45 protein-coding genes (1 of these 45 running past the window's edge) are annotated in these 57,671 nt (G+C 57.6%); 26 read left to right on the forward strand and 19 right to left on the reverse strand.

The window, feature by feature from the left end; translation table 11 throughout:
* Window positions 1–170: 170 nt before the first annotated feature.
* From ACPYOJ_RS16165 to ACPYOJ_RS16215, 11 genes are all read right to left on the reverse strand, one after another.
* The gene (locus ACPYOJ_RS16165; RefSeq protein WP_481417210.1) at window positions 171–1,085 is read right to left on the reverse strand and encodes a TIR domain-containing protein; all 915 of its coding nucleotides are present in this window, start codon (window positions 1,083–1,085) and stop codon (window positions 171–173) included.
* A gap of 5 nt (window positions 1,086–1,090) precedes the next feature.
* On the reverse strand, window positions 1,091–1,789 hold the full coding sequence (locus tag ACPYOJ_RS16170) for an adenylate/guanylate cyclase domain-containing protein (RefSeq protein WP_481417169.1): 699 nt from the start codon (window positions 1,787–1,789) through the stop codon (window positions 1,091–1,093).
* Window positions 1,790–1,802: 13 nt separating this feature from the next.
* Window positions 1,803–2,369, reverse strand: coding sequence for a Pycsar system effector family protein (locus ACPYOJ_RS16175; RefSeq protein WP_481417170.1), 567 nt, complete (start codon window positions 2,367–2,369; stop codon window positions 1,803–1,805).
* 3 nt (window positions 2,370–2,372) lie between these two features.
* A complete protein-coding gene (locus tag ACPYOJ_RS16180; protein WP_481417171.1) occupies window positions 2,373–3,164 on the reverse strand; it encodes an E2 domain-associated cysteine-rich protein in 792 nt (263 codons plus the stop codon).
* 7 nt (window positions 3,165–3,171) lie between these two features.
* A complete protein-coding gene (locus ACPYOJ_RS16185) occupies window positions 3,172–4,698 on the reverse strand; it encodes an adenylate/guanylate cyclase domain-containing protein (protein ID WP_481417172.1) in 1,527 nt (508 codons plus the stop codon).
* Window positions 4,699–5,206: 508 nt separating this feature from the next.
* On the reverse strand, window positions 5,207–6,790 hold the full coding sequence (locus tag ACPYOJ_RS16190) for an ATP-binding protein (RefSeq protein WP_481417173.1): 1,584 nt from the start codon (window positions 6,788–6,790) through the stop codon (window positions 5,207–5,209).
* Between the two features lie 10 nt (window positions 6,791–6,800).
* A complete protein-coding gene (locus tag ACPYOJ_RS16195; RefSeq protein ID WP_481417174.1) occupies window positions 6,801–12,671 on the reverse strand; it encodes an AAA family ATPase in 5,871 nt (1,956 codons plus the stop codon).
* Window positions 12,672–12,738: 67 nt separating this feature from the next.
* Window positions 12,739–13,605, reverse strand: a complete 867-nt coding sequence (locus ACPYOJ_RS16200; protein WP_481417175.1) for a BrxR family helix-turn-helix transcriptional regulator — start codon at window positions 13,603–13,605, stop codon at window positions 12,739–12,741.
* Window positions 13,606–13,898: 293 nt separating this feature from the next.
* Window positions 13,899–15,161, reverse strand: coding sequence for a M12 family metallopeptidase (locus ACPYOJ_RS16205; protein ID WP_481417176.1), 1,263 nt, complete (start codon window positions 15,159–15,161; stop codon window positions 13,899–13,901).
* Window positions 15,161–15,940 (reverse strand): hypothetical protein, encoded by a 780-nt coding sequence (locus tag ACPYOJ_RS16210; RefSeq protein ID WP_481417177.1) that lies wholly within the window; start codon window positions 15,938–15,940, stop codon window positions 15,161–15,163. The genes ACPYOJ_RS16205 and ACPYOJ_RS16210 overlap by 1 nt, the downstream gene beginning before the upstream one ends.
* A 392-nt stretch (window positions 15,941–16,332) precedes the next feature.
* A complete protein-coding gene (locus tag ACPYOJ_RS16215; RefSeq protein ID WP_481417211.1) occupies window positions 16,333–17,088 on the reverse strand; it encodes a FadR/GntR family transcriptional regulator in 756 nt (251 codons plus the stop codon).
* A gap of 267 nt (window positions 17,089–17,355) precedes the next feature.
* On the opposite strand from ACPYOJ_RS16215, the gene ACPYOJ_RS16220 reads away from it, so the two are divergent.
* The 11 genes from ACPYOJ_RS16220 to ACPYOJ_RS16270 all read left to right on the forward strand — a co-directional run bounded on the left by ACPYOJ_RS16220 (window position 17,356) and on the right by ACPYOJ_RS16270 (window position 32,102).
* Window positions 17,356–18,336 carry a substrate-binding domain-containing protein gene (locus tag ACPYOJ_RS16220; protein ID WP_481417178.1) on the forward strand — a complete coding sequence of 327 codons (981 nt, stop codon included), beginning with the start codon at window positions 17,356–17,358 and terminating at the stop codon, window positions 18,334–18,336.
* A 74-nt stretch (window positions 18,337–18,410) separates the two neighbouring features.
* Window positions 18,411–19,937, forward strand: a complete 1,527-nt coding sequence (locus ACPYOJ_RS16225; protein WP_481417179.1) for a sugar ABC transporter ATP-binding protein — start codon at window positions 18,411–18,413, stop codon at window positions 19,935–19,937.
* A 12-nt stretch (window positions 19,938–19,949) separates the two neighbouring features.
* Window positions 19,950–20,951: an ABC transporter permease gene (locus ACPYOJ_RS16230; RefSeq protein ID WP_481417180.1), complete on the forward strand. Its 1,002-nt coding sequence runs from the start codon at window positions 19,950–19,952 to the stop codon at window positions 20,949–20,951.
* A gap of 4 nt (window positions 20,952–20,955) precedes the next feature.
* Window positions 20,956–21,846 (forward strand): aldose 1-epimerase, encoded by an 891-nt coding sequence (locus tag ACPYOJ_RS16235; protein ID WP_481417181.1) that lies wholly within the window; start codon window positions 20,956–20,958, stop codon window positions 21,844–21,846.
* A 24-nt stretch (window positions 21,847–21,870) separates the two neighbouring features.
* On the forward strand, window positions 21,871–23,496 hold the full coding sequence (locus tag ACPYOJ_RS16240; RefSeq protein WP_481417182.1) for a GMC family oxidoreductase: 1,626 nt from the start codon (window positions 21,871–21,873) through the stop codon (window positions 23,494–23,496).
* Between the two features lie 13 nt (window positions 23,497–23,509).
* Entirely contained in the window at window positions 23,510–24,658 is a 1,149-nt protein-coding gene (gene dgoD, locus ACPYOJ_RS16245) for a galactonate dehydratase (protein ID WP_481417183.1), read from the forward strand.
* Between the two features lie 11 nt (window positions 24,659–24,669).
* Window positions 24,670–25,449 (forward strand): SDR family oxidoreductase, encoded by a 780-nt coding sequence (locus ACPYOJ_RS16250; RefSeq protein ID WP_481417184.1) that lies wholly within the window; start codon window positions 24,670–24,672, stop codon window positions 25,447–25,449.
* A gap of 642 nt (window positions 25,450–26,091) precedes the next feature.
* Window positions 26,092–27,732, forward strand: a complete 1,641-nt coding sequence (locus ACPYOJ_RS16255) for an MASE4 domain-containing protein (RefSeq protein ID WP_481417185.1) — start codon at window positions 26,092–26,094, stop codon at window positions 27,730–27,732.
* A 721-nt stretch (window positions 27,733–28,453) separates the two neighbouring features.
* Window positions 28,454–29,410, forward strand: a complete 957-nt coding sequence (locus tag ACPYOJ_RS16260) for a 3'-5' exonuclease (protein WP_481417212.1) — start codon at window positions 28,454–28,456, stop codon at window positions 29,408–29,410.
* A gap of 502 nt (window positions 29,411–29,912) precedes the next feature.
* Window positions 29,913–30,698 (forward strand): SDR family NAD(P)-dependent oxidoreductase, encoded by a 786-nt coding sequence (locus ACPYOJ_RS16265; RefSeq protein WP_481417186.1) that lies wholly within the window; start codon window positions 29,913–29,915, stop codon window positions 30,696–30,698.
* Window positions 30,699–30,710: 12 nt separating this feature from the next.
* Complete coding sequence (locus ACPYOJ_RS16270; RefSeq protein WP_481417187.1) at window positions 30,711–32,102, forward strand: FAD-dependent oxidoreductase; 1,392 nt, start codon at window positions 30,711–30,713, stop codon at window positions 32,100–32,102.
* Window positions 32,103–32,109: 7 nt separating this feature from the next.
* Here the strand turns inward: ACPYOJ_RS16270 and ACPYOJ_RS16275 are convergent, their stop codons facing one another.
* The 3 genes from ACPYOJ_RS16275 to ACPYOJ_RS16285 are packed head-to-tail and all read right to left on the reverse strand — an operon-like array spanning window position 32,110 to window position 34,515.
* Entirely contained in the window at window positions 32,110–32,445 is a 336-nt protein-coding gene (locus ACPYOJ_RS16275; RefSeq protein WP_481417188.1) for a hypothetical protein, read from the reverse strand.
* Entirely contained in the window at window positions 32,445–33,311 is an 867-nt protein-coding gene (locus tag ACPYOJ_RS16280) for a DUF6772 family protein (protein WP_481417213.1), read from the reverse strand. Before ACPYOJ_RS16280 ends, ACPYOJ_RS16275 begins: the two co-directional genes overlap by 1 nt.
* 58 nt (window positions 33,312–33,369) lie before the next feature.
* A complete protein-coding gene (locus ACPYOJ_RS16285; protein WP_481417189.1) occupies window positions 33,370–34,515 on the reverse strand; it encodes a mandelate racemase/muconate lactonizing enzyme family protein in 1,146 nt (381 codons plus the stop codon).
* 139 nt (window positions 34,516–34,654) lie between these two features.
* Between ACPYOJ_RS16285 and ACPYOJ_RS16290 the strand changes: the two genes are divergently transcribed.
* From ACPYOJ_RS16290 to ACPYOJ_RS16320, 7 genes are all read left to right on the forward strand, one after another.
* Entirely contained in the window at window positions 34,655–35,413 is a 759-nt protein-coding gene (locus ACPYOJ_RS16290) for a FadR/GntR family transcriptional regulator (protein WP_481417190.1), read from the forward strand.
* Complete coding sequence (locus tag ACPYOJ_RS16295) at window positions 35,410–36,201, forward strand: SDR family NAD(P)-dependent oxidoreductase (protein WP_481417191.1); 792 nt, start codon at window positions 35,410–35,412, stop codon at window positions 36,199–36,201. The genes ACPYOJ_RS16290 and ACPYOJ_RS16295 overlap by 4 nt, the downstream gene beginning before the upstream one ends.
* A gap of 102 nt (window positions 36,202–36,303) precedes the next feature.
* Window positions 36,304–37,551, forward strand: a complete 1,248-nt coding sequence (locus tag ACPYOJ_RS16300) for an ABC transporter substrate-binding protein (protein WP_481417192.1) — start codon at window positions 36,304–36,306, stop codon at window positions 37,549–37,551.
* Window positions 37,552–37,561: 10 nt separating this feature from the next.
* Entirely contained in the window at window positions 37,562–38,485 is a 924-nt protein-coding gene (locus ACPYOJ_RS16305) for a carbohydrate ABC transporter permease (RefSeq protein ID WP_481417193.1), read from the forward strand.
* A complete protein-coding gene (locus ACPYOJ_RS16310) occupies window positions 38,482–39,330 on the forward strand; it encodes a carbohydrate ABC transporter permease (RefSeq protein ID WP_481417194.1) in 849 nt (282 codons plus the stop codon). Before ACPYOJ_RS16305 ends, ACPYOJ_RS16310 begins: the two co-directional genes overlap by 4 nt.
* 13 nt (window positions 39,331–39,343) lie before the next feature.
* Window positions 39,344–40,372 carry an ABC transporter ATP-binding protein gene (locus ACPYOJ_RS16315; RefSeq protein WP_481417195.1) on the forward strand — a complete coding sequence of 343 codons (1,029 nt, stop codon included), beginning with the start codon at window positions 39,344–39,346 and terminating at the stop codon, window positions 40,370–40,372.
* 245 nt (window positions 40,373–40,617) lie between these two features.
* A complete protein-coding gene (locus ACPYOJ_RS16320; RefSeq protein WP_481417196.1) occupies window positions 40,618–41,349 on the forward strand; it encodes a hypothetical protein in 732 nt (243 codons plus the stop codon).
* A gap of 14 nt (window positions 41,350–41,363) precedes the next feature.
* On the opposite strand, the gene ACPYOJ_RS16325 is transcribed toward ACPYOJ_RS16320, so the two are convergent.
* Complete coding sequence (locus ACPYOJ_RS16325) at window positions 41,364–42,203, reverse strand: class I SAM-dependent methyltransferase (RefSeq protein WP_481417197.1); 840 nt, start codon at window positions 42,201–42,203, stop codon at window positions 41,364–41,366.
* A gap of 168 nt (window positions 42,204–42,371) precedes the next feature.
* On the opposite strand from ACPYOJ_RS16325, the gene ACPYOJ_RS16330 reads away from it, so the two are divergent.
* Both ACPYOJ_RS16330 and ACPYOJ_RS16335 read left to right on the forward strand, forming a co-directional pair.
* A complete protein-coding gene (locus tag ACPYOJ_RS16330) occupies window positions 42,372–42,860 on the forward strand; it encodes a helix-turn-helix domain-containing protein (protein ID WP_481417198.1) in 489 nt (162 codons plus the stop codon).
* A gap of 175 nt (window positions 42,861–43,035) precedes the next feature.
* A complete protein-coding gene (locus ACPYOJ_RS16335) occupies window positions 43,036–44,520 on the forward strand; it encodes an MDR family MFS transporter (protein WP_481417199.1) in 1,485 nt (494 codons plus the stop codon).
* A gap of 798 nt (window positions 44,521–45,318) precedes the next feature.
* Here ACPYOJ_RS16335 and ACPYOJ_RS16340 read toward each other — a convergent pair.
* A complete protein-coding gene (locus ACPYOJ_RS16340; protein ID WP_481417214.1) occupies window positions 45,319–45,612 on the reverse strand; it encodes a PDDEXK nuclease domain-containing protein in 294 nt (97 codons plus the stop codon).
* Window positions 45,613–45,727: 115 nt separating this feature from the next.
* Here ACPYOJ_RS16340 and ACPYOJ_RS16345 point away from each other — a divergent pair, with 115 nt between their 5' ends.
* Window positions 45,728–47,266, forward strand: a complete 1,539-nt coding sequence (locus ACPYOJ_RS16345) for an alginate lyase family protein (protein ID WP_481417200.1) — start codon at window positions 45,728–45,730, stop codon at window positions 47,264–47,266.
* A gap of 172 nt (window positions 47,267–47,438) precedes the next feature.
* Here ACPYOJ_RS16345 and ACPYOJ_RS16350 read toward each other — a convergent pair whose 3' ends face one another.
* The gene (locus tag ACPYOJ_RS16350; protein WP_481417201.1) at window positions 47,439–48,347 is read right to left on the reverse strand and encodes a class I SAM-dependent methyltransferase; all 909 of its coding nucleotides are present in this window, start codon (window positions 48,345–48,347) and stop codon (window positions 47,439–47,441) included.
* A gap of 502 nt (window positions 48,348–48,849) precedes the next feature.
* On the opposite strand from ACPYOJ_RS16350, the gene ACPYOJ_RS16355 reads away from it, so the two are divergent.
* From ACPYOJ_RS16355 to wecB, 3 genes are all read left to right on the forward strand, one after another.
* Window positions 48,850–50,076 (forward strand): hypothetical protein, encoded by a 1,227-nt coding sequence (locus tag ACPYOJ_RS16355; protein WP_481417202.1) that lies wholly within the window; start codon window positions 48,850–48,852, stop codon window positions 50,074–50,076.
* A 136-nt stretch (window positions 50,077–50,212) separates the two neighbouring features.
* Window positions 50,213–52,051, forward strand: coding sequence for a glycosyltransferase (locus tag ACPYOJ_RS16360; RefSeq protein WP_481417203.1), 1,839 nt, complete (start codon window positions 50,213–50,215; stop codon window positions 52,049–52,051).
* Window positions 52,052–52,302: 251 nt separating this feature from the next.
* Window positions 52,303–53,421: a non-hydrolyzing UDP-N-acetylglucosamine 2-epimerase gene (wecB, locus tag ACPYOJ_RS16365; protein ID WP_168833842.1), complete on the forward strand. Its 1,119-nt coding sequence runs from the start codon at window positions 52,303–52,305 to the stop codon at window positions 53,419–53,421.
* 327 nt (window positions 53,422–53,748) lie between these two features.
* On the opposite strand, the gene ACPYOJ_RS16370 is transcribed toward wecB, so the two are convergent.
* Complete coding sequence (locus ACPYOJ_RS16370) at window positions 53,749–54,813, reverse strand: stealth family protein (RefSeq protein ID WP_481417204.1); 1,065 nt, start codon at window positions 54,811–54,813, stop codon at window positions 53,749–53,751.
* Window positions 54,814–54,926: 113 nt separating this feature from the next.
* Here ACPYOJ_RS16370 and ACPYOJ_RS16375 point away from each other — a divergent pair, with 113 nt between their 5' ends.
* Entirely contained in the window at window positions 54,927–55,607 is a 681-nt protein-coding gene (locus ACPYOJ_RS16375) for a transposase (protein WP_481417205.1), read from the forward strand.
* Window positions 55,608–55,630: 23 nt separating this feature from the next.
* Here the strand turns inward: ACPYOJ_RS16375 and ACPYOJ_RS16380 are convergent, their stop codons facing one another.
* Window positions 55,631–56,476 (reverse strand): glycosyl transferase, encoded by an 846-nt coding sequence (locus ACPYOJ_RS16380; RefSeq protein ID WP_481417206.1) that lies wholly within the window; start codon window positions 56,474–56,476, stop codon window positions 55,631–55,633.
* Window positions 56,477–57,415: 939 nt separating this feature from the next.
* Between ACPYOJ_RS16380 and wecC the strand changes: the two genes are divergently transcribed.
* Window positions 57,416–57,671, forward strand: the beginning of a protein-coding gene (gene wecC, locus ACPYOJ_RS16385; protein ID WP_481417207.1) for a UDP-N-acetyl-D-mannosamine dehydrogenase. Its footprint extends 1,001 nt past the window's final position; 256 of the gene's 1,257 nt are visible here — the first part of the coding sequence; its start codon is at window positions 57,416–57,418; the stop codon falls past the right edge of the window.

The raw sequence follows: 57,671 nt of genomic DNA on the forward strand, positions 1-57,671 counted from the left end.
TTCGTCATGACAGAATCGAATCATGATTTGCCCCTGCAGGAGAATCCCCAGGCTATCAATCAAGTCCCAAAACGCCGAGTTATGCACACTTCTATGCTCGCTCACCGAAACGCTGCCACCGATTTTGCCCCACCTACAGTTTGGGTAACCACACGCCTAACCCCATGATATCAACCATTGAAGGGACCTAAGCCGAGAATGTGCTGTCGAAGTCTATCGCACGCCGACGCCATGAGAGACGCAGCATTTTTCCCGCTGTCGAACCGATAGGGTATCGTCGTTATTCCGCTCAGGTCACTCGGAAGCTTTACCTTCTCCTCACGTGGTTCCATGAGAATTGCACGCTGCCGACCGAGCTTCCCCATGAACAGGCCCAACTCGAAGACAACATTGTCGCGCGGACTTGGCCAGTCCTGACCTCTGCTCTCGGTGAAGTCGTCGGCATGGGCTATCGCGACGGCGAAGTCGGAGTCGTCGATCTCAGCTTCCAAATCCTGCAATGTATAGTTTGCGACGCGAAAGACGCCATCAGTCCAGATCGTGGTGATGAATGGGTCGTGCTCGAACGCGTTTCGAACAAGCCGCGCCACCGGCAAAGCCTCTGCGGAAGATATGATGAAGACACGGATCTTTTCCCGGAAGATACCGACGTGCTTGTTCCTTTCGAGGAGCCGTCGGGATAGTGACCTCGCGATCTGCCTATACATGTCCGGATAGCTTTTCGCGAGGGCCGAAAACTGTTGCGCCGTCAGTTTGGCGACGATGGACCGTTCCTCAGCAATCACCGTTGCCGAGCGCCGCTGCGTGGGCTCGATGGCTGCCATCTCACCAACATGTTCACCACGGCCGCGGGCACTGAGCCGGCGGCCGTTGATATGTATGCTGAGCGAACCGGAGAAGATGAAGAAAATGTCATCGTCCTCGCCATTTTGTTCAATGAGCGTCTGTCCCGCGTCGAGTTCGAGCATCTCCGCGGCTTCGGCCAGTGCTATCGAGAGATTTACGTCACCTCCAACGATCGCTTGAGAGTTGAAGGACTCAACCCGCAGGTCTCTGCCTTCATCCCCTTTGAAGCGTTCTAGCATCTTCTTCACGTGATTGTTCTCCAATAGGTGGTCGAGTAAACTTCGTCGTCGCTATGCTGCGACCATTTCCATTTTTTCCAGATACTTTCACCGTTCGAACCAAGCTTCTGGTTGTCGTTCAACAGCTCGTAGACCCGTTTTGTAATCCACGTCGGATTGTCGGCGGTGAGGGCCGTGAGCTTTACGGCGAGGTTCGCGGCGTTGCCGATCCAGACGATATCGTTGTCACCGCGCACGCCGGTTCGGGCGGCGTAGATTTCCGAGGTGTCGATACCTACAACGTGGCGGATCTTGAAATCCGTCGACCATCCCTTTGAGATCTCAGCCTGGACAATGTTCTTGATCGCATAGTTGATCTCGAGCGCGCAGGAGGCTGCATTGTTCGACTGGTTGTCGGAGATGAAGATGCCCATAGCTCGATCCCCATCGTATGACACGATCGTGCCACCATGGCGTCGTATCAATCGAGACGTTGCATAGAGGAATGCCTTGTAGACCTCGCCCGAGAAGGTCCACATCTTCTTCTCAACAAGATCAGTCGAACCATCGATGTCTGCGTAGAGTATCGTTGCGCGCTTGAAGTGGACGGCATCATTCGAGAGCTTCAAGTCGGCGGGTTCAGGAACATTTGTTCCGGCTCGCACTGTCCACTTCGCGACGAACGTTGTCCTTGCGTTGGTCCTGATGTCTTCAGCTATCGTCATCGACAGGTTCTGATCAGCAAGGAAACTGGGAGAGAAGCCAGCGAGTTGCTGCGATGATCGGAGGCAGTGCCATAACTACAAACGCCAGTAGAACCAGCGATCCAGCTCGGTGGAAGAATCTGAACTTGCGGTGAGCGATGGAGGCCTGGATTGCAGTCTGGACTGCGAGGTCGCGCAGATACGTCGGTGTAGTGGAGTCCTCTCCCTGCGGCCTGTATTCCTTTTCCGCCATCTCGGGATAATCCTTGACCCCGCCTTTGACGATGTCTCCGAAATAAAGGAGGTTCACGCGGTCGTCTTCGCGCTTGTAAACCTGGTCAAGGAATTTCGGGAGAAGCGATATCAGACAAATTGCTGCCGCGATGAACAGAAGGATGAGGGCGAACACCAACGCCTTTCCATAGTTAAAGGGAAGTTCGTCCGGGGACCTTAGCAGATTGATAATTGCTCCGATCCATACCGACGCGAACGTCAGGAGAGCGGCGTTTTTCGTCTCTGCGAACTTCACGAAATCAATCATCCTGCCGTGGTTGGCGGACATCAACTTTTCATAGGCTTCCTGCTGATCGTTCTTTGCCATTGCTCAAGTAATACCCTTTTGAGTCTTTGCCAGGGGGCAGTCATCCATCGTTCCGCAGCAAGCCTGACCAATCGAACGCAAGTAATCGTAGAACGCAGTCTCGGATCTCCTCCATCCATCGAGATTGATGACGAGCTCGGCGAGTTCACGCCTGTGGTTGCTGCAGCAGGCTATCGGAGCACGCAAGCGTTCAGCCCCGTCGCACTTGCAACGCTGGCGTAACGTCATCACCCGTCGTTCATTCGTCAGAACGGTAAACATTCTGCGGCCGTCGCGAGTAAGTGCGATCCGATTGGGTCCGCGGCCCTTTACTTGAAGGCGATTATCACCGAGATATTCCAGGAACCGGGGACCCAGCGCAGTGGCATTTTCCTCGGCTAACGCCTGAAAACGCGCTGCTGTCGACCCGTGCGCGCGGGCGTCAGCGTGGCCGGGCCAGCGCCGGAGTGCCGCTGCAGAGCGCTGCCTGAGGAGGAATATAAGAACCTTGCCCCACCATGTTTCCGCATCCTCTGTGCTTGTTATCGCTGAAGGTTCGACCTCTCCCCAATAAAGGCAGAACGAGCCGTCTGTGTTGATATGACGCTCCGCACAGAACGCGGGCAAGATGAGGGGATATTGCTCCCTCACCGTGATGGTGTCTGCCGCACGCGTGATCTCGAGAATGACTTCAGCAACAGGCGTCCCCGACGGACTGGGTGGTCGAACGCCATAGATAGCAATCTCGCCCGCCGTTGAAAGCAGGCGGGCGTGATGTGCGTGCGCTACACTGTTGAGGTGCTCGATCGGTGACAAGACGGCCTCAATCAAACTTAACGTAGGGACGGAAAGGGACTTCTACTGCCTTGACGATCGCCGGGCTGCTGGCGGCATAGACCGCTGCGCGAGCAGCCTTGGCGACGGCGTTGTTCTCGGCCGCTAAGGACTCGAGTGCAACGTCGTAAGTCAAATTGGAAATGCGGCGTGTCGAGCCGAACAGCTTCCGGACAGAGGCTGGGCCATCATCATAAGCCTTCGCCCCGATCGCAGTCTGCGTGCCATTGCAGCGCTTCTGTTCGCTCTCGGAATCGAGGACGGATCGCCCGGTCGAGCAACGAATTCGACTGCCTTGCATGCCCAGCCGAGTGATCGCTCCGGGCCCGAATTCAAAGCCGATCGCCAGGCCGAGATTATCGGTGTCAACATCATTAGCTTCAAGCCGCTCCAGCGCGAGATCGAAGCTGCTTCGAAGTGCGCCGGCGCAGAGAACCGAAGTCGACACGGTCTCGTCGGTATCAGTGTTGTACGCCGTTCCTTCCAGAATGTGACCGTGAATGCAGTCGCCGATAAAACGGATCCTGCGTCCGGAAAAGTCAGCGCTGATAACCCTATCGAGTTCCGCGCGGATAACATGGAGGCACCGCACGACATCCTCGGGGTTCTCGTCGATGTGAGCGTTCACGTAGGCCGTAAAGTTGTCGACGTCGGCGTAGATCGACACCATCTCCATGCGCCTGGAATTGCCCGGTGTGAGAACGGAAATTTCCAGGTTCCTTAGCGGCGGCGTCGTGCGCGAGAAGGAGAATGCCCCGATGGGGTTCGCCTGATTGTCCTTCCTCCAGTCCGCAACGATCTTATCCTTGCTGAGTCCGAGCTTTGCCGCGTCCTCGCAGTCCTTGATTTCCTCATCTGTCAGCCTGGTCTTCGCAGGTTCATCCGCGACATCCAGTCCAATTGCTTCGCGGGCCTCATTGCTGAGGTAGATCCCAACTGCCTTGTTGTTGGAGGCGAGCTTTGCAGCGATGTTCGCCGGGCGACCAAGGAAGAGCGGCTCACGATTGCCGCTGCGGCCGTTGTTGACCGCCAGAGTCTTCCCGGTGTCGATGCCTACACGGACTCGAGCGTTCGGAATCTTCTCATCGTCATCACCCGTCTCGGCAAGAACGTCTGTGATCAGCTTGGCGATCGCAACGGCTTTGTTCACTCGGTCGTCAGAGGCATCTTCGCCATAAGGCTTCGCGACCACGGCATGAAGACGCTGATTGTGGAAGTCAACGCGGATTGCGTCTGCGTCAGCGAGGATCCGATGCACAGCACGGTAATGGAGATTCAGAAAACGGAGCGCTCGCTTATGGCATGTCTCGCCTTCTGCGTTGGTCGACCACAGCATGTCATCGAAGTTCACGATCTCGACGTAGAGATGAACGCCATCGACCCGGTAGGCCTTGTTCGTCGGAATCGATGTCAGTGAGGTATCGCGTTTGTAGTCGACCACGGTGACGGTTTCGACATCCTTGATACGTGCGTCGATCGCTGCCTTGGCCCGTTCATGCTTCCATGCATTTGGCATAATATTCACCTCCGGAAATGGGCGCCCGCAGGTCGCCTAATAAAATGTTAATCAGAATAGTTTCTATATAGGGTATAGTAAGTCTTCCCGTCAAGTATCTATTCTTACCTCTGCGAATTCCTTGGAATTGTGGACTGCGGCCGACCACTCGCCGTTGCGCAATCGGCGATTTTCAATCAGTTCGGTTGGTTTGCGCAGATCTGGGCATTAGCATTCGCGTGAACAAGCGTACGCGTCGGAGCCGAAGTTGAGACATGGCCCTCGTAGCAATCGGTTTACTAGGAGGTTGGGTGAACACTTCCTAGTCAGGAACCGGACGCTTCTCCACCGATGGATGTAGCTTTCGGCAGCGAGGACACGTTTGGCACTAAGTGGCCGATGTCGCGACCGACCACGTTGGTCTGAAGAGCTTTGTTGGATCATCGCGGCCGCGTGCCGGTCGACGTCGGAGAGTAATCCGTCAGAAAATGGCCGCAACTTTGCGCTTCAACCGCATAGTTGGCGTTCGTCAGCTGCCAGATCTCAAATCTCGGACAACAACGTTGACCTGGCCGTCGCCGGAGAGGTGATGCGCAAGATTGGCCTGAAATTGCTCGTGCGCTTTCCGAACTTTCGCCTGCGCACGAGCCTCAAGACCCGCCACTTTATCTTCAATAGATCGGTCAAGGACAACGTATTCGACATCGATGTCGCGCGGTGCAAGCCCGACTAGATCAAGACGCCCGTCAACGAACAGATGTCGGTCGTCGATGATGACACTAGAGCCTTTCTCGAGAGCACTGCGTATTTGGGCATCGCGGTCAAGATCGGTGAGTGAAGACATTCTTGAGCCCGATGAGACGATGACGGTAGCATCTTGGCCTATCGCCCAGGTGGATTTTCCCCCTTGCGGAGGACCAACTGTGAGAATGAGTTTCTGGCCCGTGCGCGGCCACTGCCAACCGGGGATGAGAGGAGGAAAGCGGTCGGTGAGATTAATCCACCAACTGTCCAATGTGGCAATCTCTTCTACGGTGAGACTGATTCCATGAGCAAGCTTGTTGCGAGTGGCCCTGAGTGCCTTCAGCCCGTTGATCTCATCCGGAGCAAGGACCGCGGCAAGAAGAGTTTCGAGATCATAGAATTCAAGGTCCCACGGGTCTGTGATCTCCTTTGTGTAAGTTCCGCGCCGTTTAAAATAAGGACTCTGGGGACTGGCTACGCCGGAAAGCCGGCGGAGATATTTGGAGACGATAGCACGGCGAATTAGATCAAGGCTTGGCAGGACGGCCTTCACTTGCGCGACCCAGATTCGCCGAGGAACCTCCGCCTCGAGTCCGTGTGCCCATGCTGCCGCGACGTGGGGCACCGCGGCAGCGCCCCAAATATCAACAAGGCCGTTTTCCCATGAAGGAAACGGATAGGCATGCCGGCTCGCCAGAGCCGCGATCTGCGTCGTAGGCGCAAGTTGCTCCGCCTCGCTCCACCCGCTTGCGACCTCGATCAGTTCGCGCGACCACGCCGCAATTTCGATCACCGTCGACAGTCTGACGCTTGCCGTCAACGACAAGGACCCGGTGAGTCCGAGTGCGCCAGCGAACGCCTGCGTGTCGGTCGCCGATACAACACCCAATTGCTTGTGACGCGGCATCCCGGCGGCGAGGCGCAGTAGGTTTTCGTTGCTCAAGCCTGGCGGTGTCAGCAGCAGGAGGTATGGTCCGCTTTCGTGTCGCGCTTTGCGGCGCTCGTAGAGAAGCGCGCGGATAAGCGCGCTCCATTGCGGCATTGCTTCGTTCTGAAAGCCGTCGACTATGAACACGGTATTGGAGAAATCGGAATGTGCGAGGAAATCGGATACCGAACCGATCGACAAACCGCTGGCACCGAGCGCACGGGCCAGGTGGTGAACAATAGAAGCGTTCACCGCGATCTCTTTCCCCTGCACCTGCACGCTTGAAACGACATGGTCGCGCTCTGCGGTCGCGGCGATTGCCGCTACGAGACCGCCGGGCAGCGGACGCGGGCATTCGGCGAGCGCGACGCCGTGCTGGATGAGTGCGTCGACAAGCGTCGATACGTAGCGGGCAGGACCTGGAAGTTGCCACCACTCCATTGTCGGCCGACTACCTTTTGCCGATGATCAGCGATTTGGCGACGCTGTTCATCGAAAACCGTTCGCTGGCACCGCTGTTCGGATCGGCCGCAGCTGTCGTCAAGACCCCCGTCAACAGGCCGAAGCGGACCGCGGCGGAGGCCAGTTCCCGATCCTCGAAAAGTGACAGGATGCTTTCCGCCGTCTCTCCCTCGCAGTAGTCCGCGAGGGTCGAGAAGATGGCGGAGAACTCCGGAGGCACGCCGAAGCGCTCGAAGATGTCGCCGCCCTGCTGGTTACTCAGTTCCAGCAGCATCTTGTCGACCGCAGCGCCGGATGCCGCCGAAGCAAAAACGGCTTGGCATGAATCGTTCCAGCCACCAGTCACCTCAAGGATGCGATCGATAGTCTGTGGCTTCAAGCCGTTAATCGCGTCAAGTCGGGCGGCGATATAGGAACGTGACCAAGGCTTGAGAGTCGTGATCTCGATGCGGTGAGGCACTTTCGTGCCCCACGGATAGACCCTGGACCAGGCCGCTGCGTGGCGAGCGGTCCCGACGAAAACCGGGCGAACCCTTCCTCGAACCACATTGGGTTGTTTGGCGACGTTTCTGACCCAGTCGGGCGTCCATTCAGTGGTATGCGGCACAATAAGGACGAGTAGTTGATCATCCTGCCGGACGCGCTTGATTTCCGCCAACAGGTCGCCGCAGTCCCGCCAGCCTCTAACCTCCACAGCGACCTTCGGATTAGAGGATCGCTTCAAAGCCAGATGGACTTGATCGACATTGGCGATCGCGGGACCGAAGATGACGACGGCGGTGGCCGGATTGACGCCCGGATCAAGCAGCGCGGCTTCCTGCCCGTCGGTCAAAGGAGAGATGCGCAGCTCGTGATCGGATCGGCCGGAGAGTGGAAGACTGGAGCGTGCGTTCTTGGGATCGAAGTGATCCTCAGGTTTGCGCCCTTGGAAGCTGTAGATGCGGGCTAGCAGATCCTCCTCGTCGTTGACCATCAGGTCGAGCAGCATGCGCGAGCGCAGGCCCCACTTGGCCGAACCGGTGATGCGCCGAAGGATCCCGAACCCCTCCATCTCGTCTAGCAAGTAGTCGGTTTCGGCCGGATCGCTGCCTTTCGGGAAAGCTTCCGGCCAGTACTTCGTGGCGCGCTCCGCCACCTCGCTGGTCGTCATGCCGTCGCCGTCGATCCCTTCCTCGACGTCAATCAGAGCGCGCTCGGCAATGATGTAGGTCAAAAGCTCGTAGCGTTGCTCGATATGCTTGATGGTCTTCTCGAAGCTTTCGTAGAGGGTCTTCCGTATCCGTGGATCTGCCAGAGCCCGATCGACCATCGTAGAGGGGATCGACCATAGGAGCTTGTTAGTCGACTTCTGGTGTTCCTCGATGTTGTCTAGGAGTCCTTGGCAAAATACCTGGATGAGGATCGGGTAGTAATTTGCAAAGCTGAGAATTCGCCAGACGTCTTCTCGGTTGGCAAATTCATAGCCCAGCGCTGCTAGTGGTAATCTAACGAGTGCTTCGGCGTCACCGGCGTCGCCGTTGACGAGCGGTCCGATACGGACCGGATCGCTCGAAATCTGCGCGAGCGGGGAATTTTCGGCCTTGGTGATGCGCGACACGTTATGGAGGCCGGACAGGATGAACTTGAATCGGTGGTTCGTCTCGTTCATCAAGGCGATCAGCCGCAGGACGTGGTGGTGATCGGTTTCCTGCGCTTCCTGACGGACGAAATTGTCGGCTTCGTCAAGCATCAGAAGGACGCGACGCCGCCCGTCGCCGGCGAGAAATTCTTTGACGCCCTGTTCGAAATCATCGGCCGTTGCCACCCGCTTTCCGGGGAAGATAGGGGCGAGCACCCCGGCGGCCTTCTCCCATAGCGATTTCGACGAGGCATCCGTGAGGTCGACGTAACCGAATTCGGCGTGTGGCGGCGCACGCCTCGCCAGATGACGCAGCAGCGCCGTCTTGCCGAGCCTCCGGCCGCCATAGACGATGTAGGATCCAAACGGCTCGACGATGCTGGCCAATTCCTTCGCCCGGCCCTTGAACATTTCGGGCGGTACCTGCGAGCGTCCATAGTCCTGGTAAGGCTTGGCGACCGTCGACGCTTGCGCCATTTCGAACAATGCCAGCCGCCGCCGTTCCGGCATGGTCAGCACCGTTGCGAGCATCACCTCGTCGACGACGAGGATTTTACGTCGCATACGAATGCAATCGAGTTTGAGTTGCTCGCGCCGCTCCGTCGCCATCGATCCAAAAAACAAGACCAGGGTTCCGCGATTTTCCGCGCCCTCGGGAAGTGCCATGATCTCGCTATTGGAGACAGTATTGGTGGCGGCGGCAATTTGCCAGGCGTTGCCGACCATGCTGCCGAAATCCGGGAGTACCCCCGACTGGGCGTCGAAAGTCATCGAGATCAACGCATCGATGACGAGGAGATGGCCTTTCTTGGTCTTGGCTTTGTTAAGCTCCACCAGGGAACAGTCGAAACTCAGCTGCGACACCAGTCCCAGCAAAGCAGCGGTCAGTTGCGACCCTCCTAAGCCGGACTTCACTGCCCGTTTGAACATTTGCCAACTTTTGAGGACTTCGCCGGCTTCTTCGCGTTGGTCCTTGTCCAGTGCCGAAACGCCGTAATCGTCGTGGTCGGACCCGTTCGCCAGCATTTGGCCGAGTTGGACGAGGTCAGCACCCTTGACCTTGCGGAGGATCGAGCGGAATCGGATGAGATCCTTGTTCGCCGCGCCCGCCTCCAGGATCGGCCGGCGCGTGGCCCCCGAAGCGAACATGCCAAGCCAGTCCGACAGTGTCGCCAGATCATCAGCCTCTAGCAGTTTCGACAATGCCTGGCGTTCCCCCTCAGAAACCTCCGTCGCGGAGAGGCTGGCGATCTGTCCCTCCAAGGCGGCCTTGCCTTCGTCAAGAAGCATACGTGCCTGCCGTTCGAGATCGTTCAATCTCTCGAAAGCGGCGTTGACGTCGGTGATGCGGACACCTTCGACTTCTTCAGGTATGAAGTCCCACGCCAAATCCTCTGCGGATCGCCCCGTGCTGACAGCGCGCAGGCTTTCTTCGAGATCGGCGGTGCCTTTAAGGCTGCCAAGGGCCATGCGTCGCACCTTGTGAAGAAGCGTGCCAACTGTCTCCTGCTGCACGGCGAGCTGGCCGCGCCGGACGCCTTCTGTCGCCGCAACCCGGGCGTCGAGGTCCATATATTCCGCCTCGCTCAGGCCGAAATGCTGCCAAAACTGCAGCAACGCCTTAGCCGCCAAGAAAGCGTCCTCGTGATACCGTTGTTCCACGACGCTTCTGAAGCCTTCGTCGGTCGGTCCGGTCAGCCGCGGCAAGGGAAAATCGATAATCGCGTTAACTAGTTTCGGGCTGTCGGCCGGCGAGGGCGTCCAGGCATGGCTCCAGGTCATGTTCGGAAGCCATAGTAGCGGGACGTGCAGGGCGAGATTGGCAGCGGTGCGATCGAATTCGCTCGCCGTTGATCCGCGAAGGATGGCGCTCAACCCGCCGAGAACTTCCCGGGCATAGGCGTTCGCGGCCATGAGAAGACGATCGTTGACGTCATCGTCGAGGTGACTCATGAAGTGATTGATTCCGGCCGCCAGATCGTCGATCAACCGACGCACCAAGCTGCGGCGGCCGGCGCGCGCCTGAAGATCGGTTGCCTGACGTTTCGCGTCGCTGAAATCTTCACACAGGCTGGACAGATCAAGGAGAAGGGCTACGAGACGCTCGCGCGCGGCGCCATCGATTACTTGGCCGTGGCCGACAGCTTCGGCAATCTTGTCGAGCGCCAGCAGTACCCTGTGCCGGTCCGGGAATTCCTCCGCAAACCGACTGGCAGCATCGGCAGCCGATGGTGATTGCATTGCACTTGCCAACAAGGTGACTTCGCCTTGGTTGGACAACAGCTCTTTCTTTATCTTCTGGCCGAGGGCGAAACGGAAATTGGAGGCCTGGAAGGCCGTGATCTTCGCGAGGACCCTACGTCGACACTCATCGACGTAAGAGCGGTCGGCCTTCGCGTCGCCCGCGGCAGCTATGTTCTGCAGGCTAAGGGGAAAGTTCGATTTCCGATTCTCGTCTAGCACTTCCTTCAATCGGAAGAACGCGGCGCAGTGGCCGCTGCCGTTGAGGCGCTCGATGATGCTGAAGGCGTTAGAACTTTCAGACAGGTTGAAGAGAGCCGTCGGGACCATGGCCGCGTAAAGTGCGGTCTGCCTCGCGCGGTCAAAGGGTGTGCTTGATTGCGCTATTTCATCCGCAACCACGACGCAAGCCTCGAGCGCCTCCTTGAAGCCTTCTGGTTCGTATTTCGAACCGGTCATTTCCTTTGCAAGCGCGATCACCTTGAGTTCATCGGCGGTAATTGGCGTGACGGCGGGGGACAGCATGGTTTCAGATGCCCGTGCGAAATGATAAGCGAGACCCCACTCCTGATGCGCGAAGAGTTCTGCGGCCTTGGTGTGGATATCGGCCACGAACGGGTCGGCGGGGGCTGCATCCGGGTTGTCCGCCGCTTCAATTTCTGCGACCGGCGGCAGCGGGATATCGAAGGGTTCGTCGTCATCAAAAAACGTTTCGCCGAGGGCGGCGGCGACGTAAGTCGGTTCCGGCGCAATGGGGCCGGACTCCAGCTCGGCCACGGCGATTTGGCCATCGGCACCGTTCGTCGTGGCGGGCAACGTGAGCGCCGCTAATGCACCCGCGCACTCTTCCAGTGCAGTCCGAGCATTGGTTTCGATGGCGTCCAAAAGTGACTGTGCATAGGCAAGGAACTGCTTCGGCGGCATTTTCGGAGGAGAATGATAGGAGTTGAGATCGTCGGCGACGCTCTTGCCGGTTACCTCCGCCGCAGCCAAGGCATTTGCGGCTTTGTCGAGTGGTTCGCGCAGCGCAACCGGCGGCAGTGCCTGAAGCCTCGAGGCAATGCGGTCACAAAGCTGGGAAAGTCCGTCGTCGAGGAGTTCGAGCTCAATGAGCGCCGCCTTAATCCCTGTCAGCAGGACGGCGGCGCGACGACTGATGTCCCCGGTCGTGCGCGCAGCCTGGTTGACGGCATGCTGCTTTACCGCTTCGTCGAGAATGGCGAGCTGCTCCTCCAGTGCGCCGATCAGCGATGCGTCGGGAGGCATGTTCCCTGCCGCTGCAAGAAACCGGGCCATGGCGGCGATAGCGTCGTCCCAGTTGGCTTGAACGGCGTCCGGCTTTTCAGGCTTGCCTCCATGATCGACCACGGATTTCTCGTCTTGCATTGGCGTTCCCACCGGGGGAGGCGGGTCGCCTGCGAGAAGTGTCTCGAACGGGTCCGACGAGCAGGCCATATAGGTCAAAATATAGGATCGCAAACCGGGCAAGGCGTCGGCTACATTGAACATCGACAAGGGTTTGTCGGGGTTTGGCTGCGCTGACCATTCAAGCATCACGACCGCGGTCGATATGTCGCCTCTGCCACGCTCGGCAAGCTCGACCAATTCCTGACGGGTTTCCTCCATGCCCCTTTGGTTTGGAACGCTCATACCGCTACCGCGGAGCGCGTCCACGTAACGCGATGACAGACGTTTGAAATAGGCTCGCTTCTGCGACGGGCCGGGCTCGATTTCCTGTAAGAACAGGCGGAGGAAGTAAGGGTAGCGTGCGGCTTCCGACAGGAGATCATAGACCGCGTCGACGTCGGGGCGTTCGGTCGGCCAGGCAAATCCTGTGATTGGCTGGATGGTCTCGCTCCATTTGGCATGGAATAAGCGGATTTGCCGATTCGAAATCGGAACCCAGTCGCGGAACCAGGTCGCGTCTATATCTCCGGGCAATGACAGTATCGGGCTGCGCAAGGTTTCAACGTCTACTACGGTATCAATTCTTGCGCTCATGCCATTGCCTGCCTTCCTTGTACGGCGGCACGATAGATCAATTTTAGGATGCAATGCTAGATCAGTTTTACACTCCCGACAGCGTCGCGCGGAATTCATCCCAGTTTTCCACCACAACTGGCCGCTCTGCCGGTCGATCGGTGTCGATGTCGAGCCTCAGACGCTTCTGAAAGTAGTAGAGCAGGGCCCGTCGCACGGAGATGTGAGCGCGGCCCTCGTTCATCGCGTAGTCGAGCGCGACCGTTCGCTGTTGCGATGTGGAGAGGGCAGGGTTTGGCCGCAGGACGACCTCGAAGAAGGTGTCCCATTCGTGGTCTGGAACATCGAAGCCGCCGCCCGCCTCGTGATCCCGCAAGTTTTCGCAGCGCGACAGGATGAAGTCTTTGTATGCGAGATCAAGGTGGCAGAACGCGCGGACATGCCAGCGCAAGCCGTCATTCCCGAAGGCACGGGGTGTTACACGCCGCCAGACTGCGTCCGGCCGGCTCTTGCTCATCGACTGGTAAAAGATCTCGACGGACTGCTTTGCGCGGATCGCCCCAAGAAGCGATTTGAAGACGTCGGGGCGCACTGACCTGAAAGGGATGGGCAGCGCATCGATTGGTGGCGGATGCGCGATCCATGTATCATCGATGCTGATGACGCGATCGGCGATCATCTTCAATTGCGCGAGGTAGCGTTCAGCGCTCGGCTTAAAAAAGCGGGGCCTAAAGTTGGCGGTTGGAACGTATCGTTTTTCCCGGGTGTCGTACCGGATGTTTTCGGGTTCAAGACCCTGATAGAGGGAAAGATCATTTGAAGCCTGTGGAACGGACACGTTGAAACGGTCGGTGATGTCGCCGCGTCGGATGCCACCTTCCCAAAAGCACTTGAACTCGATGAACTCCAGGCGTTGCTCCGTTCCCCATCGCAAAACGTTGTCGTTTGACTCCACACACCTCTCCACAAGATCGGCGACAAATATGTATAAGAACTATACTGATTTTTCACGAATGGCAAACCCTCGTGACAATGGCCGACAGCGATGAGGAATCGGAAAAGCCGGAGGGCCTGTCGGTGCGCCGGAGGTTATCCGGCAAGAAACTGCCGGCCAATGGGCGGCTCGGACAACGCCCGAATCACGTTCATGGAAGGAGAGCATGAGCGAGCCGTTGACTTACTCTTCTCTCCGAAAGTTTCGTCAAACCAAGTTGTCGAACGGAGTCGCCGGACAAGCTTCGGCGAAACCTACGGGTTTTCGATTGCGATGGATAGTTGATCGAGCGAGCTTGTAAGATCGGAAAGGGCGCTTCCTACTTCCTCTCCCCGCTGAATCGCTGCGGCAGCCGCCGCACGTAGACGTGAGGAATTGTCGGAGGAGCCGCCAAAACTAGTGGTGCTGCAGACGTTCGTGCCCACGATATCTATACACGGCTCGACCTTTTCTCCCTGCAATTGCTTGAGGATATTCTCAGCGGACTGCGCGCTCAACCTGTTTGCATTTATCTGGGTCTCGATCTCAAGACGAGCTGTTCGAAGCTCGTCGGGAGAAAGATCACTGAAGGCCTTTTCTGTGGTTGCACGCTCCGCCGCGGCCACTACGGGTTTTTTGGGAGCGCCGTAGACGATACGAACAACCGCAGCATCTTTCTGCGATAGAGACCCGATGTCATGATCGCGCTCGCACGGGTTCGTTTCCGGGGGTTTTTCCACGTACCAGTTGAGGGCGAAGTTGTACTGCATGATAGAGTTCTTGTCATAAGAGCCGACGGAAACGATGCCTCCGAGATCCTCGGTAGGAAACGCGCCTACATTCTGCTTGGCTTTCTCCAGCGACCAACCGTTATCGGCTGCTATCTGTTGAAAGTTAAACCAGCCGTCGCATAATTCGCGCTGATGTTCGTGCAACAATCCCAACGCATGCCCGAACTCATGCCTCACATGAAAGTCAAAATTCATTGGATCGATGATCGATAAGTCAGACAGCATCGCTAGACTCATGGAGACCATATTGCGACGGCCCTCGATGATCGACTGGCGGCCGATCTGGGACCAATCGCCACCGGGGTCGTCGCCTGGAGAGAAAATTTTTCGTTTCTCATTCCCGTCAAGGGAGATGCGTATGTCGGCGGACTTTCTGTCGACACACGTTCTAAACTTCTTTCCATCTCGGAAATCGAATGCGATATCTGCGACTTTCGACCAAGCTCCTGCACGGTCCTCCACTGCGGCTTTCAGCTCGTCATCGCCGTTCCAGAAACATACGGTCAGCTTGTGCTTCTGCCAGGTCAGACTGCCCCAGTAAACGGCCTGAGCGTTGTTCAGGGATTCCGCCGGCGCGCCTGCTTCTTGAGCTCGCTTGAACCTCGCCGCGACGTTTCTAATTGCCGCTTCGACCTTTGCGTTGGCCGAATCGGGTGCGAGCGGTTTCAGATCGTTATGCGCGAAGCTGTTCGTCGCAGAGCTCCAAATCACCGCACATACAATCGCCGCAAAGTTCCCTTGCCGCATCAATGCCGTCCTCTAGGCGCCGCACCGCCAACGCCACCTGGCTCGGCGGGACGTTGCCTCCCTATAGGCGTGCCCGAATTAACGAATTGTGGAGCAGGAAAATCTTTGCTTGGGGCAGCGATCGTCAGTTCGATTGTTTGTACGTCGTTACGAGTAGCATCGGCAGCCACGCTCGCGGACAGGAACACGATATCGAAATCCAGCGCTCCACGCCCGGTTCTCGTTACTCCAAAGCTTTGGAATTGATGTATTCGGTCTGTCACCCCATAAGGCTGGTAATCCACGTTGGCGTCGAGGCCCGCAATCACTTTGGCCAACCAGGAAGAGAACCGATATTTCGCTTGTGAACCCTCTGCTTGCGCCGTGCAGACATCGGTATTTTCCGCTCCGAGCGCAAAGCGCATGTCGACGTCGGTTTGGATCGTGTTGGTCTTCTGGACGCTGCCGGAGGCCGAAGGAAGGATGCTGCCGGTGCCCGATCCGAGTGTAAAAACGAACGGCCCGTCTCCGGATGCCTTCGCGGCAACGGACGCACTGATGTTCGTGGTGTCAACCACCTTTAGACCGAGCGAGAGTTTCGCGACCCGTCCTTTCAGTCGCTCCACGCGTCCGGGTTCGGCTTCGCGGACCAAGGCTTGCGCGAGAGCACACTTCCAAGCGCCGACGATGGCGGCTTCGGAGACTAGATCGGTCTCAGCTGCATCTTGAATCGACCCACATCCGGCGATGACGAGCGAAAACAACAACGTCGTAAACAATGACATTGGTTTGCGATGCATGATATCCCCCTCAGATATCGCTCGCGTTATAAGAGCATAATCGTGAGATTAGTCAACTGAACGTTCCTCGGGCGAGCTTGGTGGAAAGTCTACGGGTTCGAACAACACACGCGAAGGCAACTTTGGCCATCGCACGCAAATTGATAACACAACGACGAGCCATACCGGATCGCTGAGCAAACCGCGGCGCGGGTGCGAAGCGCAACTGCCAGCAGATCGGCTTATTTGCCAATCGTTGCTGCCCCGAAGAGAACCGGCCAGAGCGCGACCGGACCAAGTGCTTAGCGAATCTAAGGCACGGGTCGAAGGTTCGGTTCCGCTCAAGACCAACGCGTATCCCGATTGCCTATCAAGGCACGCCTTCGTCTCTCCCGGCGCACGGGGCAGCGCGATCACTTGCTGCGTTTCAGCGCATCGGTGATTTCCGCGCGGGCGACACCGATGAGCGTCTCCATTGCGCGGCGCGCATTGTCCGGATTGCGCATGCGTATGGCCTCCAGCACATCCTGGTGCTTCTGGATCGCCTGTTCGTGCGATTGGCTGGCGCGGTTGGTCAGCCGGAAACTGGCCAGCAGCGCCGCGCGGATCGCGCTGGCGAACTGACGATAGACCCAGTTTCCGCTGGCGTTGATGATCGCCGTGTGGAATTCGAGGTCGGCCCGGCTCCATTCCTCGTTGTCGCGTGCATTCGCATCGACCATGTCCTCGAAGGCCTGGGCAATCCTGGCCAGCTGTTTGGCGGTGGCCTTCGTTGCCGCGTGGGCGGCCGCCGCCGGTTCGAGCAACTGGCGGGCATCGATCAGCGAGGTATAGAACGCCTCGTCTCCGCCGATCGCCAGCATCACGTCAAGCACCAGCGGGTCGAGGTAGTTCCAGTTTTCTCGATGGAGCACGATCGTTCCGGCCCTGGTGCGTGATCGAACCATGCCCAAGGCGCTCAGATACTGCATGGACTCGCGCAGGCTCGTACGGCTGACGGCGAATTGCTCGGTCAACTCCGCCTCATTGGGGAGCGTCGAACCTTCGGCGAATTCGCCGGCCACAATCATGTGGACCAACCGTGACAGCAGGGACTCGCGAACAGTCCTCTTTCCGCGGGAGGCGATCTCGACGCCACCCTCTGTCAACTTCCTGTCCGTTTGCGGTATCGCCACAGATTTGTCTCCGATTCAATCGGTCTCAGCTTGCTGTCAGCCAAAGACCAGTCAAGCGTGGGCGTCAAAAAATACGATTTATAAGCGCAACTGTCCCCCGCGTAGAAATGTTTAGCACAGGATACCCTCATAAAAACACATCTTATAAAAAATAAATCGTATTTATATTGACATTGGTAAGACCAAGAATATGGTTGCCGTGGCTGGAGGAGCCGGGTGGATCCGCGTTCCTGACGCCATCAGATCTCAAGGGAGGGAGCGATGAAGCTCATTACGCGCGCCACGATGCTGGCACTTGGAACATTCGCCGCGGCGGGGCTGTCGCCCGCCTTCGCGCAGGATAAAGACCTGAAGGTCGGCGCGATCTACATGGACGCCCAGGGCTTCTATGCTGGCGTCCGCAAGGGCATCCAGACTGGTGCCGCCGATGCTGGCCGCAAGCTCGATGTCATCGAGACCAATGCGCAGGGCGACGCCAGCAAGGAATCATCCTTCATCGATTCCCTCATTTCCTCCGGTGTTCAGGCGATCATCGTTTCCCCGGTTTCCGCCGACGGTTCCTCGCGCGCGATCCGTCGTGCTCATGACGCGGGCATCCCGGTCGTTTGTTACAACACATGCCTGAACGACGCCGACATGAAGGAGTACGTCTCCGCCTACGCCGTCGGTGACCCCTATGATTTCGGCCACAAGCTCGGCGATGCCGCCGCCGACTATTTCATCGCCGAGAAGAAGGACGCGCCGAAGATCGCGGTTCTCAACTGCGAGTTCGTCGAGGTCTGCGTGACGCGCCGCAAGGGCTTCGAGGAAGCGCTTAAGGCCAAGGTTCCGGGCGCTCAAATCGTGGCCAACCAGGAAGGCGCGATCCTCGACAAGGCGGTTTCGGTCGCCAGCACCATGCTGTCGTCTAACCCTGACATCGATGCATTCTTCGGCGAAGCCGGCGGCGCGACCCTTGGTGCGGCCCGTGCCGTCAAAAGCCAGGGCAAGACCGGCCAGGTCGTGGTCTTCGGTGGCGACATGACCACTGAAATCGCCCAGGAACTCTCCGACTTCACGGTCATCAAGGCCGTTGTCGACATCTCGGGCCAGGGTCTTGGCAAGCTCGCGCTCGCCCAGGCGATTAAGTCCGTCGATGGCCAGGCACCGGCCGATATCAAGGTCCCCTACGATATCGATGTTTACAAGTCTTCCGAAGACGGCAAGGCTTGGCTTAAGGCGCACGCGGACGGTATTCCGTGAGGTTTTGAGCCGGAGTTTCACGGCAATCGAGGCCGCCAGGCGACTGGCGGCATCTTTCATCGGTGGAAAGTTTCATGACACAGATATCACGCTCGCCCGAGTTTGCTCACCGTCCGATCGCCTCGATCAAGGGGTGCACGCGCCGTTATCCCGGCGTGCTCGCGCTCGACAACGCGACATTCGCGGTGGCCGGCGGTGAGGTGAGGGCGCTGCTCGGCAAGAACGGCGCCGGCAAGTCGACGCTGATCCGGATGCTGACCGGCGCGGAAATTCCCGACAGCGGCACCGTCGAGGTCGACGGCGAGGAGCTGCGTCACAGCGGCTCCGGCCGCGCCCAGGACGCCTTCGACAAGGGCGTCCGCGTCGTCTACCAGGAGCTGAGCCTGGTTCCGGGCATGACGCTTGCCGAGAACCTGTTTCTCGGACGCTGGCCGCGAAAGGGCGGCGTCATCCAGTATGCGGAGATGGAGGCGGAGGCTTCCGAAGCGATGGGCCGGCTTGGTCTCGACCGCGCGCCCAACACGCTGGTCTCAAGCCTGAGCCCGGCCGAGCGCCAGCTGCTGGAGATCGCGCGCGTTCTGCTTGGAAAGCCGAAGCTCGTCATTCTCGACGAGCCTACGAGTTCGCTTGCCGCGGCCGAGGCGGAAAAGGTCATGGCTGCGGTGACGCGCATCGCGTCCGAGGGCATTGCCGTCATCTATGTCAGCCACCGCATGAACGAAATTCGCCAGATCGCGCATTCCGCGACGGTCATGCGCGACGGACGCATCATCGACACGGTTGATGTCAAGGGCGCCGATACGCGCGAGATCGTCCGGCTCATGCTGGGCTCGGAAGGATCGCAGGCGGCGGCGCTGGAAAACAGAAGCCAGAGAAAGACCGTGCTCGAGGTTCGCAACCTCGCGCTGGCACCGAAGCTGAGTTCGGTCTCGTTCGATCTGAAGGCGGGCGAAGTTCTCGGCATCGCCGGGTTGCTTGGAGCCGGCCGGACCGAGCTGCTGCAGGCCATCATGGGCGTCCGGCGCCAGGACCAGGGCGAGGTGCTCGTCGACGGCGCCGCGGTCCGGCCGGGACACTACAAGCGCATGCTGTCGCGCGGCTTCGGCTACACGCCGGAAAGCCGCAAGGAAGAAGGCATCGTTCCCCTTCTCGGTGTCGACGAAAACACGCTTGCGACGAACTTTTCCGGCGTCAGCAAGAGCGGCGTTCTCTCGGCAAAAATGATGGCTGAGGCGACGCGCCGGGTGATCGAACGGCTGCACGTCAAGACCGCGCGCACGGATACGCCGATCGGCACGCTGTCGGGCGGCAACCAGCAGAAGGTCGTCATCGGCCGCTGGGTCTATGCCGACAGTCGCGTTCTCTTGCTCGATGAACCGACCAGGGGCGTCGATGTGGAAGCCAAGGCGCAGATCTATGCCATCATCCGCCAGCTGGCGGCCGAAGGGCGCAGCGTCATCTTCGTCTCCAGCGAGATCGAGGAGCTGCCGCTCGTTTGCGACCGCGTGCTGGTGCTGCGAGACGGAACCCTTTGCGAAGAATTCAAATCACCAAACATCGATCAGGACGCCTTGATGGCTGCCTGCATCGCAGGACATTGAGGGAGAGGCGCGATGTCACTCGACCAGGCTGCAACGTCAGCATCCACCCGAAAGAAGTCAGGCTTCAGCTTTTCCCAGCATATGAATGAGCTGAGCCTCTTCGTCGCGATCGTCGTTCTCTATGTGGTCTTCACATCGACGGCCAACGGCTTCCTTTCCTTCAACAACCAGATCAATATCCTTCGCGATGCGGCCACGATTGGCATCGCGGGCTGGGCGGCGACATTGATCATCATCGCCGGCGAGATCGATGTCAGCGTCGGGCCGATGGTTGCGTTCATCTCGGTCGTCCTCGCCTTTCTGCTGCAATGGGGCGTGCCGACGCCGGTCGCTTTCGCTCTTTCGATCGTCATCGGAGCGCTGCTCGGTTCGATCGCCGGCGCCTTACGCGCCTATTTCGACGTTCCTTCGTTCGTTGCAACGCTTGGGCTCTGGAGCGCTCTTAGAGGGACGGCCTTGTTCGTGACCGACGCGCTTCCCGTTTCGATTGGCCGCAACGATACGCTCGATGCGCTTGATCGCTCCGTTCTGGGCATTCCGCCTGCCGCGATCATCATGCTGGTCTTCTTCGCGATCTTTGCCTTCGTCAGCCGCAAGACCGCCTTCGGACGCTCCGTCTTCGCGATCGGCGGCAACGCGCACGCCGCGTTTCTAAGCGGCATCAGCGTCTCGAAGATCCGCGTGGCGCTCTTTGCGATCGCCGGCGCCATGGCAGCCATTTCCGGTATTCTTCTCGTTTCCCGTCTCGGCTCGGGCAATGCGACCGCGGCGACCGGACTTGAGTTCGACGTCATCGCAGCCGTGGTCGTCGGCGGCACGTCGCTTTCCGGCGGGCGCGGCTCCATGCTCGGCACCCTGCTCGGCGTTCTCGTCATCACGCTCATCGGAAACGGCCTGGTCCTGCTTGGCATCAATCCGTTCTTCCAGCAGGTCGTGCGCGGTCTCATCATCGTTATCGCCGTCCTCGCCAATATCCAGGCGATCAAGCGCAGCATGTCGCGCAACAAGGGCTGATGCGATGACGGTGGTTGATCTGAAATCTGGATCGTTTTCGCTTCGCGTCTCTTCAAAGGGTGGCCTGGTCCTGGGCTTCTGGAAGGAGACGCAGGGCGAAAGCGTGCCTCTGCTGCGCCCGGCGACGTCGTCCGAGGCGGACGCCTTGGCGTCCTCCTGCTACCCGCTAGTCCCCTTCGGTAATCGCGTCCGCGACAACCGGTTCGTCTTCGAGGGGGCCGAATATCGGTTCGAGCCGAATACCGAATGGGACAAGCACTATCTCCACGGCGAGGGCTGGCAGGCCGATTGGGCAATCGACCAGCAGACCGATGACATGGTCGAGATGAGCTTCGTCCATCGCGACGGGAATACGCCTTACGTTTACCGCGCAAGCCAGCGCTTCGCGCTCGATTCCTCTGGCCTGACGATGACGCTGACGGTCGAAAATCGCGGCGACAAGGCAATGCCCTTCGGCCTTGGCTGGCACCCTTATTTCCCGATGACGCCGCAAACGACGCTCCAAGCCCGGTCGCAGGCATTCTGGACCGAGGTCGGGGGCTGGCTCCCGGGTGAGCGGACGGATATCCCTGATGATCTCGACTTCGGCGAGCCGGCCGAGCTGCCGCATCGCTGGGTTAATAACGGCTTCGAAGGCTGGGACGGCGAGGCGACGATTGCGTGGCCCGAGCGGCGGACGGCATTGAAGCTGACCGCAGATCCCGTCTTCAGGCACGCCTTCGTCTTCGTGTCGGACACCGGCTTCGATCCAAGCTTCCAGCGCGACTATTTCTGCTTCGAGCCGATGACGCATCTGGCCGATGGCCATCACCTCTCCGATCTGGGCGACCTGAAGGTGCTGGCGCCGCACGAACGCCTCTCGGGCAGCGTTCGGCTGAGCCCTGAGGCCATTTGAGACTACACAGACTGGAGTTGGTGAATGTCCGCGAAAGACCGTTACGACTACATCATTATTGGCGGCGGAAGCTCCGCCTGCGTGGTCGCGGCCAAATTGGTGCGAGAGGGGAAGGCGAAGGTTCTTCTGCTCGAACGGGGGCCGGCGAAGGCAAACCCGATCATGCAGTTTCCCGCGGGCTACATGAAGTTCCTCGCCAAGGACACCTACCTGACCATGCACCAGACGAAGCCGCAGCCTCAGCTAGACGGGCGCGGCCCGATTGTTCCGCAGGGCAAGGTTCTGGGCGGCGGCAGCACTGTCAATGCCATGGTCTACATGCGCGGCCAGGCTGCGGATTTCGATCTGTGGAACGAGCTTGCGACGCCTGAAGGATCGAACGACGATGCCTGGTCGTACCGGGACCTGCTGCCCTACTTCAAGGCGCAGGAGGACAACGACCATCTCGCCGGCGAGTTTCACGGGGTTGGCGGCCCGCTGAAGATCTCCCATCTCGGCCATACCAGCCCGATGACGCGGACCTACGTGAAAACCCTGCAAGGCATGGGCATTCCCTACAATCCGGATTTCAACGGCGCCTATCAGTTCGGCGTCGGCTTCATGCAGCACACGATCGACTGGACGACGCGCAAGCGCTCGAGCGCCGTCGACGCCTTTCTGGCGCCGGTCATGAACGATCCGCTGCTGACGATCGAGACGGGCGCCACCGTCACCGTGCTCGATATGGACGGCGACCGTGTCACCGGCGTGCGTTACATGCAAAACGGCACGCAGAAGCGCGCGGAAGCCGGCAACGAGGTCATTCTGGCCGCGGGCGCCTATCAGACACCCAAACTGATGATGCTGTCGGGCATCGGGCCGGAAGACGAACTGAAGCGCCACGGTCTGAAGACGACCGTCGCCCTGCCTGGCGTCGGCAAGAACCTGCAGGACCACTATGAGTGCCCTGTCGTGGCGACCACGAAGGGATCGTTCGGCTATTACGGCCAGGATCGCGGCTGGCCGATGATCAAGGCCGGGTTGCAGTACCTGATGTTCAAGTCCGGCCCGGTGTCCACGACGGGTGTAGAGACCTGCGCCTTCTACGATCCCGACGGTAACAACGAGCGGCCAACCATCCAGATGTTCTGCGTGCCGACCGTCTATCTCGATCGCGATGTAATGGGGACCAAGCCGGGCGACGGCGTGACCATCAATTCGCTGCTGCTTCGTCCCAAGGCGCGCGGTTCCGTCACGCTGTTGTCGAGCGATCCCTTCGCTAACCCTATCGTCGACACGCAGATTTTCGCGCATCCCGACGATCTGCGGCTGACGATGGCCAGCTTCCGCTTTGCCCGCACGGTGCTCGACGCGTCTCCGATGAAGGAACTGATCGACAAGGAAATCTTTCCCGGCCCCAACGTCACGAGCGACGAAGCGGTCGCCGCTCATTGCAAGCGCACCGTCAAGACCGGCTACCATCCTGTCGGAACCTGCAAGATCGGTGCGGACAACGACCCCGAGGCAGTGCTCGACACGCAGTTGCGGGTCCGGGGTACGCGCGGCCTGCGCGTCGTCGATGCCTCCCTCATGCCGACCATTGTCAGCGGCAACACCAACGCGGCGGTTCTGGCCGCCGCCGGAAAAGCCGCCGACCTCATTCTCAGCTAATGCGAGTAAGACCATGAAGATCACCAAGCTCACGACCTATATCGTCCCGCCGCGCTGGCTGTTTTTGAAGATCGAGACCGATGAGGGCATTGTCGGCTGGGGCGAACCCGTCGTTGAGGGGCGAGCGCTCACCGTTCAGGCGGCTGTTCATGAGCTCGAGGACTACCTGATCGGCAAGGATCCGTTCCTGATCGAGGATCACTGGACGGTCATGTATCGTGGCGGCTTCTATCGCGGCGGCGCCATTCACATGAGCGCGGTCTCCGGCATCGACCAGGCGCTGTGGGATATCAAGGGCAAGGCGCTCGGCCAGCCTATCCACTCGTTGCTGGGCGGCCAGGTGCGCGACAAGATCAAGGTTTACAGCTGGATCGGCGGTGATCGGCCCGCGGACGTCGCGCGCAATGCGAGAGATGTGGTCGCGCGCGGCTTCAAGGCGATCAAGCTCAATGGCTGCGAGGAAATGCAGATCGTCGATAGCAACGAGAAGATCGACAAGGCCGTCGAGACGATCGCGACCGTCCGCGAGGCGATCGGCTCGCATGTCGGTATCGGTGTCGATTTCCACGGCCGCGTGCACAAGCCGATGGCGAAGGTGCTTGCCAAGGAACTGGAGCCCTACAAGCTAATGTTCATCGAGGAACCGGTCTTGTCCGAGCACCGCGAAACACTGAAGGAAATCGCCAATCATTGCTCGACGCCGATCGCGCTGGGCGAGCGTCTCTATTCCCGATGGGACTTCAAGTCCGTTCTGTCCGACGGCTACGTCGACATCATCCAGCCGGATTTGAGCCACGCCGGCGGGATTACCGAATGTCGCAAGATCGCGGCGATGGCCGAAGCCTACGACGTCGCGGTCGCGCCGCATTGCCCGCTCGGCCCCATCGCGCTCGCGGCTTGCCTGCAGGTCGATGCGGTCAGCTACAACGCCTTCATCCAGGAGCAGAGCCTCGGGATCCACTACAACAAGAGCAACGACATTCTCGACTACATCTCCAACAAGGAGGTGTTCCATTATGCCGATGGTTTCGTATCGATCCCGCAGGGACCCGGTCTTGGCGTCGAGGTGGATGAGGCCTATGTCATCGAACGTGCGAAAGAGGGGCACCGCTGGCGCAACCCGATCTGGCGTCACGAGGACGGCAGTTTCGCCGAGTGGTGATGGAGGCCGCCATGTCCAATCGTCTACTCAACAAGCGTATCCTCATCACCGGCGCCGCGCAGGGCATCGGCCTTGCTATCGCCAAGGCATTCGCGCGAGATGGCGCACGCCTGTTCCTGATTGATCGCGACGAGGCGCTGCTTGATCAGGAAGCGGCGAGGCTGAAGGGTGAGGGGTATCGGGTCGGCGCGCGATCGGCCGATATTACGGACGCCAAGGCGATCGTCGCGGCTGTCGCCGAGGCTGAAGCCGGGATCGGCCGGATCAACGCGCTGGTCAACAATGCCGGCGTCAACGTGTTTTCCGAGCCACTGGATACCAGCGACGAGGAATGGAACCGCTGCTTCGACATCAATCTCAAGGGGGCGTGGAACTGCTCGAAGGCGGTTCTGCCCGGCCTGATCGACCAGGGCGGAGGCGTGATCCTCAATATCGCCTCGACCCATGCCTTCACGATCATCCCGCATACCTTCCCATATCCCCTGGCAAAGCATGCGCTGCTTGGCATGACGAAATCGCTGGGGCTCGAATACGCGCCGAAGAACGTTCGCGTGAATGCGCTTGCCCCCGGCTATGTCGCGACCCAGAAGGTCATCGACTACTGGAACGGCTTTCCCGATCCTGAGGCGGCGAAGGCCGAGACGATGAAGCTTCATCCCGGAGGACGAATTGCGACGCCGGAGGAAATCGCCATGGCGGCCGTGTTCATGATTTCGGACGAGTGCCCGTTCATGAACGCGACCTGCCTGACGGTGGACGGGGGTCTGAGCGTTCTGCAGCACGCTGTATGAATGCGTCGGATAGATGTGCTCCACGTATCTTCACATCGGTCCACCACATCTGCCGGTTCGTGGAATGTGTTACCCCATCCGTTTGCTGTCGCTTCCCCAACCAGCCGACCCTCCAGGAAATCGAGTGCGCGGATGGTATCGAAACTAGCCGAGCCTCCCGCTGTAACGCAACCCGTTCCGCGACCAGAAGATCATCGCTTTCAACCGGCAGAAGCTGTCGTTCACCGAGCCCTGCTGCATCAAGAAGCCGAATATACGTCAGCAGTTGTGACCTGAGATCCATTCCCGTCAAACCCGTTGCAATCGGACGGGGTCCATATACATCCAGACATGACATCGCCCGTCAGAGGCCGGTTGGAAAATCGAAAAATTGGGATTAAACGAAGCCGCTAACGCGGCATAAAGCTGGGATAAGCTAGGCCTTAGCGGGCTGCGCATCTTTCGGCGGGTTTAGGTCAGAGAAACGTCCCTATCGCTCAATTGCACTCGCCTTGTGCCGGCATTGGCGAAAGTGATCGCTTGCATTAGACTGTGGTTTGGGCGCCCTGCGGCTTCGGGCTAGTGAGATCGGACGATCTCGTCGGGCAAGCAGGAAAGGCACCACATTCTGGAAGTCTGATTTCGAATTGGAGACTGGCGAACTTGAAATTGCCGTCCATCGCGGGCTTTCGACGTGAGGCGAATATGTTTGTGGAAGGGTCAGCGGCCGGATTACGGGCGGATGAGTTTGTGCTCTCGAATCTTTCGCCCAGTGTCGCTCAAAGGCGGTTCGCGCTTGGCGTTGTGTTCGTGCTGCTCGTTGTCTTTGTCATCGTGGCAGGCCCGCTCTCTGGGCTGCCACTGAGGCGGGTTGACGCCTTTATACCCGCCTACGGCACTGCGATTTTCCTCATCGACTCTATCACCGCAGCCCTGCTCTTCGCGCAGTTTTCCGTCCTACGCTCGCATGCGCTCCTCGCACTAGCGAGTGGCTATTTCCTGACGGCGCTCATCGCAATTCCTTGGACGCTCACATTTCCAGGCGTATTGGCGCCGGAGGGCGGCCTTGGCGGCGGCCTCCAGAGCACGGTTTGGCTCTATGTCCTGTCCCACGCGGGCTTCGCCGTGTTCGCGATCGTCTATACACTGTTGAAGGATGCCGATCCGATGGAGGCGCTGTCGCCACGCTCCATTCGTGCGAGGGTCTTTATGACTGTCGGATCAGTTACTGCGCTCGTCTGTTGCGCAACAGTCTTCGTTACAGCAGGCCATGCGTTCCTCCCGCGCATCATGCTCGACACGGCGGAGGTTTCCTATCTCTGGTACTACGTGGTCGGACCGATGGCGGGATTATTCGTCGTCGCGCTTTTCTTGCTATGGCTGCGGCACCGCTCGGTTCTCGATCTCTGGCTGATGTTAGTCTTGTTCGCATACATCATCGAGATCGCCCTAACCGCCTTTCCTATCCCGTACCGCTTTAGCGTCGGCTGGTATGCCGGGCGAGTTTACGGCGTGTTTTCCGGCAGCCTTGTGCTGCTCACCCTGATGAAAGAAGTGACGATGCTATACGGTGAACTGCTGCGCGCAGTCGTTGGCCAACGCCGCGAGCGCGAGGTGCGTCTGCTGACAGGGGACGCGGTCGCAGCCACCGTGGCGCACGAGATCAAGCAGCCATTGTCGGCGATAACTATGGACGCCAGTGCGAGCCTGCGCTGGCTTGATCGCGCGACGCCCAACATCGATGAGGCCAAAGCCGCATTACAGCAAATCGTGAACAACGGGCACCGTATGGGCGCGGTGATCGATAATATTCGGACGCTCTTCAAGACCGAAGCACGAATCCGGACTTCGCTCGACGTCAACAATCTGATCCGCGAAGCTCTGGCGCTCGTGCGCTACGATCTGCAGACGCATCGGGTAGCGGTTCAAACCGACTACAACCAATCGCTCCCAACGATAGAGGGCAACGAGGTTCAGCTGCAGCAGGTGCTCGTGAATTTGATCACGAACGCGATCGATTCAATGGCCACTGAAGATGGGGACCGGGTACTTTCCTTAAGGTCTAAAGTCTACGACTCCAGCTGTCTGATGGTGTCGGTGGAAGACATGGGGAAGGGCGTCGAGCCGAGCGCTATCGATCTGATATTCAAACCGCAGTTTACGACCAAGGTGAACGGGATGGGGATGGGGTTGTCGATTTGCCGGTCGATCATCGAGGCCCACGGGGGCCAGTTGTGGGTGACCGCCAATCTACCCCGAGGCGCCATTTTTCACTTCACGTTGCCCGCCCACCGGCAGCACTAGCGCCCGCAACAACGCACGGGCGGCCCGGAATTTTCCGGAGATGCAGCCGCCTGACCCCGGCGAGGTCAGGGAAGCGCTCTCCTGTGTCGCTAACGACGCCGATGGAGCCGAGAAATCATCGATCGCATCCCAAAGCAAACCAAGAAGGCGCCACTTCGAAAAGAGCGTTTCGATCTTAATGCGGCAATCAATGAAGTGGTCATATTGGTGCGAAGCGTGACCACGCGGAATGGTGTTTCGGTCCAGACCCGGCTATCGGCGGAATTGGTTCCGGTTCTGGGAAATCACGTTCAGCTACAACAAGCTTTGCTTGTTCATCATGCACCTATAGCCATTCGCAGGACCCGTCGTGTGGGCACCCAGTTATGCAACTACAGTGGCGCTCCGCATCGAGTTGTCTGAGAGAATGGCATCCGTGTGCCGCCCGTGTCCCGTAAACCTTGGCTTATATTGACGATGATTGCGAAGCCAATTCGGCATGGCTCGTGATCGACGCTTCCGCCGGGCCAAAGAGGTCGCGCGTCTAATCAGCTTTGACAGAGGGAAATCGCCTGGTCGTCGGTTCGGCTCCTTTCAAGAGCTGAGGAAGCGGAGAATAATTTCGTGAGCTATTTCTCGCGCGCTTTCACAGATGCTTACGTTAATGACGGCGGGTCCCCTTCATGCTAAGTCTCCAGCGATGACCCGACCGGAAATTCTCGTGACGCCTGCCCAATTCGATATGTTTGCTGAGGACGTGGCCGCTCACGAGGCCAAGTCCGTCTCCGAACGGCCGACGAAGCGGATGGCTGCCGGGGCAATGGGTGAGGCGGATATGGTCTCGCTCCTGATGGCGACTGGCCGCTATCGTATTTTGCACAAGCTCGAACCACGGCAGGTCGCCCAAACGCCCCGGCCACAGTTTCCGATGTTCGGCGTCATCCTCGACACGGAGACGACGGGGCTCAATCACCGCAAGGACGAGATCATCGAAATCGGCGCTATCGCGTTCTCCTTCGATAGTGAGCGTCGGATTGGCGACATCACCGGTGTTTATGGCGGTCTTCGGCAGCCGAGCTTTCCGATCCCCCCTGATATCACCAGGCTGACCGGCATCACCGACGAGATGGTCGCGGGACAGACAATCGATATGGAGGCTATGCGGTCGCTGATCGAGCCGGCGGACCTGATCATTGCCCACAATGCCGGCTTCGACCGTCCGTTCAGCGAAGCATTCTCATCGCTATTTTCCAACAAGGCGTGGGCATGTTCGAACACCGAGATCGACTGGTCTTCACGCGGGTTCGAGGGCACGAAGCTCGGGTATCTGATCGGCCAGGCAGGCTTCTTTCACGACGGTCACCGAGCGGTAGATGACTGTTTTGCTTTGCTGGAAGTGCTCGATCGGGATACGGGCGCTGAAATGATGACGCCGTTCGCCGAACTTTATGAGGCAAGCCAGAGATGCCGGGTCCGGATTTTCGCCGAGAACAGCCCCTTCGATCTCAAGGATCACCTGAAGGCGCGCGGCTATCGATGGTCGGACGGAAGCGAAGGAAGGCCCAAGTCATGGTGGATGGAAGTCAGTGAACCTGACCTTGAAGAAGAGCTTCGCTATCTGAGAAGCGAAATCTACCGCTATCCTGACGCGGATCCGCCGATCCGGTATTTGACGGCATTTGACCGCTTCAGGGCCTGATGGCTTGGAAACAGGCGCAAGCTCGTACGCCTGTGCATGATACGCACGTCTGTATTGCGGTGCAGCGTCTTTCGCGTTTTCCAACGAGCCCGTATAACTAGCTCCACCGAAGCGATGCACATCCTCCTGCAAAGCTTCGTATTTTCAGGCGGACCGTTCCTCCTCCCGAGGACGCCTGAGTGAACGGCGATACTCCTCCTCCCGATCGCTGTTCGAATATTTCAAAAGCCTGCCGCACGTCCTCCCGCGGCAGCCTTTTTCGTTTCTGTTTTTTTGCTGGGATCCGGGAAGACGTTACAGGTAGCGTGGGGATCCGCCGAGGGCCATGGGTATCGCCCCGCCTGTCGCCAAAATGCTGGATCAGCCCCCCGGCTGAGGCATTCCTACGCTTCATTCCGATCAAGCGCACACTTTACATCATAGAAACATAGTTGCTAAGATGAATTGTTGATGCGAATTGAAGTGTGCCTGTTGGTGCGCGATTTTCAAAAGGATGATCACAGTGTCTCGAAATTATGCCGCCTATGCCGATGATGCGTTCTCGGGCAAGACTGTTCTCGTAACAGGCGCAGCGAGTGGAATGGGTCTCGAGACGTCTCGCGCTTTCGCCTCCAAGGGGGCGGAGATCGTTATGGCCGATCGCGATCAGGATGGGCTTGCGCGGTATGCTTATGAACTTCGTGCAACCGGCGCGAAAATCCACACCGTGACGGTCGATATTGCAAATCAGGACAGTATCGCCGCGCTCTTCGACTACTGTGATGCCAATCTCGCAGGGCTCGACAACGTTGTGACCTGTGCGGCTATCATTACCGCAAGGCGGCTCTTCGAGCAGGATTGGGCGCATTGGCACAAGGTACTCGATGTCAATCTGCTCGGGACGTTCTTTACTGTCCAAGCGGGCGTGAAGCGCATGCTTGATAACAGCGACGGCGGGAACATCGTCTGCGTTGCCTCCGACGCCGGTGTGCATGGTGGCGGCGGGCTGATTGCAGACACTGCTTATGCCGCCTCCAAGGCCGGGACGCTTTCCTTGGTCAAGTCGATCGCGCGCGAACTGGCGGGAAAGAAGGTGCGGATCAACGCGCTCAATCCGGGGCCGACAGATTCGCCGATGCATTCCCATATCGATCAATCGCTGAAGGATCGCATTGCCGGCAATCTGCCGATGCGCCGCATGGGCAGGCCTGATGATATGGCGGCAGCCATCATGTTCCTCTGCTCGGATGCTGCAAGCTTCGTCTATGGCGCCGCCCTCGATGTCGACGGCGGATCGATGTTCCGCTAGAGGAGACAGACCATGGCAGAGACGAAGCACCGCTATGCTTATGCAGCCGATATCCCTGAATACGATGAGGTTGACATTCTCGTCATCGGTGGCGGACCATCGGGATTGTCGGCCGCGATCGCAGCGGCGCGGCTTGGCGCCAGGGTCCGGCTTGTCGAACGCTATGGCTTCTTGGGCGGCAACCTCACAGCCGGGCTTGTCGGGCCTTGCATGACGTCCTACTCGCTCGATGGCAGCCAGCAGCTGATACGCGGCATCTACGAAGAATTCGTGCAGCGCATGATGGCGATTGGCGGCGCGTTGCACCCAAGCACGATCCCGGCCGGTTCTGCCTATTGCGGCTTCATCGTCCACGGTCATGACAAGGTGACCCCGTTCGAGCCGGAGGCGGCAAAGGTCGTTGCACAGCGCATGTGCGTCGAAGCTGGTATGGATCTGCTGCTGCACACAATGGTCGTAGATGCGATCGTCGATGATCATGGCGAGACGCCACGTGTGCTTGGTGTCGTTTGTGCCGGCAAGGGCGGCCTGAAAGCGGCGCGCGCCAAGGTCGTCGTTGATTGCTCGGCCGATGGCGACGTTGCGCATTTTGCAGGCGTTCACACGCGCCAGGGACGCGACAGCGACGGACTGGCGCAACCCCAGACCCTGTTCTTCCGGGTGCAGAATGTCGATGACGCGGTCGTGGAGGAGTATGTTCGTTCGCATCCCGACGATTTTCGGCCATTTTCGTCGATCGTTGCGAAGGCGACCGCGGAGGGACGCTTTCCTGCACCGCGGCGCGGTATCGGTCTCTATAAGACGATGGAGCCGGGCGTCTGGCGGATCAACACCGGTCGCGTGCTCCGCCGCAACGGTGCCGATGCCGCAGAGCTTACGTTGGCGGAAATGGAAGGCCGCGAACAAACGGTCGCCCTTCTCGATTTCTTCCGCAACAACCTGCCGGGCTTCGAGAATGTGGAGCTCAGGGATACGGCAACGCAGATCGGCGTTCGCGAAACGCGACGCATCGAGGGTGATTATGAATTGACGCTCGAAGACCTGCACAGCGGCCGGCCGTTTGAAGATGTCATTGCGCTTTGCGGCTATCCGCTGGATATCCACGATCCGACTGGATCGGGCGGAGGCACAGGCGGCGATGCGCCGTCAACGGCCAATGTCTATCAGATACCGTACCGGGTTATGGTGCCGCGTTTCCATGAAGGTCTTCTGGTGTCTGGCCGAGCAGTGTCAGCAACGCATGAGGCATTGAGCGCAATCAGGGTCATGCCGCCTTGCTTCGCGCTCGGTCAGGCGGCCGGCGTGGCTGCCGCACTTTCGATCGGAAACCGTGCCAGCCCGCGGCATGTGGACTATGCCGACCTTCGGAGAGAGTTGCTGGCCCAGGGCGCCTATCTCGGCTAACGACCGGTCAGGCCTTCAGATGCAGGGTCACCAATACGGTGCATTCGGCGCCTTCGTCGAAACGTGCCGCGACGCGGAGCCAGTTGCCGAAGTGGCTGATGCGAGCTGCTGCGATTGAGTCTAGATCGGACGGCATCTGGAATTCGGTGCCCTCACGCACCCAATGCATCCCGTCCGGCGAGATTTCGACCCAACCCCTGGCGGCTCTGCCCAGAGGGGCTTTGAGGGCGCGAATGAAGAACACTGCTTCATGTGCCCAACCGGCCTCGTAGGGCTCGCTTGCCGCTTCACCGCTCCAGCGCTCGTTGCGGGCAATAATCGCGGTAATGTTCTCGGGCAGCATCAGAAGTCCCCTGAAATGCAAACGGAATCGACGTAGAGAAAAGCGCGTTTTGCGCTATCGGTCTCGGCAAACAGGCAGAAGTTCAGCATGCACCAGAGGTTCTTCATTGCCGGAATGCGAATGGAATCGAAACCAGAGAGATCAAAATGGCGATCGTTGCATTGCAGGCCGGTTGCCGTCATCGACGCCAGGTCGAAATCGAAACGAAGATAACTCCAGTTTACCTTGGTCGGGATCTCGTTGTAGCAAAGGCGCTGATCGCCGTCGGGCAGATCGAGCCAGCCCTCAGGCGACAGATGGTAGTGGCTAACTGTCTTGTCCTCGTTTCCGATAGGCTTGAACGGTGTGGTCTCGCGTTTGTACTGCCATTTCTGCAAATGCTTCCCGCCTTCGGCATTGAGGAAACGAAGATGCGGCATGACGCGCTCGCCATCACCGTCCCGGTCGCCACATTGCAGGTCGAAGAGAAAGCCGATCGAGCGAACATCGGTTTCGGAGAGTTTCAACTCGGTTGCTTCCGGCTTGAAGGTAAAGAACGCTTCAAAGCGGATCGGACCACGCGCCCGGAATGTATGCCGTTTGATCGCGACATTCTGGGCACCCGGCCGTGGCTTCGTTGCGATCTTCAGCGCGTATGAGGAACCCATGCCGCCATGCGAGCCTGCGTCCCAGTGGCTGAGGGTCGAAAGCATCGCGCTGGAATGCTGCGCATATCCGGGAAGCATCGAATCCAGCGTTTCTTCGTAATTGCCGACAAGCTGTGACCAGCCGCAGTGGCCGCGCGAGAAGTTGTCGAATGAGAGGATGCGGGGCAGGGGGTCGAAACGGCTGAGCGCCGGGTCGGCCCGCAGCATCGCAAGTCGCATCGCCTCTGTCATCTCGGCCGCCGTCGGAAGAGTGGATGTGGTCATTGCTCCTCTGCCCTCACTGGATGCGTAGCCGCTTGACGGCATCCCAATCGATTTCGACGCCAAGGCCTGGCGCGGAGGGCACGTCGAGCGTGCCGTCCTTCTGGCGCAGGCAGCCGGGTGCAAGATTTGCGAGGTTGCGCTTGAAGGGGCTCAGATCGCACTCGCATTCCATCACGCGGAAATTCGGCAGCGCCGACGCCAGATGAACGCTGGCTGTCTCGCAGATGATGCCGGACATGCCGATATGCGGCGCGTAAGCGACATCGTGCAGGCCGGCATATTCCGCCATGCGCCTCGTCTCGCTGATCCCGCCGGCTCGCGCGACGTCCGGCTGCAGTATGGAAAGCGTGCGGTTGGCGACAAGACGCTGCGCCTGATCGGCCACGAAATTGCTTTCGCCTGCCGCCAACGGCACGTCGCAGCGTTTCCGAAGCTCCTCGTAGCCCTGCTCGTTTTCAGGCGCGAGAGGCTCCTCGAACCAGAAATAGCCGTTGGCCGAAAGCGCGCGGCCGACTTCGACCGCCTCGTCCAGCGTATAGGCCCAGTTGGCATCGACGCAGAGTGCGACGTCGTCGCCGGCGCTCTTTCTCAAGCGTTCGATCCGGCGGCACGCCTCCTTGACGGGTTTGGCCATCTTCACCTTGATGCGCGGGAAGCCTTCGCTCGTATAGCGCTCGAGCTCCCGGTCGGCCTCGGCATCCTCCACCCAGTTGATGGCGGCCGCATAGACGTCGATCCTCTCGCGGCCGATACCGCCCAGGAGCTTGGCGATCGGCAGGCCCGCCGACTTTCCGAGGATATCCCAAAGCGCGATGTCGACACCGGCGATTGCCTCTATCAGCATCCCGCCGGCGCGCCCTGAAAGAGCGCGGCGCATGGATTGCCAGAGTGCTCCGATGTTGCGGGCGTCCTGCCCGATGAGCCGGGGCTTAAGCGAAGTCTCGATCAATTCCGCATAGGCCTTGGGGGAAAACCGCGCCAGGGTCTCGCCGACGCCGACGATGCCATCCGCGGTGCGGACCTCCACCAGGACAATCGACACCTGATTATAGGCGCCCCAGGACGTGACGGTCGGCTTCGGCAGCGTCTGCGTCAGGGGGTGGGCGATCACGTCGGTAATGCGGATCGCGTTGGTCGTGCCGATGTTCCCGTTGTCCATTGGCCTGTTCGCTCGATGTTTCTCTCGCCGCTTCCGGCTGTCTCTGCTAGTTCTAGCCACAGATCATCATCTTGGCAACTGATAAACCTAGTTGCTAAGTTAGAAACTGAATGATAGCGTTGAGATCAATGAGGAGAGAATGACAGAAAACCAGGGACGGAAATCCGTGTTTGCTGCCAAGCCAGCCAGCCCCTCGCGACTTGCGGATGGCGTATCCGATGCGATCGCGGCTGCGCTTTTTGATGGCCGTATCTCGCCCGGCGAGCCGCTGCCCCCGGAAGGCGAAATCGCCAGGGAGTTCGGGGTGTCGAAGCCGATCGCCCGCGAAGCGCTGCGGCAGTTGACGGCGGCTGGCCTCATTTTTACGCAGCAGGGCAAGGTCGCGCGGGCAAAGACGCTGAGCGGCGAACCGATGGACAAGATTTACGGCTATGCCGTCCGCTCCAGCCTGAAGCGGCTGCAGGAGGCTAATGAGATGCGCCGCGTCGTGGAGACCGGTATTGCACGTCTCGCCGCCGAGAGGCGCGACGCCGAGGGTCTTTCCGCCATGCGTCAGGGCCTTGCCCAGATGTCGGCTTCGCTTCTTGAGCCCGCCGGCTTTACCGATGCCGATATTCGCTTCCATCTCGGACTTGCCATGGCGACCGGCAACTTCATGATACGGGTGCAGATGGAAGGCATGCGCTCGGTACAGCGCGAAGTGTCCGAGCTGTTTTCGCGGCGCGCCAACCGCAGCGATGCCGACTGGCGTGCCACGATCGCCCGTCACCAGGCGATATACGATGCGATTGCCGCCGGTGACGCCGATCTCGCCGAACAGAAAATCCGGGCTCATTTCGACGCCGCGGATATCGCTTCGCTTGAAGTGGCTGACAAGCTTTCTGGTGATCAGGCATGACGGCGGCGCGCTTCTCGTTGGCGAAGAGACGTGCGCTGGTGACGGGCGCCAGTTCGGGTATCGGACGGGCCGTCGCGCTCGGCCTTTCCCAGCATGGCGCTGATGTCGTCCTGCACCATTTCGGCAATGAGGCGGGCGCGCGGAAAACCGCGGCTGAAATCGGCGGAAACGTCCCGATCCTGGAGGCGGATTTCACAATGCCTGGCGCTGCGGAGGCGATTGCGGAAAAGGCGCTACGCGACTGCGGCCCGATCGACATCCTGATCGCCAACGCGGCAATTGAGCGACGCATGCCATGGGCTGAAGTCGATACGGCGCAGATCACCGCGCATATGACGGCGAATTTCGCGACGCTGATCTCGCTCGCAGGCAAACTGATTCCCCCGATGGCCGAGCGCGGTTGGGGGCGGGTGATCGCGACTGGCAGCATCATGGCCGCGAGGCCACGTGCGGAGACGCTGGTCTATGCCTCGCTGAAAGCAGCGCAGCTGACCGCCGTCCAGGCCATTGCGCGCGACGTTGGTTCGCGTGGAGTGACGCTCAATGTCGTCTCCCCCGGCGCGATCGAGATCGAGGCCAATGCGGAGCGTTACGGCGACGCCGCGTTTCGCAAGGCGGTTGCAGCCAAGATCCCCATCGGCAGGCATGGCCGGCCCGAGGATGTGGTCGGAGCTTTCGTCTTTCTGTGCAGCGATGCCGCAGGCTACATCACCGGCGCGAATATTCCCGTTGACGGAGGATGGTCGATTGGCGATGCGCCCGGGTCGCTTCCGGGGACAGCGGCATGAGGAGAGAAAAGACAATCAGGCAGAACGCTCTGCCACCGCGGTCCGGCGTTTGAAGTCAATCGCGCGGACAGCCTGATAACCCAGCGACCAAGGGAGGAAACCATGAGGGCCGCACTAGCAGGTATTGCAGCATCCGCTCTGACACTGTTGATGACGACGACCGCCGCATTCGCGACCGATCTGCGCATGACGGTGTGGACGGGCAGCGAAGCGCATCTGAAGATGCTGAACGGCATCGCCGAAGGCTTCAAGAAAACCCATCCCGACGTCAATGTCCGGTTCGAGACGGTGCCGGTCAACGACTATACCCAGAAGCTTACGTTCCAGATTGCCGGCGGCAATGCGCCCGATATCGCCTGGATGATGGAAGACGCCGCGCCGGCCTTCGAAAACGCCAATCTGCTGATGGATCTCGGCCCCACCCTCAAGGCGACCGAAGGATATGACTTCGCCGACTTCTCCGAGCCGGCAATGGGCCTGTGGCAGAAGGACGAGACCGTCTACGGCATTCCGTTCTCCACATCGCCCTTCCTGATCTACTACAACAAGGACATGTTCGACAAAGCCGGGATCGAGGATCCTGAACAGCTTTATGCCAAGGGCGAGTGGAACATGGAAAAGTTCCAGGAGGTCGCCAAGAAGCTTGCCGAGGCCAATCCGGGAAAATGGGGCTTCGAATTCAAGGACGGCGAAGGCTACGCATCGCGCATGACCCACGCCTTCCTGCCGCCGATCCGTGCATATGGCGGCGACATCTGGTCCAACAAGCAGTGTGGCTTCGACAAGCCGGAAGCCGTCAAGGCAATCAAGCAGCTTCATGACATGGTCTTCAAGGACAAGTCGATCGTGCCGCCTGGTGAACAGGGTGATTATTTCTCCGGCAATTCGGCGATGACGATCAATCAGATCTCGCGTGCATCGAAAATGGCGGAAGCCGGCTTCAAGTGGGGTCTGGCGCCGTTGCCGGCAGGCCCGGCGGGTGAATCGCCTGTCATCGGGCAGGCGGGTCTCGTGGTCTTCGCCTCGGGCAAGAACACGGAAATCGCAGCACAGTTCGTTGCTTACATGACCAACAAGGAAAATGTCGCCACGATGGCGCAGTTCTTCCCGCCCGCGCGCAGGAGCGTTCTCGAAAGCGATGCTTTCGTCAACAGCAACAAGCTCGTTTCGCCGCAGCAGATGAAATATGTGGCCGACGCAATCGCCAAGGGCCGCGTCCACCCTGCGCATGAAAAGGCGCCACAGATACAGGCGGCCATGGCACCGCGCGTTGATGCCCTGTGGAAGCCTGATGCCGATGTGGACGCCGCGATCAAGGGCATCTGCGCGGCAATTCAACCTCTGCTCTAAGCGACAGATGATGACCGAGACAGTCCGCAGCACGAAGCGTACCCGGGAGAGGCCCTGGCTCACGCTGAAGATAAGGGAGATGATGGAGGCATGGCTTTTCGTCAGCCCCACCCTCATCGGCTTCCTCATCTTCTTCCTGGGGCCACTCTGCGCCGTCGTCTACTATTCGATGACGGAATGGAACCTGCTGACCCAGCAGGCGACATTCGTCGGGCTGCAGAATTTTCACAACGCACTGCTGGAAAACCCGGATTTCTGGCATGTCGTGCGAAACTCGGTCATCTTCGCTCTGGGGCTGGTGCCTCTCAACATGGCACTGGCGCTGGCGCTTGCTCTCGCGCTTTCGCGCCCCTTCTTCGGCGTCGTGTTCTTCCGCACCGTCTTCTTCGCCCCTGTCATCACATCGGCGATCGCCTGGGCGATCGTCTGGAAATTCATCCTTCAGGGGGAGGGCGGCTTCATCAATCAGGTGCTGGCGCTGGTCGGCATCACGGGGCCGAACTGGCTGCGCGAGCCGAACTGGGCGATGGCGGCCGTCATCGTCACGCGTGTCATCAAGATGGTCGGCCTGAACATGATCCTCTACATCGCCGCCTTGCAGGCCATTCCTCGCGATTATGAAGAGGCAGCACGCCTGGAAGGCGCCTCGCGCTGGCAGGTCTTCCGGATGATCACTTGGCCGCTACTCGCGCCCGCGACGCTTGTCATCATGGTCATCACCACGATCGGATCGTTCAAGGTCTTCGACCATATCTACCAGATGACGGGCGGAGGGCCCGAGAACGGGACGTTGGTCCTTGCATTCTACATCTACCAGCAGGGCTTCAAGTTCTTCAATGTCGGCTATGCCTCGGCGCTGGCGCTGATCATGTTCGTCATCGTCATGATCCTGACACTGCTGCAGGTGTTGCTGAGACGGAAGGGATCGGAATGACGACGACGCGCCGCTCGATTGAAATCCTCTACCGTGTCTGCTGGACGCTCGCGCTCCTGATCGCTGCCATTCCTTTCGTCTTCCCGTTTATTTGGATGATTTCGGCCGGCTTCAAGAGCGTGACCGAGATCTTCGGGGCTCCGACACTCATTCCGAGTGTCTGGCGCTGGCAGAACTATATCGAGGTCTTTACCTATCAGCCCTTTGCCCGGCAGTATTTCAACTCGCTCTACATCGCGATTGTCGTCACCGGCCTTACGCTTCTGATCTCTTCGCTCGCAGGCTATGCGCTTGCCCGCTTGCGCTTTGCCGGCGCGGGCCTGCTGATGCTGTTCCTCGTATCGGCGCTCATGGTTCCCGAGGAGGTGACGATCATTCCGAACTTCTTCCTGATGCGCTGGCTGGGTCTCGTTGATACACATTGGCCGCTTATCCTGCTGCCGACCTTCGGTCCGCAGGGCGTCATGGCGACGTTCCTGATGCGGCAGTATTTCCTGGCGCTGCCGAAGGAACTCGAAGAGGCGGGGAAAATGGATGGTCTCAGCCGCTTCGGCATCTGGTGGCAGGTCGCCTTGCCGATGTCGCGCCCGGCGCTTGCTGCCGTTGCCATCATCACCTTCCTGCATTCCTGGAACCTATTCCTCGAGCCGCTGATCTTCGTCAGCTCGCTCAACATGTTCACGCTGCCGCTCGCGCTCTCGAATTTCAACGACAGCTACGGCCTTCCGCTCTGGAACCTGCAGCTTGCCGCAACAAGCCTGGCGGTGGTGCCGATCCTGATCGTCTATCTGATCGCCCAGCGTCAGATCATCGAAAGCTTCGCGCTGTCAGGCGTGAAAGGATGAGAAAGCTTCTCGCATGACCAGTGTCTCGCTCAAGGGAATTGTAAAACGCTTCGGCTCCATCGACGTGATCCGTGGCGTCGATCTCGATATCAGGGATGGCGAGTTCGTCGTTTTCGTCGGCCCTTCCGGCTGCGGAAAGTCCACGCTGCTTCGCCTGATTTCGGGCCTGGAGCATATCAGCGACGGCGAATTGCGAATCGGCGAACGCGTCGTCAACGAGGTTCAGCCCTCGCAGCGCGGTGTTGCTATGGTCTTCCAGTCCTATGCGCTCTATCCGCATCTGACGGTTCGCGAAAACATGGGCTTTGGCCTGAAGGTGCGAAAGGTAGCTGCCGATGAACGCCAGCGCCGCGTCAACGATGCGGCCGCGACCCTGAAGCTCCAAGCGCTCCTCGACCGTTATCCCCGCGAACTCTCCGGCGGCCAGCGCCAGCGTGTCGCGATCGGCCGCGCGATCGTCGGCGAACCTGACGTCTTCCTGTTCGACGAACCATTGTCGAACCTCGATGCCGAACTGCGCGTGCATATGCGCTCGGAGATCGCCGGGCTGCACAAGCGCCTGTCGACGACGATGATCTATGTCACCCACGACCAGATCGAGGCCATGACCCTCGCCGACAAGATCGTCGTGCTGCGCGACGGCCGCATCGAACAGGTCGGCTCGCCGCGCGAACTCTACGAGCATCCCGCCAACATATTCGTGGCTCAGTTCATCGGCAGTCCGAAGATGAATGATTTGCCGGCCGTAAACACCAAGCTGCTGACGGATCATGTCTCCGTCCCGAGCGGCGCAGAGCGCGTTGGTGTGCGGCCGGAACACCTGAAGGTGGTCGATAACAACGGAAAAGCTGCCAAGGCCAGCGTCACGCTTTGCGAATATACAGGCGCCGCGACGCTGTTGCATGTGACTTTGGACGATGGGACACCCTGTCTGGTGCTCAGCGACGACAGGCAGGAATATGGCGCCGGTGACACCGTCGGCATTGCAGCCGAGCCAAACAGGCTGCATTTCTTTGGATCGGACGGCCGCGCGATCGCGTGAGAGCATCGCGTAGCGCGAAAGACCGGTTCGCTTGAGGTGTTCGGCGGGCGGCGACAGCCTAAACATCGCGCAGCCTTTCCGTGATGCAGGACCTTGCCCGGCAGGGCGCCAACGTGCTGGTAGTCGGACAGACATTCAAAGATCAGCAGGTCGCTACGTCCGTTTCCTGAAGGCGGCCGTCAGTCTGGTGAAAGATGTCAGTCGTCGCGGCCGAACTTCCTACCGAGAAGCTGGACCTTGTAATTATGACTACGGGGATCATAGAGCCGAAGCGAGAGGTGACGGCTGAAGGCATCGAGCGCGATCTGGCCGTCAGCTATCTCAGTCGATACGTCATTTTGAATGCGATCGCACCACCGTTGAGTGTCAAACGCGCGAATGCCCGCCTATCGTTGTCCGCCCGCGAGCTTCATGATAAGCGCAAGCTCTTCCTGGGGGATCACATGCAATTTTCGCTTCAGACCGTGCTGATGGTGGCGCAGACGCTCGCAAGCATTTCAACGCCCATCGCTATCCTCCTCGCCATTCGGCAGTTTCGGCTGGTTCGCCAGCAGGCAAAAAAACAATCCGACACCGCCGCCGTCAACTTCATCCTGCAGGCGGAAGGTCAGTTCGACCGCGCGATGGAAATGCTCATCAATGCTCCGCCAGCCGTTATCAGGCAGGCTTATGCGCCCGAGATCGACCCCTCCTGGAAGGACGAGGATCTGGCAGCCTTTATTTTCATGAAGCGACTGTTCGGGCAAGTTTCGCGCATGGTCTTTATCGCCCATAACCAGGCCATCGATCTCGGCATGTCACAGAAGGATCGGGAAGACCTGATTGTCGATTGGGAGAATACGCTCATCAAGTATCGGGAGCACCCGGTCATGCGTCGGATTTTTGAAAATGCCATGCGCAACCAGGACTACAACCGGCACATGCTGGCCATGTGCCGAAAGATATTCGACGGCTCATCCGGATCGTCTCCGAACTAAGCGCCCGGTTCTGTTCAAGCAGCCCGCCGGCAGAGGGTCACGACGAAAAACTCGCGATAACAAAAGTCCGGCTGATCAAGAAGGCTATCCGGATCCCTGGCCAAGTTCTCCCAATAGCGATGGTCGCTCTCGGGTAAATCGTAATCCGGCGCTACCGTCGTGAAATAGGCGATCAGATCGCGGACATAAGCGCGGGTATGCGCGCCGGCTGGCGCCCAACGCTCGACGAGCCAACCGCGGCGCCAGAGCACGTCGATGCCGGTGTCGCGCAGCCGTGCCGGAATCGTGGAGCCGCAATCCGTGCCAAGCACGCCACGCTCACGGAACTTCCGCAGCCGCACCGCCATGAACCGGGTGAAAACGCCGTGATCCATCGGCAGGATCTGCAGCATTGTGGAATCGAAATCCTTGACGGCCATTATGCCGCCAGGCTTCAGAACACGGACCGCCTCGCCTGTGGCTAGCCTGAATTCCTCCGGCGTCAGATATTGCATGACATTTGCGGACCAGACGCAATCGAAAGATTGATCGTCGAAGGGCAACGAGAGGACGCTGCCGACGTGAGCACTGAAAAGCGGGCCGGTGTCGACCTTGCTCATCATTCCTTCTGCCCGCCGAACATTTTCGGGCGCGAGGTCGAGAGCCGTGACCGTGCCTTCGGGACCGGTACTATCGCAGATCAACGGTAGGAAGCTGCCGCTGCCGCAACCGGCATCGAGCACCGACCAACCGGGCTGAATGCCGACCTGCCGCAGTGCGCCCTCATATTCGGGACGCGATGATTCGAAGTGAAGATCGAGCCAGTCGACGCCGCTGGCTTCGTGACCCGTCGACGTTTCGTTCTTAGCTGACATCGATGCATCCCCCAATGATGGCATTTCTTCGATAGCAAGGCCCAAGGGCAAAGGCGAGGGATGGTTTCGCCCTTTCGCAAAATATCAACTCTTCCGACTTAGCCCGGGGCATTTGATGCGACACCGTAAAGTTAACCGAGCAGCGATGAAAATGTGGGATCTGGCGGTATGACCAGATTTGCACGTGATCCTCTCTATCGTCGCCACAGATTTCCAGCGGAAGTGATTGCCCATGCCGTTTGGCTCTATTTGCGGTTTCCGCTCAGCCTGCGCATGGTTGAGGATATGCTGGCAGCCCGTGGCATCATCGTCTCTCACCAGACCGTGAGACTTTGGGCTGAGAAATTCCGCCTTGAGACTGGCTTGAGTTTTGTGGAGTGGCGTCAGAAGGCCTGTTTGCATGCAGCGCTACCACAACTCGTGGCGGGGAATTCCGTCACAACGATCGCGCTTGACCTCGGACATAAAACCCCCGCGGCCTTCGCGTCAATGTTCAAACGAAGTTTCGGTTGCACACCACGCGAAATTGCTCGTCAACCCCAGAGGGGCCAAATAGCCGGTGTTTTCTTATATCGAGCCAGTGCGGAATGGGGTTTGCAGCAAAACTTGCAAAGCCCGCCAAAAGACAACCCCGGTGAGGAACGCGTGGGCGTATAGAGGGTAACGCGTTAGAGCAGCATTCGGCCCGAAGGCGCCGCAGCATGAGGCAGCGGCCATTCGCGCGACATCGTCCAACCAGTTGGACATTATGTTCATTACACGCGGCTAGTTTGCCGCGACCCACCGGCCTATTTTAGATTGCCGGGCAACCTACGGCGCAAGGACCGCATGAATGACTGATAGACCCCGCTTGAATGAAACGGCCGTGGGAATACCTCCCCTCTCGGAGCCTGAGGAGAACATCATCATCGCTGGCGTTCTTCTATCCATGCTGCTAGCCGCACTCGACCAGACGATTGTTGCCCCGGCCATGCCAACGATCGGCAAGGCACTCGGCCATGCCGATTACCTGCCCTGGGTCGTGACGGGCTATCTTCTGACCGCCACGGCGATGGCGCCGCTTTATGGAAAGATATCGGACGTATATGGGCGCCGCCCGACGATCTTCGCTGCCATCACAATTTTCCTTGCCGGGTCGCTGATCAGTGCGCTGGCGCCAAGCATGCTGGTGCTGATCCTTGGCCGGGTAGTGCAGGGGTTGGGTGGCGGTGGACTCTTCGCGCTCTCGCAAACTGTAATCGGCGACCTTGTTCCGCCTCGCGAGCGTGCGCGTTATGCCGCCTGGATATCGGGAACCTGGGCCGTGGCGAGCGTCGCTGGTCCACTGTTGGGCGGCACCTTTGCCGAGCATTTCCATTGGTCCCTGATTTTCTGGATCAACATTCCGCTCGGACTGGTGGCCCTTGCGGTCATCAACAATCCATTGAAGAAGCTGGCTGTCGCGACCCGTAGGCACAGCATCGATGGCGCCGGCGCGGCTTTGCTGATCACCGCGACGACGCTTCTTTTACTCGCCCTCAACTGGGGTGGCAGCCGTTATTCTTGGCTTTCACCCGTCATTCTCGGGCTGCTCTGTTGTTCCGCGATTTTTTGGTTCCTTTTTTCAATGCGGCTGCGGCATGCTGCCGAACCGTTGATCTCGATCGAGGTTCTGGGCAATCCGATCGTGCGTTACGGCACGCTTGCAATGTTCCTTGGGCAGACCGCGAGCGTTGGTCTTTCCGTTTACATTCCTGTATATGGACAATCGTTCCACGGCCTTTCCGCCAGCGGCTCCGCGATCGTGATGCTCGGTCTGTTGCTAGGCACCGTGGCCGGGGCAACGTTCAGCGGACGCGCGATGCAACGAGTAACACACTACAAAAGGCTTGCGCTTTCCGGATGCGCACTCAGTGTCCTATGCTTAGCCATACTGGCGTTTCTGGCCGGTCGGACGTTGCTGGTTACGCTCGAAATTCTGACGTTCGGCGTCGGTTTCGGCTCCGGCATGACATTCCCAGTCGCGACGATCGCAGTACAGAACGCCGTCGATCAGGCGCATCTCGGCGTTGCCACGGGTGTTTTAACATTCCTGCGCTCGCTTGGGGGAGCCCTTGGCGTTGCCACACTTGGCGCCATCGCCCTTGGCAACGGCCTGCCGCTCGTTGGTGAGGCGATTCAAACCGTCAACGCCACGGCTACTTCGGCATTGCCGTTCACGTATATTTTCATCGCATGCGCCCTTTCGTCAGCAATGTCGTTTCTCCTTTTCCGCCTCATGCCGGAGAAGTCACTCCGCGGCCACGCCGAGAGCGGGATGGCCGTCGCTGTCGAATAGCTCTGAAATCGGCACACTCCTTGGTGCAGCGACAATATACAACCGTAGAGCGGCCCGATATTGCCGACGGCCAGGCAGACCAAGGCGTTGCCCACTCTCGGCCTGCATTGTCATCAAATGGAGCCGTGAGGTGCTATGCAGCCATGGGTGCTTTCGCCACTCGAAAAGTCATCACTTCGATGGCTGTCATGTGGCGGGACCATCGCCGAAATCGCCGCGCTTGAGGCGAAGTCCGTCATGGAAATCGAGCGCAGTCTTGAAGGTGGCCGTCGAAACTCTCCAGTTTCGAGCCTACTTCGTCGTAGCGCGCTGCCCGGTTTGCAATTGGGACTTGGCGCCAACTGCGCGAGTTCCATAATAGGGGCTTATGCCGTAAATCGCGAATAAATCCGCGGCTCAAAAATGAGACGCGTGTCATCGGTTCGTATCCCTTCAAGGCGGCGGATGCACGGCGGTGCAGTACACGCGGCAATAGAGCTCCGCTGTCGGAATCTGCTCGGTGTAGATGTTCTGCTTCACGATCATTGTTTGTCGCGGATCGCGCGGAGTTCGGCAAGGAATGCTGTCGCGATTTCGGTTGCCTCGGATGCATCCGCAGGAGCGACATCCAATCCGTGCGCAGCGCGGTTCATGCTCTGCAGGGCACTGCGGAACCGATCTGCGGTTTGGGGAGCTAAGCCGAGTCGCTGCAAGTCGCTTAGCGTTGGTCCGAGAGCCAGTGGCGCTCCGCTTCGGTCTGATTGGCCACCAGCGATGGGATTTCACGCTCAACCTCAATGCGCAACTTCACAAGCGCCATCAACGGGAATTCGCGTGCAAACTCCGCTTCTGTCGGTAGCTCTGCCCGCAATGGGTCGGGAAGGGCGGCAGAGAGCCGGTATTCCGCAACACCATCGGCTTCGTTGAATCTCGGAGAGCGTACTCGACAACGACCTCATTCTTGCCCTTGCAAAAGATAATGCTTATGCTTGGGCCGTCGGACTCGTGGCGGAGCTGGTCGTCGCCTGCGGAAAGATAGAGTTCATCTTGCCGCAGCGTTTGGCCGATCGATCCGAAAGCGGCTCCCTCTTTGAGGTGGCTGTAAGTGGGCATTTGTATGAAAAAGCGTTCTATACTTGCGGCTGTGGTATCCGCGGCGACGGTTTTCCTTCTAGGCAATGGGCGGGCTTCATCTACAGAGCGAGATTTGCCGATAGAGGCAGCCTCGTTGGCGCTTTTCACAGCAACGTCGTATGAAGAGCAGAAAGCGCATGGATTTCGCCCGAGAGCAGACGTTCAGGCATGGCCGCTGACGCTACCAATCGATTGGAACGCGGACCCGTTCAAGGATAGAAACTGGCGCTTCCATCTGCATACATGGAGAATGACGGACGCCATCTTTGAGAAGTATGTGAAAACCGGAGATCCGGCCTATCTCGATGAGGCGACGATCTTCATCCGTGATTGGCACGCGTACCACCTGATCGCGGGGAAATCCTCCGAGTTCAGTTGGTATGATATGGCAGCGGGCATACGGGCGATCCGTATTGCTTTTCTCCAAGAGCAGATCTCGACAGGCAAGTGGAATCCGCCGACTGCGGACAGAAACATCCTCCACGGCCTGGCATCCATACATGCGAAACGACTGCAGGATGAGAATTTTATCAGTCTTGGCAACCACGGGCTCTTTCAGACCGTCGGGTTGGACATGCTCTGTCAGGAATTCGCAGACATGCCCGAATGCCGCAATGGCCGAAAGTTCGCGGCTAAGATGTTTGAAAAAATCTCCGGTGGTCAGTTTACAGAAGAGGGCATTCACACGGAGAACTCGCCGCAGTATCATCGTTTCGCATTGACCGCGATTGAGAATGTTGGCGGGACTGACCGATTCGATTTGCCAGCGCTTCGGCGGAAGCTCGATCTGGCAAAAGAAGCGTGGCCGTTCATGGTGTTCCCGGACGGGACGGTCGTGCGAGTCGGAGACAGCGCGGGCTATGGAAACTCACTGAAGGTTCCGGATCCGCACCCGGTGAAACTCTTTAACGGCAAGGAGTTTGCAGTCAGAGATTGGCATGAGTCCGGCTATATAGTAATTCGCTCAAATCCACCAAAGCAGGATAGCATGCTGTTCGTGACGGGGATGAACGAGGTATGGAGTGGCCACAAGCATGCCGACAACCTCAGTTTTGAGTTGTATGAGCACGGCCGCCAGATCTTCGTGGATAGCGGGAAGTTCGGATACAACAAAAGCGAGGTCCGTAATTATTTCGTCAGCGCAGCGGCTCACAATACCATCAGCATCAGGGATAGGCCACAAACTCCAAGAGACGTAAAACTCAAGGGCTCAAGCCTGAACCCGCTTGAGATCACTGACGATCAATTTGTCGTCACGGGTAGCGCGGAATTCCCGCGCCTTGGATTTAGGCACGAGCGAAGGCTGTCATATGAACCGGGAAGATCCTTGATGATCATCGACAAGGTGACCTCTGGCAAGGAACGTGAATTTGTCAGCACGCTTGTCCTGCCGCCGGACCTTATCCCGCAAATGACGGAGAATGGTTTTGAACTGACATTGGCTGACGGGAAAAGAATCGTCGGCAGTGTCGAACAGCGGGATTGCCGCGTTGAAGCCGTTAGGGGCCAGGACGAGCCTCCCCTTGGATGGATTAGTTCGAACTACCTGAAAAAAGAGCCTACGACAGTCGTCAGAGCGATATGCCGCGGTAAGGTTCAAACGATTACTTGGGAGATTAACTTAAAAGCCTGACTCTGTAATGGCTCGACTAGCGCTGGGGTCCCGTTTAAAATCCCTACTCAGCCAGCATGAGTTGACCCATTACGACAATCAAAGCTGGGACGCCATACAGATCGGTTCGAACAACTCATCATTAGAGTATCTGGGAAACGTCTCCTGTGTGTCGTGACCAGCCGAGTTGCGCTCAGCAGATGAGTTTATCTCCAAATCTTTTCAACGCGCGCGTCTCGACTTCACGTCCGCACGCGGGGGCGTTTTCGAGCTGATCCGGTTTCCTTAGCTTTACATGCAGAAAGTCTCGCTCGAGGTCATAGCGAGGAAATCTGTCCAGCTTGTCGGCGAAGCGAGCAAGAAACTCTTCATCGAGGGGCGTTATCGAGTATTTAACGTGTTCGACGTCATAACCCACAAGCTTGAAGTAATTGAAGTAATCCGCAATTGATAATTGGTTGACCCAGGCACTCCCCCAACGCTCCTGCTCCCGGTAGCTGGGTTCGACCGAGTCCTCCGATATCCATGTTTCGCCAGCGGGCGGCGTTCCTAAGTGGCGATAGTACTCGTCGATGACTTCATCGGAAAAGAGCAGATGCGGCCATGGGAAGAATATTTCCCGATAGCGGTGCGAGGCTTTGGGGCCGCGGTAGAGGTTGGCACTGAGAAGGAAATGCCCACTTGGTACGAGAATATCATAGGCCCGCTGCAGCATGGTGTATGGGTGACGCACGTGTTCCCAGACCGAATTCGAGTAGATCAGATCGAACTGGCCAATGTCCGGTGGATTATCTTCGGTGAGGTCGGTTTGAATAAGCGTTACGCCGCTCGGCAGGTCATCCCAATTGGAATAGCGGGAAACGTCTACCCCAACAACTTGACAGCCATAGACGTTGTTTAGTGCGACACAAACTTCACCGCGTCCACAACCGATTTCGAGGATTCGCTTACGTTCTACACGGACGCGACTGTTGATTATTTCAGCGCGACGGGCTGCTCTTTGCGCTAGGGCTTCCGGATCGTAGGCGGGTGGAGCAGTGACGAGGGGCTTTGAGCGATATTCTTCGTTGAGGGCTAGAAACAGATCTAAATCGTACTTCACTTTTGCGCTCCAACTGCGACTTGCTCCGCGCTGCTTCCGCGAGACCTAACGCGGTCTGTCATCAGAATGCGCCGATCCTATTGCTCGACGAACCTACGTCGGCGCTTGACACCGACTCCGAAGTGTTTATCAGAAGGTGCTTAAGAAGGCGATGGACGGCAAGACTGTGATCCTCGTTTTGCGCCGATGAGTTGGTGATTATGCAACAAGGAGCTGTTGTTGAACGGGGAACGTATGAACCTCTTAAGGGCCGATCCGACGGGGTCTGCGCGAAGCTTTATCATCTCCATGAGTTCGCCGAGCGATTCAACCAACCTGCCAAAGTCCGCTTGATTTCAACATTGATGGATGCTTGACGAAGCTCGATACCGGTGATGGGGAAGTACCAAATGGCGTATTGAAGGATGGGAGTGCGGCCCTTGATCACTCAAGGCGGTCGCGGGTGTGTGCGCTTTTTTAGATTGAGGGTGAACGGAGCAACTATTTTCACCAGGAGAACCGCGTGAACTTACCACTGAGCCTATTAAGAGCATTGGGAGAAAAGTTTTTCGCGCCTCCTGACGGCAAATTTGCTTCCAACATTTCGACAAAAGGTAAGTTTGATGTAGATGTTTGCATTGTCACCAATTGTGCCTTTCCGGGAGGTAACGCCAGTACAACAGTAACCGAGTTGGAGACATTCACTGCGGCCGGGCTGAAGACCATAATTGTTCATTGTCCGTTGAGGCGATCGCCTTGGAAGCAATTTTGGTTGGCTGAGCGGTATTTTCCGCATGAGAGGAATATTGCGCTCGCGCGCACGATTCAAAGGATAAACTGTACTTATCTCATCGTGCGCGGACCACGGATGGCGATGATGGAACAGTTTCGAAAACTGGCCCGTCGTATTCACACGGTTAATGCTCTCTTTATTGTCAACAACTCGGCTTGGGACGAGCGCGGAAAGATCAATTTCGATTGGGTTGACCTAAATCGACGAGTGAATGAAATCGGGCTGTCCAATTCGCGAATTTTTCCGATCAGCCCAATCATACGAGCAGAGGCGAAGCGGGCGCTTTCCTCTGAAACTGATAGCCCAATGCTAGCTAAACTCGATTGGCCGCCGGCTTTCCACGTTACAGAGTTCAAATTTGCGCCTCGCCGGCACCTATTTGAACCGATTGTGATAGGTCGACATGCACGTGACCATGAAGGCAAATGGTTGCAGGATCCAGATGAACTCAGGTCTGCCTATCCGTTAGACAATCGGATCGCTGTCAGGATATTAGGTGGAGCGGACAACGCTCTGAACTTACTTGGGCAGCTTCCATCGAATTGGGAAGTCGAGCCATTCGGTGTAGCCGGCGTCTCAGACTATCTCTCATCGCTAGACATCTTCGTAAATTTCCCTGCAATCACGAGGGACGAGGCTTTCGGGCGCACTGTAGTCGAGGCGATCCTTAGTGGTCTTCCGGTAATCCTTCCGAAGCGTTTCGAAGCGACATTCGGAGAACTCGCAATTTATTGCGAGCCACGCGAGGTCTTATCTGTGATCGAAAGGATGACTCACGATGACGAAGCGAGACTGCACTACATCAATGCCGCTCGTTCCGTGGCAATATCGCTTTTTGGGGCCGAGAATTTGGTAAAACGTCTTAGCCAGCTAAACGAGGAGCGTGTGATCACACCGACGCTTGATCAAAAAGCTCAGGAATTCAGACGATATGTCTTGGACGCCGTGGAGGCTTAAACCGGCCTTCGGCGTAAACCGATCTAAAAAGGCAGGACAGTGACAAATCGCCTGGCAATATCAGCTTTGTTGGGAATTCACCCACACGGCTTTCTGATGCGGCGTGCCGTCCCGTCGAGCTAGGAGATTTCTAATCGTGACGACTTCCCACGCAAGCCCCCCCTCAACCGCAGATCTGTCAAAAAAGATCAATCTAGCGCTGGGAGCTTTCGCGGATGACTTTTTGGAAACTCATCGCCGCAAAGCCAAAAAGCGTTGGGGCAAACTTCTTTCGATGCCACACAAGCAGTTCGTTGCGTACCGAGTGAAAAAACTCGGCAACGCATTAGAGAAAATATCTGCTTCAACAGACGGGACCCATTTTCCCAATTCTTTCAACGAAGCGGTTTTACAAAGTCGTCTACCGTTTCGAGTTAAACGAGACATAGCAAGAGTTGTTGTTCGCGCTCTCACTCTTCACGGCGCGCGCGAGGCAGCCATAAGAATTATTCACTCTCTGGAGGACGCAGAGCCCGAGAGCAGATGGCTCAAGTTTACGTTACTCCAGGAAATGTTGGACGTCGTGGCAGCTTCTGCTTATGGACGCGAACTCCTGAAGTCGAGTCAGCTATCTGAGAAACGACGCCGCGACCTCCAAAGGCAACCGTCGATGTTGCTTACCACTAGAGAGCTTTTGGTAGAGAAAGCGTCGCCCCCAAACTGGAAAGTGAGCGCCCGGGTAGCGTATATTGCTTCATCTAGCCTTCCCTATAAGACAAGCGGATATACAACGCGTACACATGGTGTTGCCGCTGGCTTCATCGAAAATGGGTTGGATGTTCAGGTCATCACCCGCCCATCTTTTCCGTTGAACCTGAAGCCCGAGATCGATGTAAAAAAAGTTTCCGAACTGGACGTTATCGACAGTATTCCATACCATCGGTTACTGGAGCCAGACCTCAAGAAAAACGCGCCAGTTGAATGGGTGATACTTGCGGCAGACGCTTTGGAAGCAAAAATCCGCCAGCTCCGCCCGGAATTAGTCATTGCGGCATCGAATTATCTCAACAGCTTGCCGGCCTTGATAGCCGCTCGTAGGCTTGGTCTTCCGTTCGCGTATGAAGTCCGCGGAATGTCAGAGTTAAGCCGGGTTTCGCGACTTCCCAGGTACATTGAGACAGCAGATTTCGCAGTGACTGTGATGATGGAAACATTTGTCGCATTAAATGCGGATTATGTCCTGACATTGACTGACCAAATGAAGGCCGACTTGGTCCAGCGTGGCGTGCCCGGTGAACGGATTAGCATTATGCCGAACGGCGTTGGAGAAAAGACAGTCGTTACTCCGGCACGAGACGAGGCTTTGGCAAAGAAGCTAAGCATTCCCGCAGGTGTTTCTGTTATCGGCTATGTTGGATCCATCGTAGAGTATGAAGGACTTCCGGATCTCGCGAGAGCTTGCGTAGGGGTAGGAAAACGCGGCTGTGATTTTCGGCTTCTGATTGTCGGAGGAGAAAAGCGAAATAAACTAAAAGGAACGCCGATATCCGATGAAATCCGTGCCGTCTTCCAAGATGCAGGCATGGAAGAAAAGCTCATAATGCCGGGCCAAGTTCCATTCGACGACGTCATTTCTTTTTACTCGACGATCGACATCGCTCCTATCCCTCGCCGTCCCTATAGGGTGAGCGAGATGGTGTCACCGATAAAGCCAGTTGAAGCCTTAGCGATGGGTAAAGTTCTCATTCTATCGGACGTAGAGGCTCTTAAAGAGTTCAGCCAAAACGGAAGGACGGGCCTTTTGTTCGAAAAAGGAAACGTCAGTGATTTGGAGGAAAAGCTGTTTCAGGCGCTTAACGATCCTCATCTGCAGAAAATTCTTAGCTCTAACGGGCAGGAATTCGTTCGTGCGACACGCACGTGGCCCGCCATTTGTGCTGCTGCAATGCAACACCTACAACTGGCCGGTCTTCTCATGAAAGACGGCCCGGCTTGAAGAGGGCATTGCCTGTGGAGGGAAGGGCGCCCTCTTGGCTTTGTCCTGACCGGCGGCGAAAACGTCCGCTTAGAGTAGAGCGCCATACCGGCTCCTCTTGCTACGCCGGTGAACCGTGAACCGGCCGCGCCAGGCGGCAGGAATTTCACCAGAACGACGGCCGCAATCAACTTTAAGGTGGCTTATCAAACTTGCTTATTGAACCGCGCATTAGCATGGTCTAATACAGAGATTGACCTCTGGAGAGACCGATGAGAAAAGTTCTCACCGTTTTTGGCACTCGGCCGGAAGCTATCAAAATGGCACCCTTGGTTGCCAGCTTACAGAATGCTCCTGATTTTTGTTCAAGACTCTGCGTGACTGCACAGCATCGAGAGATGCTCGATCAGGTTCTAGATGTATTTGCATTGGTCCCGGATCATGATCTCGATATAATGAAGCCGGGCCAATCCCTGTTCGACGTCACAGCGTCGATTTTGCTTAAACTTCAGCCGGTCCTTGAGGCGGAGCGACCGGATTTTTTGCTCGTTCATGGCGATACAGCCACAACATTTGCCGCGTCTTTGGCTGCCTACTACTGTCGTATCGCAGTCGGACACGTGGAGGCCGGATTAAGAACCGGAAAGATCTATTCACCGTGGCCAGAAGAGGGCAATCGAAAACTAACAGGGGCGATTGCTAGATATCATTTCGCAGCTACTGAAGTGGCACGTCAAAATTTAATTTCGGAGAATGTCGATCCTAACTCAATCGCGGTAACTGGCAACACAGTAATCGATGCTCTCATGAGCGTTAAGCGTGAGCTTGAAGAGAACGCCCGTTTGCGCTCAGACGTCCGGTCGCGTTTCGATTTTCTGGGTTCCAACAGGCGAATTATTCTTGTTACGGGCCATCGCCGAGAAAATTTTGGTGAGGGTTTTGAGAATATCTGTCGTGGCTTGCGGCAGGTAGCCAGTAGCTTTCCAGAGTGCATTATCGTTTACCCAGTGCACAGGAATCCAAATGTGCTGGAGCCCGTGAGACGATTGTTAAGTGGAGTTGAAAATATTCTTCTAATTGATCCACAGGATTACGTTCCATTCGTCTATTTAATGCTCAACGCTTATATAATACTCACTGACTCCGGGGGCATACAGGAAGAGGCTCCGTCGCTCGGAAAGCCGGTTTTGGTTCTGAGGGAATGTACCGAGCGGCCCGAGGCGGTTGCGGCCGGGTCTGTTCGGCTTGTTGGCACCGATGCGGATCGAATTACCCAAGAGGTTTCTCGACTTCTCTTAAGTCCGGACGCTTATCACGCCATGAGCACGGCTCACAATCCGTACGGGGATGGTAAAGCTTGCGAACGTATTATCAGTTGGTTGAGACAATGAAAGAAACGAGTCTTTTCTCGAATATTTGTCGTGGGCCCCGGCTACATCGGTTATGACCTTGCCCCAGTTTTATCCAGTTTTGAGTTGGCTCCAGCGGTTTTTTGAAATGCTGTCCGACGAATTATCTCGCGACGAGATAGCAAACCGAAACGCTTGATCAGTTTAAATTGGCGTTAGGCTCCGCAGTTCGCAGATGAAATGTGTCCGCCTGACATCGAAGCACCTCGCTTCGACCGCATGCACCTGGCTGTGATCGTCGGCCACGGCGTCGGCAAAAAACTTAACGCAACAAGATCGTGCCGATAGGTCGCGGCGGCTAAAAGATACCTACTTTCGGGACCTGGCCGGTTGGGTTAGATGCGAAGCCACAACATTGCTACGGATATCACCGTTTAGGCTCTTGGCTTCAGACGCCACAATCCAAGCGTCGAGCGAAGATACGACATAACCTTGATCCTTTGAGCTCATTTTGTCGAGGCTTTGGATACAAATCGTATCGAACTCCCCTCCCTTCAGGCTTTCCAAGGCATTGTAGTTTCTCTTTTGCACCCGCTTACTATGGGGAGGCTTGATGTATCCCTTTGGCCCTGGCGGCCGGATGGCAGCCCCCTCGAGAAGCTCAAGGTGATTGGCGAGACCTATTGGCGAGTACTGTTCGGCATTGCGAAATCTATGCCCAATTTGAGACCGCAATAAGTGCTCGCGATCTGAAAAATACTGGCTCATCGTGGAGCGTCGCATGGCATGTGGATAATGTTCGGAATATAAAAAGTTTTTGTTAAATCCTAGGAGGGCTGCAGCGCGCCTTTGTGCCTCTTTAAAGCTCGCTCGCGATGGTCCCTTTCGTCTGAAAAACTGCTTAATCGCTGAAAGGAAGAAGTTAGGATGCCGGACGAGACTGCCGCGTAAAATCGGCTTCCCGCAGTCAAAGAAATAGTCGGAAGTAAGACTTCTCCCAACAAAAATATCATCATTTAAGTAGATGAAATGTTCAGATAAGCCTGGAATACGGTGAAGCATCGTTTCAATCGAGCGGGAGTTGAATACAGGTAAAACAGACTTGTGGTCGCCGAAGATAGTTTCGTGACCAATTAAATAAATTCTAGCCTCCCAATCTGGGTGGCGTTTTAGTATTGGTGCGATACAATGCGGATATTGATTGTCCGTAACTATGTAAAGCCGACGGACAAATGGGCAGAAGTATAATATTGACCATACGCAATATCGTATTTCGTTTCTGCACGCAAATCTCGTAGAGTCTGATGAATCGATATGTACGCCATTATCTAAGTAGGCCTTGCGTTTCGCCATATGAGTCGGGTCATCACCGTTAACCCAGGTGATCACGGCATCAATTGGCATTTGGTTGCTTTCCATGATCATTACTTTCATTTGCGCGCTGCACTGGGCGTGGCTTTATATTGCGAGTCGCTAATTTAGGCGAAAGCTATAACAGATAGCAATGATATTCGAGAGGGCGCCCAGTAATATCTCGGCTTGGCCGCTTGACGTGCTCCCGCCAAATTGAGCCAGTTCGAGAGCTGGAATTTCACACTTATGATCCCTGCGGGGACAATGAGGAGAATTCGACGGAGGCATCGAAGTTTTCGGAGGCACAGATCGCGTTTGCTGAAGCAGGCGGGGGACGGCACGCCGATTGCAGACGTCTGCCGCAGGCGGGGATGTCGGACGCGACGTCCTACAACTGGCGCAAGCGCTATGGCAGGTTGATGCCGTCGGAGATTAAGCGGCTGCGCCAACTCGAGGAAGAGAATGCCAAGTTGAAGCGGATCGTCGCCGACCTGTCGCTCGACAAGGCGATGCTGCAGGACGTGCTGGCAAAAAACTCCGAGGGCCCGCCCGCAAGCGTCTGCTCGTCGACAGGGGAGAGCCGACTGGAAGGTCTCGACGCGACGCGCCTGTTCGGTGCTGAAGATCGATCGGTCGCTTTATGTCTACAAGTCCAGACGCGGCGAGCAGGCCGACCCGAAGCTGAGGATCAAGGACATCTGCCAAACGCGGGTTGCGCGACGGCTATCGGCGTGTGCGGCGCCGGTTCAGTGCAGCGGCCGGAGATCCCGGAATGCGTGGAAATAACTAGGAACTCGCTTGGAGATGACCTCGCAGAAAGCGTCGGCATCAACGATCTGCCTACCGATTCTCGGGCGATGCGTCTGCTGCGGTAAGGTATGAATTCGACACAAGGATTCTACTCCTTCCAGTGATCAGCAACCCAGCCCGCCGGACGGATAAAGTGTCGCAGATGCGCGAAGACGGAATCGTTCTTCATGCGTCGGGACTTGTCGAAACTTGCCATAAGGTGGTCAGCTAAGTTACTGGCGCCACGCTTGTGATATTGGCCGTTAATCGCATGCTCGGGCCGCAGTCCACGAGGGAAAATGACGACTTTTGCGCTCTCAGGGAGTCGTGGCGAAAGTATGTAGTTTATGGGCCACGTTCGGCGGCAGTCCTGACGAAAGTGCAGCACCCACTCACGTGGGAAAAACTTCGGGCCATCCGGAACGTTTCTGGTCACAAAACGCTGTTCGAACCGGTATTCATTTGCGATGGCTTGTGGATCCTGCTTGAACAGTTCCTGGAGCGGCGCGAGCTTTCCAACCGGGAAACGAAAGAGCGATGTCTGACCAAGCTTCTCAAATGGTGTGGTTTGATTGCGCGTCATGACCACATCCTCTGGACTGCCAGTTTCAAAAAATGGGTCAATTGAAGCAACAATCACCAAGTCTAGATCCAGGAAGAGGACCGGGCCGCTAAGCGAACCCAGCGTTGCACCCCAGAGTCTTGCTTTATTCCAAATTCCTGGGGAATTTCCAGGCATCTTTGGTACTTCTAATGGAGGCAGTTCCTCGCAAAGAACCTCTCGCCTGATACCGTCCCGATTGTCGGTGAAACACGTGAAACTGAACGGCGGCGTAATGTTTCTCGCGACCATTGCATAAAGGCGATTGATAAACGGCGGACCGAATTTGGTGCCCCAATTTATGCAAATCACCTGTTTCACCGTCTTTGAAGAGAATGTCTCGTTCAGTGCCATTTTGCCTCCGCACCTGAACTTAAGCCAACTGTCTTGTTATTTAAACTACTATCGCTCGGTCAACTTACTAACATCCGATCCCCTCGGGGCGGCGAACGTATCCAATATGCCTTGCGCTGCTCGAACCAAAGGTGCCGGAGGGGCCGGACTGGGTTTACCAGATCAAGGGGGACGGCTCCGGCTGTCCACAGTTCACGACCGCCTCGCCGTCGAGGATGGCTGTCTGGACGCACGATGAGAAACTCCACCATGCATGCATCCTATAAGGAGCGGCGTGATCCCGAAGGCGCAGATCCGGACTTCGTCTGGCGGATTGATGGGTATAGAATCTGCTCCTTCCCCGGATGTGGATCTTTGTCGGCGCCTTGGCGTACCAAAGCTTTGTGGGCTCTTTGCCTGCTGTCCGTCCGCCACAGCTTGTACAATTGCTCAGGGAAGCGAGTTGAACGCTGCGTACACAGAGTTGCTCTCTTTGTAATATATTGTAAACAACTTTGAGGTGATTCACTTAGGACTGCGTATTAAACCCTTCCCAAGCTGATTTATTCGGGCTTACAGCGGACCGGGGGGTCTGATGAAAAAAGTTCTCACAGTTTTTGGCACGACACTAGAAGCTATCCAGATGGCGCCGTTGGTCGCGAGTCTGCAATCGCATCCCGACTTCACCTCGAAGCTCCGTAATGGCGCAGCAGCGCGACATGTTGAAGACGCAAAATTAGGGGCCGATATTTCGATCACGCTTCGACTGCTGGGATGCGAAAAAGGGATCGGAGGCTGTCGCCGCCGGACCAGTCCGGCTCGTTGGCACGGATGCCGATCGAATTGCCGAGGAGGTTTCCTGGCTTGTTTTTAATCGTGAAGCTTTTGGGACCATGAGCACAGCTCATAATCCCTACGGTGATGGCAAGGAAGCGAACGCATAATCAACTGGTTGAGGCAATGAAAGATCAAATTTTTTCTCGAATTTCGGTCATAGGCCTCGGTTACATTGGCTTACCAACGGCCGCGCTATTTGCTTCTCGTAAAATCGAAGTCATCGGAGTCGACGTTAACTCGAAAGTTGTTGACATCATCAACAGGGGCCAAATCCATCTAGTTGAGCCTGACTTGGATATTCTGGTTCACAGTGTTGTGCATGAAGGCTATTTGCGCGCGACACTTCAGCCCGCGCCGGCGGAAGCTTTCCTCATCGCCG

Source organism: Rhizobium sp. SVR5-9E, assembly GCF_056755095.1.

Bases quoted from the DNA above. Each gene is read 5' to 3' on its own strand.
- dgoD (WP_481417183.1), top strand. From the start codon at position 23,510: ATGAAGATCACCAAGCTCACGACCTATATCGTCCCGCCGCGCTGGCTG.
- ACPYOJ_RS16230 (WP_481417180.1), top strand. From the start codon at position 19,950: ATGTCACTCGACCAGGCTGCAACGTCAGCATCCACCCGAAAGAAGTCA.
- ACPYOJ_RS16305 (WP_481417193.1), top strand. From the start codon at position 37,562: ATGACCGAGACAGTCCGCAGCACGAAGCGTACCCGGGAGAGGCCCTGG.
- ACPYOJ_RS16235 (WP_481417181.1), top strand. From the start codon at position 20,956: ATGACGGTGGTTGATCTGAAATCTGGATCGTTTTCGCTTCGCGTCTCT.
- ACPYOJ_RS16295 (WP_481417191.1), top strand. From the start codon at position 35,410: ATGACGGCGGCGCGCTTCTCGTTGGCGAAGAGACGTGCGCTGGTGACG.
- ACPYOJ_RS16290 (WP_481417190.1), top strand. From the start codon at position 34,655: ATGACAGAAAACCAGGGACGGAAATCCGTGTTTGCTGCCAAGCCAGCC.
- ACPYOJ_RS16310 (WP_481417194.1), top strand. From the start codon at position 38,482: ATGACGACGACGCGCCGCTCGATTGAAATCCTCTACCGTGTCTGCTGG.
- ACPYOJ_RS16170 (WP_481417169.1), bottom strand. From the start codon at position 1,789: ATGACGATAGCTGAAGACATCAGGACCAACGCAAGGACAACGTTCGTC.
- ACPYOJ_RS16320 (WP_481417196.1), top strand. From the start codon at position 40,618: ATGACTACGGGGATCATAGAGCCGAAGCGAGAGGTGACGGCTGAAGGC.
- ACPYOJ_RS16210 (WP_481417177.1), bottom strand. From the start codon at position 15,940: ATGCATCGCAAACCAATGTCATTGTTTACGACGTTGTTGTTTTCGCTC.
- ACPYOJ_RS16340 (WP_481417214.1), bottom strand. From the start codon at position 45,612: ATGCCCACTTACAGCCACCTCAAAGAGGGAGCCGCTTTCGGATCGATC.
- ACPYOJ_RS16240 (WP_481417182.1), top strand. From the start codon at position 21,871: ATGTCCGCGAAAGACCGTTACGACTACATCATTATTGGCGGCGGAAGC.
- ACPYOJ_RS16165 (WP_481417210.1), bottom strand. From the start codon at position 1,085: ATGCTAGAACGCTTCAAAGGGGATGAAGGCAGAGACCTGCGGGTTGAG.
- ACPYOJ_RS16300 (WP_481417192.1), top strand. From the start codon at position 36,304: ATGAGGGCCGCACTAGCAGGTATTGCAGCATCCGCTCTGACACTGTTG.
- ACPYOJ_RS16225 (WP_481417179.1), top strand. From the start codon at position 18,411: ATGACACAGATATCACGCTCGCCCGAGTTTGCTCACCGTCCGATCGCC.
- ACPYOJ_RS16330 (WP_481417198.1), top strand. From the start codon at position 42,372: ATGACCAGATTTGCACGTGATCCTCTCTATCGTCGCCACAGATTTCCA.
- ACPYOJ_RS16315 (WP_481417195.1), top strand. From the start codon at position 39,344: ATGACCAGTGTCTCGCTCAAGGGAATTGTAAAACGCTTCGGCTCCATC.
- ACPYOJ_RS16380 (WP_481417206.1), bottom strand. From the start codon at position 56,476: ATGGCACTGAACGAGACATTCTCTTCAAAGACGGTGAAACAGGTGATT.
- ACPYOJ_RS16190 (WP_481417173.1), bottom strand. From the start codon at position 6,790: ATGGAGTGGTGGCAACTTCCAGGTCCTGCCCGCTACGTATCGACGCTT.
- ACPYOJ_RS16335 (WP_481417199.1), top strand. From the start codon at position 43,036: ATGACTGATAGACCCCGCTTGAATGAAACGGCCGTGGGAATACCTCCC.
- ACPYOJ_RS16185 (WP_481417172.1), bottom strand. From the start codon at position 4,698: ATGCCAAATGCATGGAAGCATGAACGGGCCAAGGCAGCGATCGACGCA.
- ACPYOJ_RS16195 (WP_481417174.1), bottom strand. From the start codon at position 12,671: ATGAGCGCAAGAATTGATACCGTAGTAGACGTTGAAACCTTGCGCAGC.
- ACPYOJ_RS16270 (WP_481417187.1), top strand. From the start codon at position 30,711: ATGGCAGAGACGAAGCACCGCTATGCTTATGCAGCCGATATCCCTGAA.
- ACPYOJ_RS16325 (WP_481417197.1), bottom strand. From the start codon at position 42,203: ATGTCAGCTAAGAACGAAACGTCGACGGGTCACGAAGCCAGCGGCGTC.
- ACPYOJ_RS16175 (WP_481417170.1), bottom strand. From the start codon at position 2,369: ATGGCAAAGAACGATCAGCAGGAAGCCTATGAAAAGTTGATGTCCGCC.
- ACPYOJ_RS16250 (WP_481417184.1), top strand. From the start codon at position 24,670: ATGTCCAATCGTCTACTCAACAAGCGTATCCTCATCACCGGCGCCGCG.
- ACPYOJ_RS16285 (WP_481417189.1), bottom strand. From the start codon at position 34,515: ATGGACAACGGGAACATCGGCACGACCAACGCGATCCGCATTACCGAC.
- ACPYOJ_RS16370 (WP_481417204.1), bottom strand. From the start codon at position 54,813: ATGAAAGTAATGATCATGGAAAGCAACCAAATGCCAATTGATGCCGTG.
- ACPYOJ_RS16220 (WP_481417178.1), top strand. From the start codon at position 17,356: ATGAAGCTCATTACGCGCGCCACGATGCTGGCACTTGGAACATTCGCC.
- ACPYOJ_RS16260 (WP_481417212.1), top strand. From the start codon at position 28,454: ATGTTTGCTGAGGACGTGGCCGCTCACGAGGCCAAGTCCGTCTCCGAA.
- wecB (WP_168833842.1), top strand. From the start codon at position 52,303: ATGAGAAAAGTTCTCACCGTTTTTGGCACTCGGCCGGAAGCTATCAAA.
- ACPYOJ_RS16205 (WP_481417176.1), bottom strand. From the start codon at position 15,161: ATGCGGCAAGGGAACTTTGCGGCGATTGTATGTGCGGTGATTTGGAGC.
- ACPYOJ_RS16275 (WP_481417188.1), bottom strand. From the start codon at position 32,445: ATGCTGCCCGAGAACATTACCGCGATTATTGCCCGCAACGAGCGCTGG.
- ACPYOJ_RS16280 (WP_481417213.1), bottom strand. From the start codon at position 33,311: ATGCGACTTGCGATGCTGCGGGCCGACCCGGCGCTCAGCCGTTTCGAC.